Origin of the sequence: Symmachiella macrocystis (assembly GCF_007860075.1) — a bacterium.
GTDB classification, from domain to species: Bacteria; Planctomycetota; Planctomycetia; order Planctomycetales; family Planctomycetaceae; genus Symmachiella; species Symmachiella macrocystis.
The window spans coordinates 3446891-3504561 of record NZ_SJPP01000001.1 but is presented as its reverse complement, the minus strand read 5'-3'; the positions used below and the strand labels follow the sequence as shown (position 1 = coordinate 3504561).

Here is a 57671-nt window from a genome sequence, read left to right as displayed (position 1 = left end):
GCACATCTGTTCGGCATGAACGGCGAACGATTGAAGACGGCCAAAGACGACGTGATGATTTTAGCTCCCGGCCCCATCAACCGCGGTGTGGAAATCACACCGGACGTGGCAGACGGCGGCCATTCAGTCATCCTCGACCAAGTCACCAACGGCCTGTTGATTCGCATGGCTTGTTTGTATCTTCTCAATCCCAAAAACAGCCCGTAAACGCGGGTTGAGCGGCTTAATCGACAACCGTCCCACACCCCCGAAACCGCAGCGGGACGACCGGAGAAACGAGACCATGACCAGCACACGAATTCGCGGCGGACGCGTGATCGATCCCAGCCAGGGTATCGATACCGTTGCGGATCTAGTTCTTCAGGATGGGAAGGTGGTCAGCATCGGCACATCGTCCGCCGCTGCGGATATCGAGATCGATGCCACCGACATGATCGTCTGCCCCGGCCTGATCGACATGCATGTCAGCCTCCGCGAACCCGGTTTTGAAGAGGATGAAACGATCGCCACTGGAGCCGCGGCGGCGCTGGCCGGGGGGATCACTAGTGTGGCCTGCATGCCCGACACCCAACCGGTTGTCGACAATCGAGCTGCCGCCGAATTCATCATCCTCCAAGCCGGACGAGCGGGACTGGCCAATGTGTTTCCACTGGGAGCGGTGACCAAAGATTGCAACGGTGAAGAACTGGCCGAGATCGGCCAATTGGTCGAAGCGGGTGTCGTCGCCTTTTCGGATGCGACCCGGCCGTTGGCCAATGCTGAAATCATGCGCCGCGCACTGGAATATTGCGGCATGTTCAACCGCCCCATCTTCAACCACCCCGCCGTCCCTGAGTTGGTGCATGGTGGGGTGATGCATGAGGACTACGTCTCGACCGAGTTGGGGCTGCGGGGCATGCCGGCTGCCGCGGAAGATATTTCCGTTGGCCGCGATATCGCCCTGGCCAAAGTCACCGGCGGACGCGTGCACCTGCAAACGATTTCCAGCCTCGGCAGCATCGATCAAATTCGCCGCGCCAAAGCAGCCGGATTGCGCGTTACCGCTGAGATCTCGCCACACAACTTTACGCTGATGGATGAGCGGCTGCGGACGTTCAACTCCAACTACAAAGTCGATCCGCCACTAAGGACGGCTGACCACCTGGCTGCCTGTATCGAGGGTCTTCAGGACGGCACGATCGATGCGATCTGTTCGGATCACCAACCCTATGCGCCAGAAAAGAAAAGCCGGGAGTTGAACCTCGTTCCGTTTGGCGTCTCCGGTTTGGAAACGCTGCTGCCGATTTCCATCGCCAGTTTGATCGAACCGGGACACCTCGACTGGCCGCAATTGATTGGGAAATTGACCAACGGCCCGGCGAATATCCTGGGCATCCCCAAAGGGACCTTGGCGACCGGCGCTGAGGCTGACGTGACAATCATTGACCCGCAAGTCGAGTGGACCATCGACGCTACCCAATTTCGCTCGCGGGGCCACAACACACCATTCGACGGCTGGAAAGTCCGCGGCCGTGCCCGGACTGTGCTAGTGGCCGGTGTGGTTGTGTATGAGGTTTAGTTAGTGGGACCCTACCGAACTAGGGTTGGTTGCCGTAGGCACAAGTTGCAGAGCCATGTGAGTTCAAACTCTACTTCACGAGCGGGGTTATCGTAGGGCAGGTTCGAGTGTATTTGCCATTCGCCAAAATTTAGCCACGCATGGTGCGATCATCTCGTCGTCGTTTCCCTCGGTCCAAAACACACTCACGCCCAATAATTCCGGTCCAGCGTGCGATAGTTAATCGCTTCGCTCAAATGCAGTGCGGTGATTTTATCGCTGCGGTCCAGGTCGGCGATCGTGCGGCTAACGCGGAGGATTTTGTCGTGGGCGCGAGCCGAGAGGCCCATTTCTTCCATGGCCGTTTTCAGTAGCGTCTCCGCATCGGAATCGAGACGGCAGAATTTGCGGATTTGTCGCGGGGCCATCTTGCCGTTGGTCTTGATACGGTGCTCATGAAAACGGGCTCCTTGGATTTCTCGAGCCGCTTCGACCTGCTGTCGCATCTCGCCGGTGCCGGTGCCCGGCGCCATGTCCGAAAGTTCGCGAAACGGTACCGAAGGGACTTCGAGGTGAATGTCCACGCGATCTAACAGCGGGCCGCTGATCTTGCCCAAGTAGCGTTCGATTTGCAGGGGATTGCATTTGCATTGCCGCCGCGGGTCGCCGCGATATCCGCACGGACAGGGATTGAGCGCCGCCACCATCATCAAACTCGCCGGAAAGGTAATGCTGCCCATCGCACGTGAGATCGTGACGTTGCCGTCTTCCAGCGGTTGCCGTAGGACTTCCAAGGTCCGGCGATTGAACTCGGGCAGTTCGTCCAAAAACAAAATGCCGTTGTGTGCCAGCGAAATCTCGCCCGGAGACGGGGTACTGCCACCGCCAACCAAACCTGCTTCGCTAATCGTATGGTGCGGCGCGCGAAAGGGTCGCGTCATCATCAACGATTCCCCCGCATTCAAACGGCCGACCGCGCTATAAATTTGCGTGGTCTCCAAACTCTCTTCGGGGCTAAGTTGCGGCAAAATGGTAGGCAGACGGGAAGCCAATAACGTTTTTCCCGTCCCCGGTGAACCAAGCATTAGCAGATGATGGGAACCGGCCGCAGCAACGGTGACGGCGCGTTTGGCAAGCTCTTGGCCTTTGACATCCTGGTAGTCGATTTCATATTTGGCCAATTCGCTCAGCGCGCGTGCCCAGCTAAATTGTGTGGGCTGGACATCCAAGCGATCGGAATAGAATCCCACTGCCTCGGCCAACGAGCCGACGGGGATTGCTTCAATCTCGCCAACGACGGCCGCTTCTTGGGCGTTCTCCACGGGCACAAGCAAGCCCCGCTTGCCCTGCGCGCGAGCGGCGATGGCCATCGACAGCACCCCTTTGACCGGGCGAATCACCCCGTCGAGCGCTAACTCTCCGACTGCGGCATATTCTTCGAACCGCTCCGACTGCAACTGCCCGCTGGCGGTCAGCATGCCCAAGGCGATCGGCAAATCGAACGAGGCAGCGTCCTTGGGAAGATCGGCTGGCGAAAGGTTGATCACGATGCGATCGATCGGCCGGTTATAGCCACTATTGACCAGCGCACGTTCGATGCGATGCGTACTCTCCCGCACCGCTGCCTCGGCCAATCCAACAAGAATGGTCTTGGGCATCGCGCCGGGGGAGATATCAACCTCCACCTCAATCGGCTCGGCATTGATTCCCAACAGCGAGTAGGTAAAGAGTTTAGCGAGCATAGAGCGTGCTTGCGGGAACGGTCAGGGAAGTTGTCTGAGACGCAATGTCCCCATTGTGCCGAGAAACGACACGGACCGCAAGCCGAAATGAACAAATGTACACAAATCCGAAAACTGCAGTCAGGCTTGGGGCGGTTGGCGTTGCGTTGGTATCGCGACGATATGGTTTTGGCCACGAATCCGTATCCAACAGATGCCTTGAACAATCCATGTTCCGGCCGCAACCAAAAATGTATTACTGAAATACAAGCCGACGAACCAAAATAGACCCTGCGCGAGTTCAAGCGTCCCATTATGACCATTGCCAAACATGTCAAAGGCAAATGACAAACCAACTAGGGCGAAAGAGCAAACGACTAGAAATGGCGGTATTAAAAACAAGCATACAAACCTAGCCAAATTCACACCACGGGCAAAGCTGACTGTCGGTGGCTTTGCATTTGCCTGCGATGAGTGATTCGCGAACAGCATCGCCGTCATTTTGGCACAGACGCCTTCAAAGGACATGGCGATATACGTGCCGAGAAGGGCGCCTATGGCTCCGTCCATCATCATTGAGACCACAAGGCTGTCATTACCTATCCACGCGTTACACATCGCCCCAACCAGACCGCAAAAGAAACTCCCTCCCAGCAGTTTCTGAGACGCTTGCCAATAATCGACTTTTGAATTCGTTGCGTCGGCCATTCTCCTAACTCCTCGATAGCGTCAAGCGGGAGGGAAAGCTAACGGCGATTTCTACGGCAAATTAGATGGGGCGCCCGCTAAAAATCCAGCCGTGTCCAGAAGATCTGTTGCCGGTCGCCGCGGCGGCGGTAGTCTTCGAGCATCGTTTCTATATCCGGTTCGGGGAAGTCGTTAAATCGCATGCGGTTTTTCATATTCACGCGGAGGCGGCTGTCAAAATCGACGACATCGGGCGACAGCCACACGGTATTACGTTCCGCTCCGGATGAAATACTGATCGTGTTGCCGGGTGAAATGTGAACCTTCAGCGGCATGGCGCGCTTACCGCGGCGGCGGCGGTTCGACCAATCGGTCACGCCGATGGTATCGGGAAGGCCCTGTGCTTCGAACCAATAAAAGCGGCCGTCGGTTTCCCGCATCGTCTTCATTTCGTAATCCCGCAGCGTGCGCGGACGAGTTTGCAAGGCCATCCACGTGAACAGCTTGTGGATCTCCTCATAAAAACCTTCGCGACCACGTCCGATGTATTCGACGTAGATCAGGTCATAGCCTTGCATCATCATCCGCATGAGTACGCCGGAATTTTCTTTGGGGACTTCGCGGTCCAATTCGCCGCCGATGACGTACAACGGCAGATGCTCGGCGTTGCTCCAATAGAACTGACAGTTGTTGCGAATCACGCCGCAAATGGGAATCACCCCGGCAAACATGTCGGGATGAGACAATCCGATATCGAACGCGGCGTCTCCCCCCATGCCGTGGCCGGATAGAAAAACCCGGTCGGAGTCGACTTGAAACCGGCGGCAAGCATCGTAGATCGATTCGATCACGCCGTGATGACTGTCGGAGGAGTAGGTGTGGGCAAACGCGCCCGGCGCCGCATATTCGGGGGCGATGACGATGTACCCGTGACGCTGGGCCTGTCCCGCTCGTTCGTCTGTACCAGCCCACCACTCGGCTTCTTGTTGCGTGGTCTTTCCCTGTTCGTGGAGAGCGACAATCATGGGATAGTTTTGGCCGGCGTGGTATTCAGGCGGCAGTATCACGGTGTAGTTAACAGCCGGTTCCTCCTCTTCAGCGGGAAGGGCGACTTCAAACGGTGCTCCCACGACAGCCCCTGGAGTCTTCACGGCTGAGGGGAGCAACGGCAGGATCCGCGCAATACTGGCCGCATCGATCCCTTCCAGCTCATCCAACGCAACCACGATCTCCTGTCGCCGATAAGCCTCAGCGGGAAGTACGGCCAGGTACTCCCTGACCAACTCCCGTGCTTTCCACAATCGCAGCGCGCGGTCCAAGTCGGTATCGGCGTGACTGCTACCTACGACCATACCGGAGATCGCCAGCGCCAATTGTTCATCGGCGGGCAGGCCGCCATCTTTGGCGTACAGAAAAAAGGACTCCAACCGGTCCATCGTAGAAATATTGAAAGCGGCAATCAGCGGCTCGGCGAGTTCGTTCACAGCATCCGCGTGGTCTTTATTGCTCAAGGTAGCGGGAAGTTCGTGAAGCTTGGTAACAAACAGTTCGCGCTGCTGCTTTTTATTTTCATAGTCCGCCGTCATTTCGGTCACGTCGCGGAGGATCGAACGGCTCACATCCTCGGAGGGAAATTTGAGCGAGCTCTGGTAAACGAGTTGATGCTGCCCCGCGGCTCGTCGCAAGTTGAGTTCGTCGAGCAATTGCTTGGCTTGCATTTGCGTTAATTGCAAACGCACATCCTTCACGTCGTCGGCGAATTCGGGAAAATCCTTTTCAATTGCGACCAATTCCTGCTTGGCGTCGCGGTACATTTGGGCCTGCAAATAGAAACGCACGATGGCCATGCGGTGATCGGGGTCGTCCGGCTTGGTCGCTTTGTCGAGGAGGGCCGCCAACGTTTTTCGGGGCAGGGAACTCGTGGCCATCCCTGAATCCCATCGATGATTCATGCCTTCAAGTTTCAGGTAATCAGGGCTGATTTCGGTGATCGCCTGAATCACAACACGCTCTTTTCCGCCGGCGTTGATCGTGATCTGCCGCCGCCCCCATTCGTCGAAAGGGGTCACCTTGAGGAACCGTCCGATCTGTTGAATGGCGACTGCGCCGCTGCGGCCATGCTGCGGGAGTTTAAAGACTTGATTCTGTCCGCCCAATTGATCCGGCACCAAATGAGCGACTTGTGTCCGCGGGACAAAATAGCGAGCCAGACCGGTGTCGACCATCGTGACGTTATAGACCGTCGTTGGCCCCCGGTTTTTGCCTCCTCTGGGGCCCGTGCCGAGTCCGAATAGCGGCGTCGAGCGGCCTTCAAGTCGGGTTCCGTCTTTGAGCGTGACTTCATCGGCGGCCAACGGCGAGAGGCATGCGCCGCACAATCCGGCGAGCACAATCACTCGCAGCGGGGTTGCGAGCGCAGTGAAACACGTCATCGACACACCTCTTTATCGTATGAATGCAATCGAACGGGTTGAGCCACGAACCCGGGTAGCCAAGCCCCCGCAGGGACGACTTCAGCAATCGCCTACTCTTATTGTGACCCGATGCCCAGCGGCATCAAGTGTTTTTTCTGGGCCGGGAGACGAAATTATCTCAAATTCGCCGGCCACTTGCGTCGGACCGGGAGCCCGTATCATTTGATTTCGGCGGCCAATGCAACGAAGACGAAGCGGTTTCACCACAGCCGGAATTGCCGATGTAATCGGAACGCCCTAACACCTGTCCAAACGACTTTTTCAGCAGATCGGCCGAATCTCGTTTCGAATTGATGGAGACCGACTCCAGCTGCCTATATAAATAAATTGGGGAATGTTTCACGGAGGTAGGCTAATGCGTAGGGAAAGGCAATCCACAATGCGGCGATCACTGCAGCAATGATCGCCAAATACACAATCAACCCAGCTCCACCGAGCAAGGAATCGCGGAAGCGCCTGAGTCCCCGCCAACGACGGTACCAGCGTTCCTCTCGGTCAATACGATCATACAAATGGTTGAATTGTTCTTGTTTTTGCGCGGCTCGTTTTGTGATGAGTTTTTGCTCGACAATTTCCAAGAATTCCGGAAACGATGCTAAGGGAGCGTAGGCGGCGTCCGCTGAGGTTTTGCCTTTGGCGCGGGTGCTGATATTTCCCGCTTTGAGTTGTTGTTGCACCTGTGCTGTGCGGAGTTTGGAAACAATTTTTTTGCCTTGCGAATCGCGGTACTGCACGTACCACCATCCCCCCGATGTGGACTTTTGACTACCGGAAGTCACGGGACGCATGGACGACGAACTACTCGGTTTGACAGGGCGACGTCGTTCTCGCGGCGCCGGCTTACCCGCACTTGGTGGGGATGTCGAACCGGGCTGTGAGGACTGGGCCGACGATCGCCGCGCACGCGGGGTATGCCGTACGGACCGGGACGTGGAGGGCGAGACAACGGCCTCTTCGGCAAAGCTGAGAGTCTCCACATCCATTTGCAGGCTGTCGAGGTCGTTGATCAGATCGGAACAGGTTTGATAACGGTGACTAGGATCTTTGGCCAACGCCTTGTCGATGATCAAATCCAACCGCTCCGGAACAGCCGGATTCACCCGCCGCGCCGATTTGAAAATGCCGCGTTCTTTGGCTGTAATGATTTCCAGCGTCGAGTCGCCCTCGAAAGGATGCGCACCGGTGACACAATAATAAAGCATGCAACCGAGGGCATAGATGTCGCTACGGCCGTCGACATATTTGGCGTTGCGCGCCTGTTCGGGCGGCATGTAATAGGGGGTGCCCAACCCCGTGCCGCTTTGCGTCATCGACATATCATCGTCAAGCGCCTTGGCTAACCCCAGATCGGCCACTTTGACGATCCCCGATTTCGTGACCAGCACGTTGTCCGGTTTGATATCGCGGTGAATGATGTTCAGTTCGTGCGCGTGTTCCAATGCTTCGGCGCACCGGAGGGCGACGTGTACCGCATCGCCTACCTCGATGCGCGCGAATTTTTTCATCCAGTCATGCAGGCTCCGCCCATCGATAAATTCCATCGCGACATAATGAATGCCATCCGCCTCGCCAACAGCATAACCTCGCACAACGTGCGGGTGGTCCAACTTGGCCATGCTGCGAGCTTCTCTATAGAACCTTTCGATGAAAGATTTCTTGGAAGCCAATTGCTTAGAAAGTGTTTTGAAAGCAACTTTTCGGTCCAGGCTGACTTGGTGGGCTAAAAACACTTCGCCCATTCCACCTTTGCCCAACCGCTTCAGGAGCTTGAAGTCGCCGATTTGGGTGGACTTCTTTTTCTTGGGCGTAGGATTGTCCGCCATTGCTGGGGCCGGTTGCTTGGATTTAGGTTTGTTGATCTTACGCGGTGTTTTTGCTTTGTCTTGACCGTTTTTTGTATCGTCCAATGTGCGTTCAGCGGTCTGGTGAGCGGCGGCATCATGTGCCGCAGCATCCGCATCCGATCGCCCGGAGCCTGATGCGCGGTCTCCCGGTGCTCGGCGGAAACGATGAAAATTTCGCATGAGTCCCTCACTCGACGCCACTCATTGGACCGATCAAAAATGCGGCGCCTCCCCCGCGCTGGAAGGCGATTCGAAATTGATCGGCTCGGAAATGAACAAAGGTCAAGATGATATGTGCCGCGACGAGAAAACGCTGATCTAAGCTATTATCATGATTTCACCGGTACGTTGCAAACGAATTTGACGACGGATCACCATTTCGGAACCATGTTTTCAATTTGTTTACCAGTATCCCCTCAATTGACGCACCCCTTTTTGTCGCTTTTACGATACACTGCAACCGTTTTTCAGCTGCTGGAGAATCCTCCGCACATCATATTCTGTTATATTCGCAACTTCGAATTGTCCTGCGTCCACTAACGACAACGCCCACAACGGGAGAATGCACGCTATGCCGGCCATCAGCCCGCTCACTGACGAACAAAAACGCATCGTCACCTCCAGCCTGATGGTCCTGGCAGCGGTCGCCATTGCCGGTGTGTTGATTTTTACGCGGTCGGTGATGGTCCCCTTTGTGATTTCGATCTTTATCGTTTCGATCGTTTCGCCAGTTGTGGACTACCAAGTGATTCACCTCAAATTTCCACGCTCAATCGCCGTCACGGTCGCGCTGTTGCTCGTGCTGGCATTCGTGTCGATCTTTAGCTTGTTTGTCTTCGGTGCTGTCCAGCGTGTCGGCACCGCTGCCTCGAACTACAGCAGCACAGTCGAAGGTCTAGGCAAGGAATTTGGGAACAATATTGCCGAGATGTTTGGTATCGAAGAAAGGCGAGTGACGCAAATCATCAACGGGTTGGCCGCCGATGTGGCGAAAAGTATTCCGAACATGGCCCAACGCACTGCTGGAACCGCCGTCGACGTTCTGTCGTCAGGATTTTTTGTGTTGATCTTTGTGATCTTTCTCTTAGCGGGCCGCAATCCACACGTCATTCGTAAAGGCATTTATGCCGAAATTGACCAAAAGATCCGCGCGTACATTTCCACCAAGGTGGCCCTGTCGGCTGCGACCGGAATTGTGGTCTGGGGCATTCTCGAATACTACGAACTGAAATTCGCTGGCATCTTCGGTTTATTGGCCTTCATGCTGAATTTCATCCCCTCAATCGGCTCAGTGATCGCCACGCTGCTGCCGATACCGGTGGCCTTCGTTCAATTCCGGGCCACCGATGCCCCACACACACTAGAATGGGCGCCCCTGCTGGGCGTCATCATCTGGCCCGGTGTGGTGCAAATGCTGGTGGGCAACGTTATCGAACCCAAGTTGATGGGCCGGGGCTTGGAACTGCATCCGGTAACCGTCGTGCTCATGCTGGCCTTCTGGGGCCTGCTCTGGGGGGCGATTGGTGCGATCTTGGCGGTGCCGATGACCGCCGTGCTGCGGATCGTGCTCATGCGGTTCGATGCGGGCAAACCGATCGGCCGACTCTTGGCGGGCGAGTTACCCGGTTCGACGCTGAGCGAGAATGCCTAAAACGCTCTGACAATACCGCTCGCCGAATTAGCCGGTCAATTCGACCGCAGTCGTGGGTCGGTGGCGTGTTGCAAACCTTCGCCGATGAGGTTATAGGCCAACACGGCCAAGAAAATAGCCATACCGGGATAGAACGTCATCCACCACATATCGAGATTGTTCCGCCCGGTTTGCAACATCGTGCCCCAACTGGGATTGGGGGGCGGAGTGCCGAACCCTAAAAAGCTCAGCCCCGCTTCGATGAGAATCGCTGAGGCAATCCCGAACGAAATAGGTACCAGCACCGGCGCCATGGCATTGGGCAGAATGTGCCGGAAGACAATTCGTAGCGGCTTGTAACCCATGGCCCGCGCCGCGGAGACAAATTCGGTTTGTTTGAGTTTCAAAAACTCCGCACGCGTCAATCGCGCAATGCCCGTCCAACCGGTGCAGCCAATCACGGCCATGACATGCCAAATCGTCGGTCGATCAATGATGGCAATCAGCGCCAGAATCAACACCAGGGTTGGCACGCACATCACGACCTCAATGAGCCGACTGACGATCATGTCGGTCCAGCCTCCCAGATAGCCAGCCAACGCGCCGACAGTGATTCCAATGGTGGAAGCAATCCCCATCGAAACGAATCCCACCAACAGTGCGATCGTCGTGCCATGCACCATCTGAGCGAAAATATCCACTCCGCGGGTGTCGGTGCCGAAGATGTTGTATCGATTCGGCGTCCCTTCATCGCGCGACGGATTAGCCGGCTGCCCGGGCATTTCCCCTTCACGGATCCGACGAAACGGATCTTGATAGACCAACGGCCAAATGGCCCAACTGAGAGGATCTTTTTCTTTCAGGTTGACGGGATACCGTTTGCGAAAGCGATCCTTTTGAAAGACCGGGTTCTCCCAAGTATTTTTGAAGTACCCCATTGCTGGGAAATAAATGTGTCCCTTGTATTTGCAGACAATCGGTTTGGTCCCGGCGATTGCCGGGGCAAACAGTGCAACGAAGGCCATGAAGCAGACGAAAGAAAACGCCGCCATCGACGTTCCCCGGCGACGGAAACGGGACCAGGCCTCTCTCCAAAATCCAACCGATTTGGAAACCTTGATTTCGGGTGGCATTGACGTCGGTTCACTCATGGAAACGCAATTGTGCTCAAAAAAATGAAATTGAAGCCGTTTAGTTCAATCGAATTCGCGGATCGACAACCGCGTACAAGATGTCAGCCAATAATTGCCCCGCCAATGTGAGAATCGCGAACATCAAAGTCAATCCCATGATCAGGGGATAGTCCCGCGACGTCAGCGACAGGAAATACAACTGCCCCATGCCAGGCCATTGAAAAATTCGTTCGAGGATCACCGCTCCGCCCAGCAGTCCCGGCAATGTCATGCCAATCATCGTGACCAGCGGAATCAATGTGTTGCGAAAGGCATGATGCAAAACAATCGACGACGGGCCGACCCCTTTGGCTTTGGCGGTGCGGATGTAATCTTGTCGAATGACCTCTTGCATGTTGGCGTTGATAAATCGCGAATAATAGGCGAGCGAACCGTAGGTGTAACAAATGATTGGCATCGCCGCATGCATCATGATGTCTTTGACTTTGCCGAACGTGTCCAGCGTGTCATACGTCTCCGTGGTCGTCATGCCATACAGCGGTAGCCAGCCCAGTTTGACAGAGAGATAAATCTGCAAAAACAGGGCCGCCACAAATGCTGGAAACGAGTACAGCATATAGAGCGATATGCTCATCACCCGTTCGTCCATCTTGCCGATACGAACCGCTCCGACCAGCCCCATGGGGATGGACAACATATAGGCCAGCAGCAGCGAACTGATGGAGAGGATCAGCGTCGGCGCCACATGCTCCCCGATCACCGTCGTCACCGGTTTTTTCCACGACAGCGACCGCCCTAGATCTCCCTGCACCAAATTGCCCACCCATTGCACATAGGCTTGCGGCCAGGGTTTGTCGAGACCGTAGGACTTTTTCATCCGCTCATACTCGAGCGGGCTGATGACTTTGCTGGGATCGACCATGGACAGGTCCATCGTCAATGGATCGCCCGGCATGTTGCGGATCAACGCAAAAATAATGAACGTGATCAGCACCAACGTGAGGGCACCCAGCAGCAACCGTCGGATGATGTAGCTTACCATACAACTTTCAGGGGACGATAATCTTTGACCGAAGAGAAACAGGGATTCAAAGCGCAGCCGAGTTGCGTGGGCTCAATGCATGGCTGGTTTATAGATGCTGCTGAAACCCGGCCCGTAGTTATACGGGCCACGCGGGCTGAAACTATAGCCCCGCAATTTCTTGTTGAACCCGTAGAACGAATTGCGGTAGTACAACCAAGTGTAGGGCTGGTCCTCCCACAAGATCTTGTGGATCTTGGCGTAGATCGCCGCACGTTTTTCAGGGTCGAATTCCCGTTTGCCCTCTTCGAAAAGCTTGTCGATTTCCTTGTTGGCATAACTGCCGTAGTTCCGGCCGTTTTTGATGGCGTTTGTCGTCCAAATGTTGCTGCTCGTATCCGGATCGGCGCCGGTTCCCCAGCCGGCAAACGCAGCTTGGTAATCGTGCTTGAACATTTTTTCCATCAACACGGGAAACTCCAACGGCCGGACGTGGCAAATGATCCCCAACTGATCCAAGTTCTCCTTGAGCAGTGTGCACATATCGATCCGTTCTTGTGCAGTCGCACACAAGATCGTGAACTCAAACTTCTGCAGCTTGCCGCCAATCATCTTGTCGCGGATCCCATCACCATCGTTGTCGACCCAACCGGCCTCCTCCAACAAGTCTTCGGCCTTGTCGAAGTCTTGTTTGTACGGCGTAAGTTTTTCCTTGGGATACATCTTGGAATCGGGGTGAAACGGTCCCAGGCAGGGAGTATTCAAGCCATAGAGCAGCGTGTTGAGCAATTCTTCGTGGTCGAACGCATAAGACATCGCCTTCCGCACACGTTTATCGCTAAAGAAAGGCGTCTTCGTATTCCAGTTGAAGTGAAAGCTGACCCATTCCACGCCGGTGACTTTTGTATTGTGCTTATAAAAATCATCGCCGTCGGTTTGCGTCATCCACAACTCGGGCAGCAGTTCCATCTCTTCAATTTCGCCGTTTTTGAGCGCTAACAGTGCTGTGTTCGATTCCTCCAAAATCCGGAAACGAATTTCTTTGAAGTACGGCTTGGGGCGAACCTGCTTGCCTTTGTACATATAGTATTCTTCGCGGCGGGTCAGGACGATTTCCTGTTTCGGCTTCCGATCGGAAATCACGTACGGTCCACCGGTCACCGGTGCGTTTTCATATTTCACATGATGTTTGCTATCTTGCAGCGTGTAATCCTCATGCAACGACTTTTCATAGATATGCTTGGGGATCACGCTGAAGTTCAAATTCCATGTGTTGGTTGCCAACGGCTCTTTGTGAAAATAGACCAGCGTCTGATCGTCATATGCTTCGATCCAACGAATTTGATCCGTTCCCGACCGCTGAGCGGGGACGGGCACTTTGGGGTTCATGATGGTTTGGAACGAAAACACGACATCATGAGCGGTGATCGGCACGCCATCGGACCAAACGAGGTCGTCGCGCATCACGACTTTGTCGTACATTCCATCCTCGCTGGAATGCCACGACTTGACGGTGTCGGACGAGGCCAATGGATTGAAATCCCAATCGAAACCGAACAAGCCAAAGCTTGTGAGGCCGACGACGTTGAACTCAATCGTAGAACTGACCAGCAAGGGATTTGTTGTTTTGACGTCCCCGCTGGCGCGGCGATAAATAGACCCGTCCCAATCGACATCGGAGTCCGATTCCGGCAGACGTCCCAGGGCGCTCAAGATTTTGGCGTTGTCTTCTTTGGATTTGTTCTTCAACGCCAGTGCTTCTTCGGTCGTCGCCAAGACTTCTTCATTGGCCTGCCGCAGTCGCAATAACTCCAGCGTGTCCAGCACCGGGCGTTCGACCCATTTGACCTTGGCGTCGAGTTCTTCCAGCGGCGGGGCATCGAACGGATGAAGCAGGATTTCCGGTTCGGCTTCGGTCTCAGTTGCTGTCGTGTCACCGGTGGTCGAAGCGGAGTCCTCATCGCCACCCCAACAGCCGACTAAGCACATCGAGCAAATCGCAAACGCAAACAGCCACCCCTGGGAAAATCGTGAAAGCCTACTCATGCCTGCCAATCCTTTATCTACGCGGGATTCACCGCAACACGCGCCAATCGTGCGGGGTGCGGGTCGATCTCTCCATCCGGTCCTTTGTTTTGAGACCGGCAACCAGTCTGGATTCTGGCAGAGACGTGGGATTCGGGCAACCCTAGAATCTAGGGAACCTGTAACGGCCACCAGACGGCCACCGTCTGCATGATAAAAAGTGGATTCTCCACCGATTCATCAACCCATTCGCCCCCAATCGTGACAAGGAATCCGTATTGCCACTGCCCCACAAATTTGCCGCACATCGTTCCTGGAGTGCCGAAACCGCCCTCGACTTGAGCAAACACCCCCGACTGGATGCCGCCTGGAAAAATTCACAACGACTCCTGCAGCAGATCAGCGACCAACTGCAAGCGGCCGCACTGGATCCGCGGATTCTCACCGTGGCGGCCTCGGGGTCGTTAGGCCGCATGGAAGCAGTCGCCGGTTCCGACGCGGATTTGATTGTCGTTTTAAGCGACGAAATCACCACCGATTCGCCACAAGCGCAACAGGCCTGTGATTCTGTCTGGGAGGCATTGGGAGCATTGCAGCTCCCCCACTCGCGGCGCGGCGGAATTTTTTCCATTCCCACCACCCCCGCCGCTCTCTGCAACGTCGACGTCCGTGGGAAAATCGACGAGCACATCCCCACGTTCGGAAAACGGTTCCAATTGTTCTGCGACGCGCAACCAGTTTACGGCACGGTTGCCTATGAGCAATTACTGCCTGATGTGATCCGCTGGTATACGGCAGCCACCTCTGGTGATGCCACAACTGCCTGGTGGCGGTATTTGTTGAATGATCTCCTGCGGTATTACCGTTCGATGTGCGTCGCCGCTCAGTGGGATCAGTCGCACGGCGCTGGTTTTCAACGGATGCGAAGCTTCAAACACGCGCACAGCCGCACGGTGATGTATGCGGGGCTGCTGTGTCTGTTGGGAGAATGCAGCAGCGTGCCGCACGATCCGCTCCAACAATTTCAGGCAATGCTGCGTCTCACGCCACTGGAGCGATTGGCCTGGTCCTGCCCATCAGCCGAGAATGCCGACATGGCGGCGATCGCGACGATCTATGCCCGATATCTGGAAAAGTTAGACGATCCGACGTTTCGGCAAACGCTATTGGACGACGACCTCACCGAAGCCCATGCCGCTGACTGGACGATATCGGGTCACGATTTGCGCAACGCGTTGTCACGATTCCTCGATGAGCGACGGCAACAGTGGGCCCCAGATTTTGCCGCCGCACTGTGGTTATAGGTTCAATAGCGGTTAATAGATTCAAGAGCCTGAATGCATTTGCATCTTCAGGCCTCGGTTCGTTTGGCCACCATCGTAATGTGGCATGACTGTGCTGGGTCGGTTTCGGGATAATCGTGGCGAAAGTGGACGCCGCGACTTTCGGTGCGCTGCCGCGCGGCTGCGATCATCAATTTGGCGGCGAGCATCATGTTTTGTAGCTCCCAGCCCTCGGGAGAGGCGAATTCGCGGCTGGCGACGTAGCGATTCCAAAACTCGACGTTCTGGCCCGCTTCGTTCAAGTCGGTGTCATCGCGTTGGATACCCACCTTGCGCCACATTTCGCTGGTAAGCGAATTGCGGAGGTCTTTCAGATCGAGTTGATCTTTGTCGTCGATACTCACCGTCGGCCAATCGCTTTCGAGCGGCAGTGCGCGATATTGATCGGGAATCTCCGCTGCTGCGACCGCTGCTCCGTGTCCCGCCAACCGGCCGTAGACTACTCCTTCCAAGAGGCTGTTCGATGCCAAGCGATTCGCGCCGTGCAGTCCTGTGGACGTGACTTCCCCAGCGGCCCAGAGTCCCGGCAGTGTGGTGCGGGCATCCCGGTCCACGGTCACCCCCCCGACCATATAATGCGCGCCGGGGCGGACGGGTATCAGATCGTGAGCGATGTTCAATCCAAATTCCGCACAGACTTTGCCGATATGGGGAAAACGCTCTTTGATCATTTCCGGCGGCAAATGCGTGAGGTCGAGAAACACGTTGGGGTGGTTGGTCTTTTTCATCTGCAACGTAATCGCTTGACTGACGACATCTCGCGGCGCCAGTTCCAACCGATCATCATAGTCGGCCATAAAGCGATGCCCGGTCGCATCGCGCAGGTACGCACCTTCTCCGCGAACCGCCTCGGATATCAGATGCCGCGAGCTGCCGGCGATGTATAATACGGTGGGGTGGAATTGCATGAATTCCATATCCCGCATTTCGGCGCCGGCGCGGGCGGCAATCGCGTGTCCGTCGGCTGTGGCGATTTGGGGATTGGTGGTTTCTCGAAACAGACACCCCGCGCCACCGGTTGCTAGAATCGTCTGTTTGGCCCACACAAAAGTTTTGCCGTGATGCGGATTCCACACCAGTGCCCCGCGGCAAACTCCTTCGTAGGTCAGCAAATCAATCGTAAAGGTTTCGGGCCAACACTGAATCCGCTCCGACTGATTGACCTCTGCAATCATCGCCCGCATGATCTCTTTGCCGGTCGCGTCTCCCAAGGCATGGGCGATGCGGCGATGGCTGTGCCCGCCTTCGCGCGTCAGCGCCAGTTCGCCATCTTCGCGATCGAATTGAGTCCCCAGTCGGATCAACTGCTGAATCCGCTCCGGGGCTTCGCGGATGACCATTTCGACAACATCCGGATCGCACATCCCTTTGCCGGCGGTGATTGTGTCGGCAATGTGATTGGCGATTTCATCCAAGGGATCCAAGACGCCGGCGATTCCCCCCTGGGCATAGACGCTGTTGGATTGCACCAAAGCATCTTTGGTGATCACTGTAGCTTGCAGCGGCGCAGGGACTTCCAACGCAGCGCTTAGCCCGGCGATTCCTCCCCCGAGAATCAAGACATCGGTGAAAGCATGCGGAATCCGTTTGGGATGAAACCGCACCAAATAACGGTGCAATGGCGAGAAATTGATATCGGCCACGGGGATCGCGTTCTATCAAAACCGAGGGAACGGAAAAAAAGTGCAGCCGCACTATACCCAATTGCGGCGACATTCTCACCTTCTCCGGGCTGCCGCCTCAGATCGTCATTGCTGTAAACCCACCGTCGACAGCTATGTTGGTGCCGGTCAGAAAACTTCCGGCGACCGGTGAGGCCATCAACAACACGGCCCCGGCCAATTCTTCGGGCGACCCGAAACGATCCATCGGCGTGTGCCGCATGATGCTTTCTACGCGGTCGGGAGTGAGCACCTTGCGATTTTGTTCCGCCGGGAAAAACCCAGGCGCCAACGAATTCACGCGAAGCCCTTGCGGGGCCCATTCGCGTGCTAGGTTTTGCGTGAGGTTGATCACCGCAGCTTTAGTCGCGGAATAAGTGAAGACGCGCGACAAGGGGATCATGCCGCTTAGTGAGGAAATATTAATGATCGAACCGTTGACTTTGTTTTCCAACATGTGCGCGCCGAAGACCTGACAGGCGAGTCGCACACCGCGAAGATTGACGTTAAAGATGTTGTCCCATTCGTCGTCGCTGATCTCTAAAAACGGCGTAGCCGAATTGATCCCGGCACCGTTGACGAGCACATCCACTGTGCGATTTTGGCTGGTGACATGCGCAACGATGGCTTCGAGGTCTGCGCGGCTGGTGGAATCAGCCGCGACGAATTCCGTCGAGCCGCCCAGTTCTGTAATCCGTGCGACACAGGCAGCGCCCAATTCGGCATTCCGCCCCACGATCAATGTGTGGGCGCCGGCTTGTGCGAGTGCGGCGGCAATAGCTCCGCCCAGGACACCGGTGCCACCAATGACCACGGCTGTCCGATCTTCCAGACCGAAAACTTGTTGCAGGTAATCCCCAGGAGTGTGCGATGTCATTGCGTCAAACGAATCCCAAAAACGGGCCAGCGTAAATGAATCAACGCCGAGCCGAAGAAATAATCGTCGTTTCTCAGCCACGGCAAACAGATGGCGGCGCGACACCGCCAACTCATCCGATGAATTCCACGTCGACCGGCTTGGGAATCACGCCCGCTTCGTGCCCACGGTTGAGCAGCAATTGCACTGCTTCGCGGCCACGGGGACCAAAATCGAGCGTCCAGTCATTGACGTACATGCCGACAAACTTATCTGCCTTGCCGTGATCCAGATTGCGCCCGAACTGCAGGGCATAATCCAAGGCTTCCTGACGATGATCCAAACCGTACTCAATGCTCTGCTTGAGCAAAGCGGTCACTTCATGCATGGCCTGTTCGCCCAGATCCTTGCGGATGGCGTTGGCGCCCAGTGGCAACGGTAAGCCTGTCTCATCATGCCACCACACGCCTAAATCGACGATCAAGTGCAAACCTTGTTCGCCATAGGTCAATTGGCCTTCGTGAATAATCAACCCCGCGTCGACCTTGCCCGCCTCGACCAAGTTGAGGATTTCGTCGAAGGGGTGTATCTCGTATTCGAATGTGTCCCCCAGCAATAACTTCAGCGCCAAAAACGCCGTCGTCAGTTTGCCGGGAATGGCGATGGTTTTGCCTTTGAGGCTTTCGATACTTCCCGCTTCCCGGGCGACGACCATTGGTCCGTAATTGTCGCCGATGCTGGCGCCGCAGGCGCATATTGCGTAAGTATCGGTGAGATAGGCATATCCGTGCAGACTGACGGCCGTCAATTCCAGTTCGGCCTTGAGCGCGCGTTGGTTGAGCGTCTCGATATCCTGCAGGGTATGTGTAAAGGTATAATTGCCTGTTTCGATCTTGTCGTTCGCCAAAGCATGAAACATAAAGGCGTCGTCGGGATCGGGACTGTGTCCGACCTGAATCAAAGTCTTAACCTGAGACATGAATGCGTTCTGCCAATTTTTCGTGTCGAGTTGAGTAAAAACCTGCTATACCGTGAACTAACCGAGCCAACTCGCGATCCTTAACCGCAGGATGTCGAGATTGTCGAATGGATGCCGAATCGATACACTTCGGGCGCCCGCAGGCGCGTCGCCAAACTGAAGTGCAGCCTAACTTCCGCGCCGGACCGCCGCAAGGGTCACAGTCGCATTGCCGCCTCATCCTCCACCGGACCCAAGATTGGGCTAAGTTTCGAACAGATCGAAGACACGCTTTTTCATGTCCGTCGAGTTCAAAAAGATTGACGATGACCAACTGCAGCGGATGGCGGCCGAACCAATTCGCCCGCTATTTGCTGTCTTCGACCACGCACGGGCCATGGTCCCCTGGGTGGTGGTACTGGCCTGTTTACCGGCGCTGATCGCGGTGATGTATCGTCCGTTGACCGACTCGAATGCGGCATGGGGGCTCAAGGCGCTAAAACTCTCCTCCGCACCGACCGTCAGCGCGTTTGTCGCTCCCGGATCGAACGACGAATCGATTCCTTACCGTTGGCAACCGCCATTGATCAGTTGGTTGGCTGCGTGGGCGACCGATGTGTTCGGGACGTGGTCGCTTTCGGCCCTGATGCTGGCTCCCTTTGTGGCGAGCGCCTGTTTCTTAGGTGCGGTCTATGCGCTGGCATTTCGCATCGGCGATGCCAAACTCGGATTATTGACGGTCGGCTTGGCGGCATTTCACGTCAATATCCTCACCAACACTCAAACCGTGTCGCCAATTCCTGTGGGACTCTTTTTTGCCGTACTGACCATCTGGGCTTTCGTGGGACATATCCACAAATCAAAAACAACGCTCTCCGCCAATTTGTTGATCGGAGGAATTGCGTTGGGCTTTTGTTTGTTGTCCGGCGGCATGCTGGCCATTGTCGTCGTCATCACGTTAGCCTTGCATGCAATCGTATTAAAACGGCCTCTACGACGGGCTGCCGATTTGCCTCCTGTGCCTCGCAGCCAAATTGTCAACCGTGCTCCGACCTTGCGCTCCCTGAGCGTGATGTCACTCACGGCTTTTGCCGTGGGCGGCTGGTGGGAATTGATGATGGGATATTCGCAAGGTCAGCCGTTTTGGCGCGCCTGGATAACGGGCGACGCAGGGTATACGACTGCATTAAAACCGGTTGCCAAAAATTCAGCCTTCATTCTTCCGCGCGATGCCAGCGAACTCATGCTCGTTTTAGCGGGACCGATTTTGTACGGCTTATGGATGGCGGTCCGTGAAATCCAAATTGGGGAAAAGCCCAAACGATGTCGTGACCTGCAACTGCTGATTATCTGGACCATTGTCGCCGGAATCTGCTGGCAATTGGCCCGCACCAATCAATTCACCGCCGCCACCGGAGAATTGATGTGGAAGGGGTTCCTGCTTGTGCCGCTGTTAACGCTCGGCGCTGGGGGGATTCTGAGGATCCTGGAAGGACATGTCTCAACCTGGTCCGTGGCCGTCGTCGGTTTAATCACCGCAGCGAATCTTATTTGGCACGCGCCGGCGCATTTGGCGAAGACGGGATTGATCACGATGTTCATCATGATTGTGCTGATCGGCGTGTTAGCCTTGATCGCATCGTTTCGCACCGAATACCGAACCGTTTCTCCCTATGAACGTCGAGAATCGCGACTGCTGATATCAATCTTTGTCGTCATGCTCGTGATCGGGCATTGTCTTTCCGGATTCATGGCAGTTCCCCGCGCGGGTGTTCCGGACGAAGAATTGAAACGCATGTCTCATGCCCTGCTAAAACTTGAACAACCGGTCACGCAATTCACGATCGTTTCGGCCGACCCCAGCGACGCAGCGCCGATTCAACTCGAATATCTGGCGCGGGCCACATGGCCGACGGCGCAGGGAAATGTGTTCACCAATTGGAACGACGTACCCAATTGGACAGACGTCGGCGCGGTCAAGAAAGACATCCCCATCACCAAGCAAACACCGGCGCATGTCTATTTCTTATGGCAAACGCCGCTGATTCCATTTGCCGCCGCGGGAGCCCACAGTGACATCATGCGCTTTCAGGAATACTTCCAACAGCGGCAGATTTCTGTGTTGGTTCGCCCCACAACCGGCAATTGATTTTAGAGAATTCGCATCTTAAAAAGCTGTCCAGATGCCTAGATCGGTCAGCAAGTTGCCTCTCAAATCCCGCCTGCCACTTGCCTACAAGCGTTTTCTGCTTATCTCAATCGCGAACCTGACACGGCTTAAAAAAAATGATCGAGGACGCGAATTCCGTCACTATCCGGCTTGACGCGTTTTCGGGAAATCCATATTGTTCCGCCTCGTTTGGAGCGGAGCACAAGGATGTGCCCGATGAAAGCAGAAACGAAGACGTCAGCAAGGATGCGGGCGGTTTCTGTTTTCCTCCAGACGGGAAATCACTTCTCAGTTCATTCCTACAAACATCGCGGCTCACCTCAGTTTCAATTCCGATTCCAGTTGTCAAAACTCATCGACGACTGAACACGGCACTCCCAATCAAAGGCAGTTGAAACAGATTAGCGGACAATTGAATATCCGGAGCCAATCGCCCCGGAAGTGGCTGGAGTCTTTCGCCCCCCTGGGACCCGCTGCTTCCGGGCATTTTTTTGCCCCTGGTCTCTTTGGGTTTCAAGAATGCTCGGAACGCTGAGACGCAAGGAAATCTGCTTTCTAAATCGCCGCAGATCGTTCCTACTCAACCGCAGGATTAGTGGCCTTTTCTAAGGTGCCTATTTGACGGTCACTGAGCGAGAAAAGCTTTTGGCAACACCAGGTGCATTGACTGGCGGCTTGGGAAAAATCCCTGCGGCGATGCCGCCTCCCAATTCCTCGAGTCGCCATCGGTCTTCGGGATCCTCGGTGTCGCGGGCCACCGACGTAATAGCATTCATCAGTCCGAACTTTGATGGTATCCCTTCTGCGAAGACTCGTTCGAGAATCAAACGGACGATGTTTCCAGATGGACCGCCCGGGAACCTCGAAATCATTGGCAACAATGTGAGTGCGAGGTTGATTTCGTCATGGAGCGTCGAACGAATCTGCTTCACGGAATTTCTAAAAGACTTCTCTTGAGAACAAGCCGTAATGGCTTCGCTAATAATTGAACTTAAGTTCTCCGACGTTTCGTCGATGGATCGCTCAAGTCGATAACTGTACAACGAATGCGCCATGACGGCGCCGTTGCTGCAAACTTCGCGGAGGACGTAAGGAAACACGCAGATTTCATCCAGCGTCGCCTTTAAGGCCACACCGCCTTGCAAACGGTCCTGGGGCTGGACGTCCTCGAACCGCGGAAATACGGATCGTTGGAAAAGTCGCAATCCGTCGTCAAACGTATCGGTGATCCGTCCCGATTGTGACTCAATTTCTTCGACAAACAGATCGCTGATTTCCGACGTCGTGAGACAGGAGCTAGACATGATTGCGCGTCTCCAAATCGACAAGAGGGAGTAGAAGCTGGACGCATATCGATGGATCGCTACTGACTGAGTGCAGTCCACCGTCAGAACATCTACAGCATCCCGCGCTCTCAATAGGAATTCAAGATGGATATCCTTGTTTTGAGAGTCGTCCAACCCAGAGTATTCTCAGGTGACACTTTCGCGCTGACTGATCGACCGAAAGCAATTCGATCGCTCGAATCAATGACGCGATTTCACATCCATGCGGAATCTCAAGTGGTCGCGGCAGTGTATGAACTGGGCGTGATTCGGAGTTTTGAATTCAAACTCTAGCCTTGGTCCGATAGCCACCCAAACAATCGTTGCCGCTCCGCCTCGTCAAACGTCCCCGCGTATTCGCTGATCTCGTAAACTTCAGCAAATTCAATCGTGCGGCCGCGCTCCTCGCCATACGCGGCAAGCAACTCATTGCGATACCGGTCTGCCATCGGCCGTAGATGCTCGCGGTACCAATCGGACAGCCACTGCAATTTTTCGGCCGGGTCATCGCTCAACTGGTCGCTAATTCCCAAATTGTACGGCAGCCAGTCGAAGACCTGCGACTTATGGCAAGCCAGCATCGCCACGATTATTTCGACCTGTTCCCCGACATCAATCACAACATCGCCGACGAGCGGATTCGGTTTGGTGAACCGGTCGGGCATATAGGCCACAATCGGATCGTGTCGCAGCGCAGGCACCTCCGGCACAACATGCGGAACGGTGACCATATAAGACGCGTCCTGCACGGCTTGGCCCACGGCGCGGTGATCGGGATGATAATCATTCACGCGATGCGTGAGCACCAGATCGGGTGCAAATTGGCGAATCTCGGCAATGATCTTTCGCCGCACATCAAGCGTGGGTTGTAGCTCGCCGTCAGGAAATTCCCAGACGTCATACGTCGCCCCAATCACACATCCAGCGATAGCAGCTTCTTTCTTGCGTAAGGCGGCCAATTCATCGGGCGGAATGGCCTGATGCCCGGAACGGCCATCGGTCACCGACACAATTTTGACATCATGACCAGCAGCGCAATACCGCGCCACCAAACCTCCCGCATGCCATTCAGCGTCGTCAGGATGCGCGCCGAGAATCAACAATTTCAATGGTGCATTTTTCATAGTCGATGCATCATCGCGCAGCGCATTGCAAAAATCAATGCGGATACAATCAACGAATACCCCACAACAAAAGGGTGGCCGCGATAGCTCCGCTATCGCGGCGGGCGCAGCCCGCAAGAAGCCGCAATTTACGCTCTCTTTGACCAGGGTGGTCTCATTGACAGCGGCAGATAAAACAGCAGTGACTTATGCCTGCGACGCGCAACCGCCGTGCGGTCGGCCACCCCTGCGACTTGGTATCATTCACTTGCGTCATCATCAACGCTGAGCAAGATTTCAATTCCTACTAATCGTTTGTCACCATCGAAATCTAAGTAAACAAGCGGGCCTTGATAGTCATCAATAATTTCGTGAAGCCCGATCGTTTTAGAGACAGAGCCTGGCGTCTCCAAATTATCAGGTAACGTCACGTATGCACTACGGGCCTCATCCTGTCCGGAACTAAATTTAATCCGCTGATTCGACACACCCCATGACCTCTCAAAATAGCTATGGATGATATGCGTGTATTCGGCCCAGTCTGAATTGGCTGAGATACACAGCAATTCCCGGGTGCCGAGATGACTTTGATATCGGGACTGGCAAAACCCACGAAAAGCCGCCGCTTACAATCGCCTAAAAAGAGTAAGCCGACTTAGCAGAGGCCACTAAAACTGCTGCGCCTTGTGCCGTCGGCTATCATTGCCGCACAACGAACGATCGGCGGATCCCAACTTCAATTCCGTGGAGCGTGTTGCACGCTTACTCGATTAAGAATTCTTCTTCGCCGCCGCAGCCTTCTTAGCCCGTTTCTTTTTCAACCGTTCTTTAGCATCGGCGATAATCCCTTCGGGATCATCCAAAAATGCTTCGCGGCAACCGCTGCAGCACAGGTAATACGTCTTGCCTTTGTAGTCGATCGTGCTGGTTCCCTTGCCGCCGGTCACGATGCATTCCGGTGATCCGCCACCGACCTCGGCAAGTTTCGTCCCTTGCCGCGTGTAGCCCACCTCGGCGACGCGACCAAAGCGTTTCTGCTTCGCGCCTCGTTTTTGAAACAGCACCAATGTCCGTTTTTCATTCAGTCGCGTTACGGTGATTCGATACACAGTCCCATCGGCGTCGGCTGGGGACTGAAGCACTAGCTTGTCGTCTTCCACTTGCCCTACATAATTGCGTTTGGCCCCATCAGGCAGCACCGCTTCGAGAGTGTAACTCTTCGACTCGGGATCATACGTGAGCTTGGCTGTCTTGAGTTGGTTGCCTTTTTCGACAACGTACCGCAAAGCGGGTTGGTCCGATTTGAGTTGCCAGACCCATTCAGCCTGCTCCAGCCAGGCACCACGATTCGATCCCCGCCGGACTTGCCCCACACCGCGCCAGCCACCGATCAGCGAATTGAATTCCTCCAGCGCTGCACGAGCGGCGGCGCGATTTTCGGCCGACATTTTGGCGGGCTGTTGCTCATCCTCAGCCGCAACCATCCCGGCGAACAAGAGACTGGTTAGCAACAACACAGCAGAGACACGAATCCGCATAGCAGACAATCTCCTCAAGCACCGGGAGCACAAAGCAGGAAACGACGACAGCGGACCGGAGAAGTCCGCCTCTGCTCTATTGAACACCACCGACCAAGAAAAGTCCTGGTCAAAAGGTGGATTTTCCGGCTCTGCCGCGTAGAAACAGCGGGAATGAGCGAGTTTTTACGTTCGTTGCAGCAATTTCCGCAAATTCAATGGGCAGAACCCGGCGCGAATTCTGCTCGAGAATGCGTCTTTATGCCGGTTCGGTTTCGCGAAAGCGATAGCCCACGCCGCGGACGGTTTCCACCAGATCGGAATAGGTACCCAACTTTTGCCGCAGCGAACGGATGTGCACGTCGATGGTCCGCTCCAGCGACAAAGCATCTTCCCCACGACAGGCTTCCATCAGGTCGGCCCGTTTGAACGGTCGTCCCGGTTTGCGGACCAGCGTCCACAATAAATCGAATTCCGTGGGAGTCAGGTCCAAAACATCGCCACCGGCCAACGCGCGGTGATTTAGCCGATCAACTTCGATACCGTGCTTGGAGACGAGTTCTTTACTCGGCTCGCCGGACTTGGACCGCCGCAACAACGCTTTGATCCGTTGAATCAGTGGCTTGAGTTTGAAGGGTTTGGTGACGTAATCGTCCGCTCCCATACGGAAGCCGACGATTTCGTCCACCTCTTCGCTCTTGGCTGTGAGCATCAAGACCGGAATGTCGCTCGTGCGAGAATCACTCCGCAATTGCCGACAAACTTCTAGCCCTTCCATCACAGGCAACATGACATCCAGAATAATAATATCTGGATGATGCGCCCGCGCCTGATTCAAGCCGTCCATGCCGTCGGTCGCCGACAACACTTCAAAGCCTTCGTTTTCGAAGTTATACGTGAGGACGTCAACCAGTGACTTTTCATCCTCAATGATCAAAACTCGTTGGTCCGACATTGTGCTCTGACAACGTCCTCGTTCTGCGACTTGTGATAGTTGAGTTATTTTTCCACCACCCAAAAGTTGCGAAACCGCACCGGATCGCCGTGGTCTTGTAAAAACAGACTGCCGGGAAGTTTCTCGTCATTTTGACCACCGCCCGGAGTTGTGTGCGGCAGTTTCAATTTGTCGTGAATCACCACCCCGTTTTGTCGTACCGTGACAATGGCCGGGGTGACTTTCTTACCTTTTGAATCGAACTTGGCGGCTTGAAAATCGACGTCGTACGTCTGCCACGACAAGGGCGGCAAACACATATTTACCTTCGGCTCTTGGATCTGATAAAAGCCGCCGCACTCATTGTTCTTGCCTTCCAATCCGAACGAATCAAGAATCTGACATTCATATTGATCGTTCAAATACATCCCGCTATTCCCGCGACCTTGCCCCCGTGCTTCGGGCATGTACGGGGAACGGAATTCGAGGTGTAATGTGTAATTGTTAAATTTTTGTTTAGAACGGACGGGAACCCCCAATAATTTTCCGTCCTCAATTTTCCCTTCGGCCAATGCGTCAACATTTGTGCCGTCAAACAGCACAATCGCCCCCTCAGGCGGCTTCAGCCCCATGGTGGGGGAGCTGCGTTGGATTTTTCGCAGTTCAAATTTCACATCATCTTCGGCGATCCCCGCAAAAATGCCGTCCTTGATCGCGCCGTTGAAATTCAACCCCGTAAACTCGACGATATCGTCGTTGGTTTCCCCCTTGAGGTGAATCTTAGGCTGTCTGGGATCCCAACCGGAACCTGGCAAACCATTTCCAAACACCACCGCGTCGAATTTCCCATCGCCCCGCGCAATGACTTGCACGCCAACTTTGGTGTCCTTGCCGATTTTCCCTTCGTATTCCCCTTGAACCTGAAAATCCGGACCAGCTTTTTCGCCGTCAAGATAGGCCGGACCTTTATCCGCCGCTTCGGCTGCAGTCATGGAAATCGCCATCACAAAAAAGAGGGAAAGGATTGCGGTCAATCGAGGCATGATATTCTCCGGAGGAACAGTGGGGGGAATGAGTATCGGCAGTCGCGCTGTCAAACACAGCGGCGATGAAAGTCTATGCCTAATAGGGTAACCGTTCCCCGCCGGATGATCCACCGAACGAGAAAGGCAGATCGGGGCGGCTGTGCGGACCGAAACCAATGCCGTTGGTCCATGCTTAGGTCATGCGAGAAAGACCAACTCGTTCTAAAACACGCCTGTGCCATCTCCTTGATCGATGCGTTCCATCCCCTCTGGTGGCTGGTCCCAGATTCCCTGTCCAGGCAACCCAGGCCGATCATCCCATCCCCTGCCGTCCGTAAATTCCATGAGTGGCCGTTTGGCTATGAGATCCTGAATCGCTTTCAATACTGCATCTCGGCGGTTTTCGGGGACGAGTATCAAAAATGGCTCTCCGTTCTTCATACGCCATTCGATCGTTTCTGTTGGATCCGTAGATGCATGCGCCCGTGGGCGGCCGATCACGATTTCGGTCAAAGTTGGAATTTGTCCCAGCGAGCTAATCACTTCGGGGTCGGCATCGAACGCATCGATGCGGATCCGCTCTAACGACGTCGATGCCTGGAGCGCACACAAGTCGTCGTGGGAAATGCGCGTTCCTAGCAGGTCCAGTCGTCGCAGCCCTTTCATTTCTGCCAACTCACGCCCCCCACCTTTGCTCACCTCAATGTTCGAAGCGTAAAGGGTCTCCACCGTTGACATCTGCGCCAACTCGCGGAAAGAGCTTTCGTCGAGCTCGCAACGCGAAAGGTTCAGAAGCTCAGTGCTGATTCCGGACAAGGACCCGCTCGGCAGGTCAGTCAGGCTCGAATGGCTTAAGTTTAAATTGCGAAGTTGGCGAAATCCTCCTATGGCCGTCAGACCGTGGATGTTGATTTCACATCCGCTGACGTCAAGATTTTCCAATTGTTCATTGACGGCGAAAAGCCCTGCGCCTGAAATCTCGCGGCCAGATAGTTTCAGTGTTCGCATCCGTTCCTTGGAAGCCAAGTGCCTTAGGTCGTCATCCCGGATAGTCACAACGCCCACGTCCAAGAATTCAAGCTGCGTGAGCAAATCAATACACCGCCAGTCCTCATCGCTCAATTCGTCTTGCCAGATCGACAACCCGACGATCGGTTTTGACTTGTCCTCGAACAATTGAAAATCCCCGTCATGGCGTTTCACATAGAGAAGATTCCCTTGCTGATCCAAGTGGTCAATCGCGGCGCTCAACGCAACTGCATGATCTCTAGCAGGTTTCTGTTGCGCGTAAAAAAGTGCGCCAACACCCGCGAAGAAAAGTGCGCCGAGAATGAGATACCAAGCCTGATTGTTGCTCGCGGCCATGGCGATATCCTAAACGATGATAGAGCGACCATTCGGCAGGATAGCATGCATGCCATGCCGGTTATCGCAGACGCCCTAGCGCGGTTTACGCCAGTCAATACAGCTGATCGGCAAAGTACCCACCGGTCGGTAGCGCGATCACGCCCCAGGTGGTTCCTTCGGCGATGTTCAACTCTTCGGACTGTGGTTTTTCGCCGGGAACATTAATGGTCAGCACGGTAGGGTTCTCTACCATAGCATGAAATTATTACACCATGCAAAACTGAAGTACACGAGATTTTAACTTTGTTAAAGGACTTGCGTTCAATTGCTCACGTAAACGGCGAGAGACGCAAATCTAAAATCGTGAACACTTGGTAAATATACCCGGTTTGAAAACTTCATACTCTGAAAGCGAACGCTACGACTTAACATCCAACCGAAACACCGGTTCCGCAGTGCCGTCGGCATCGACGCGCCACGGGGTCCACAGCAACGCGACCTCGTCGACGTCGATATCACTTTTGCGGGGACGCATGCTCAGTTCTTCCAGCTCCAACGCATCGACCTGAAACGCCTCTTCGAGTTGGTCCGCGTCCTCCTCGAATTGACGTTGCAAATCCTCTACCTGTTCGTTGAGGTTTTCGACTTTTTCTTCGGCGCGAGCGACGTCGCTGCGTTGTTGTGCGGCTCGGCCGGCGCTGCGCATCGAGGTCGAGGCGCGGCCGACGTTTGTGCGGCTGGCGATTTTGCGGCCGAATAAGGCGCCTAGAATCGTTGATCCGATCGAAATCACTGAATCGGTTGTCGCTCGGGTCGCTTGGGATTTCTCGCGTGCGACGCGTTCCTCAGCGGTTTGGATTTTTCCCTGCAGTCGCTGCAATTTTGTGGTAAAGCGGTCACGTATTTTTTCGACTTGCAGGTCCCGGTGTTCCCGCGCCGTCTGTGCGAGGCGAATGCGAAAATCTCCTTCCGCTTCTCCGGCTGCGGAATACGTTTTTAGCGCCGCGCATTTCCAAACAGATAGTTCTTGGCTTTGGTACAGATGTTCTTTCAGCTTTTTCTGCCATGTCGGATAGCTTTTCGCCTGCAAGCAGTCCGCCGGCACTGTGGCAAAATCGGCATCGATTTCCGGTTCGCTTTCGGTCTCCATCTGCGCGGCATCGATGGCTGTTGCCGCTTCCCACACATCGGACGGCATTTCTTCTCCGAGCGTCGACAGCAACGTCAGGTCTTGCCATTGATCGACCTTGTAAGTCGACTTGACGAAATGCAGTCGGGCTTTGCAAAACAGCGCCGGACGATACGTCAGTCGACTGTCGCGCGGCACGGCATGCGTACGGACCAAAAAGAGTTCGTCGACCTTTGCCGGCAGATGCGGACGTTTCTCAGCGACGTCGGTGGTTGGCTGTGTGTTCGCCAATTCAGGAGACGCTGCGGCGTCCTCGGCTGCTAGTTGTTTCTTGTCCGCCATCAACGTTTCGATTTGTCCCCGCGTGAGCGGCCCACGGAGATACGACAATGCCCAGCGGGTTTGGAACACCACAGGTTCGTCGTCGTGCACGTTGTTCATCAAGAACACGCGACTTCCCAAACCCGCAAGCGTCGCCTCCATTTTTTGGCGATCAAACCCCGTGCCTGCTTGTGCGGACGCCCCTTCCAAACCTTCCAATACGCGTGCCTTGTCCCGCTCGGTCTGCAGCCGCCCCAAAAACCACGTGCCGGTGTTCGACAGGCCTTTATAGTCCAGATCAACCGGGTTTTGTGTCGCCAGCACGACTCCCAATCCGTAGGCCCGTGCCTGTTTCAAAAGAGTGAGCATGGGAGTTTTCGATGGCGGATTGGCCGTCGGCGGGAAATATCCAAAGACTTCATCCATGTAGAGCAGCGCCCGTAAACTCGACGTCCCGGGTTGCGTGCGGACCCAGGCGAGGACTTCGTTGAGCAAGATCGTCACGAAGAACATTCGTTCCGCATCGGAGAGATGCGCGATGGAAATAATCGACAGCCGCGGTTTTCCTTCGGCCGTGTACAACAGGTTGCGGATGTTGAGCGGTTCGCCTTCCATCCAACTTGCAAACGACGGCGACGCCAATAGGTTATTGAGGTTCATCGCCAATTCGTTGCGGCTTTTCGCGGGAAAGAACGTTTCCAGATCGACCACACCGACGGTTTTAAACGGTGGATTTTGCACGCCGCGAATCAGCGATGCGACATCCAAATTACGTCCGTCGCGCCACGCCTGTTCAAAAATGTTGGACAGCAGAATATGTTCGCGACTACGAATCGGATCGGCGTCGATGCCCAACAGCGCCAACAGACCGGAGGTCGCCGAACTGATCCGCTCGCGCAGCGCATCGCTATCGTCGATGAGTTGTTGCGGCGGCGCGTCAAACGATCGCAGGATCGTCAACGGTAAGCCGGCATTGCTACCCGGGGTATAAATCCCGATATCGACCGCTTGGCGAAACTTGGCAATCCGCTCTGGCGTTTGCCCCCACTGTGCCAAACCATTGCGCCATTGATCGGCGGTCTTGGCGGCATATTCATCCGGCGTGAGACCGGCGCGTGTCGCCGCGCTCTCTTCGATCCAGGGGCGAAAATCGTCGGGCGCCAAATCAGGAAAGGTGAGCAACAGATTGCCCAGGTCCCCTTTGGGATCAATGGCGATCGCGGGAATGCCATCGATGGCAGCTTCTTCCAACAGCGACAAACACAAGCCGGTTTTCCCGCTGCCGGTCATCCCCACACAAACCGCGTGTGTGGTCAGATCTTTGGAGTCGTAGAGCAACAACTCATCGCGCAGTGCCGCGCGAGTCATGTCGAAGAGTTTGCCGAGATAAAACGCTCCCAGTTTCTCGAAATTCTGCACGACGTATTGCTCCGTGTCGCTGCGACTATAAATTCACGTTTTCAATGGTCTTTTGCGTAGCCGTCCCAGACCAACCCCTGCGAAATTTTTTCCTCTTTGCCCGCCTCCAGAGTCTTGAGCACCTCTTGCACGGTGGTCAATTTGGGCAATTCGCGAATCATGGCTTTGACCACAGCTGTGTCAACGCTTTTACTTCCCGGACCGGGTGCCCCTTCGACGAACGCCCGTTTTTGGTCAAAGACTGCCCAATAAATCGTCCGCTGATGATTTTTCGCACCGTCCCGAATGACGTCCGCATGTTTCCCTTGCGCCCGATTTCCGTTGATACGAAAAAGATCGGGGCGCTCAAAGATGACTGCGATCACGTTCCAATCTTTTTTACTGAACAATCCCATACTACACTCCCGGCTCGACCGCGAAATCGGTACCCGCCCACCTTCTGCATCATCGTTTTATCAATTCCACCAGTTGTCAGCCAGGGAAACCTAGTAGCCCCAACGGCCCGCTTGTCATAAAATGCGAAACGAATAAGTAACGTTTCCCAAGAAAGCTGATCCCCGCGTCCCGATTGCGAGGCACAACAACATGAGCAATAAGCCGATCTATATGCTGAACGTCCTGTGGTTCCAACCCGATGGCGGTGCGGCGCGTTATCGTGAGTACCTGAAGGCCTCGTGGCCGGTCGCGAAGAAGTACGGCGGAGTCAAGCTGGAATCGTACATCCCCGAGGCGAACGTGATCGGCGAATTGGATGCCGACTTGATCTTTATGGTCCGCTGGCCCGATCAAAGCAGTTTTGACGGCTTCATCGCTGATCCGGAATTCCAGGCGATCCGGCCGCTTCGCGAGAGGGCGATCACGAATTCGCTATTGATCCGCTGCCGCCGTGACGATTAAACAAGGACTCAACTGAGGCAAGTTAGGTCTTGTAACGTGTGCGGAGGGTGTTAGCCTCGCGGATTTCCGCTAAAATATTGCGACATTCCGCACCCCGGCGGTAACGCTCCTCGTTCTCTTCGCTGAGCCGCAGGGCCAGTTTGGAGCAGATGGCTGAGTTTTGCGTTCTGGAGAGCTGCGATGTTACGGACGATTGGGTGGGGATTGGCTGATAATCGTAGCGGGAGATGAAATACCGCAGCACCTTGGCATGTAGTTTGCTCACCCAACCGGCATGCCGGGGATTGTTTTCCAATTCCTGTAGGTCTCGCAGCCGATAATGCCAATCTTCAAAAAATTGGGAAGTGCCGGACATGAAAACCTCCTAGGTCGAGAAACCAATGGCGAGCAAGAATGGGAGATGTGCAGCAAGCTGCCGGTAGTCACCGGGACAGGCAACCAAATATAGTATACACTTAGTTGGGTAAACCTTGCAAAACAATAGGCCGTTACCAGGATCGGATTTTCCGAATTGTGGCGGTCGCAACGGCCTAAATGCGGAGACCACGGCAACACGATGACTGGTTTTAAGGTCGAACCGTTTCAGCGCCCGGAATTCATGGTGCGACTGGGACTCAGGCCCCCCTATTCGCCGTCTGACATTAAACAGGCGTATCGCCAAAAGGCGAAGACTGCGCACCCCGATGCCGGGGGCAGCGCCGCTGAATATACGGCCCTGCACGATGCCTACGAGCAAGCGCTCGATTTTGCCAAATTCCACGCCGGACGCAGCCGATGGATCGGCGAGGAAATGGAACTCTATATCGCGCGACTGGCAATCGTCACCGCTGTCGAAAGCCGCAACGGATATGTCACCATGCAACGGATCGAAGGTCTCCGCCCCTGGGTCGGGGAAGATTTCGGGCAGATCAAAGACAAACTCATCGCAATTCAATGGCGCGGCAAAGACGTTGATGATGAATCGCTGGCGAGTTTGATAGAAAATCAACAAGTGCTCTCCGACCTGCAACACTTGGATTTGGCGCACAGTAACGTCACCAGCGATGGCTTATTGCAACTGCACGGAATGACTGGGCTGACCGCACTGGACTTGCATGACACGCCGATCGACAACCGGGGACTCGAAGTAATTAAACAATTCGACCGCTTGGAGTGGTTGCACATCGGTGGAACCAAGATCAATTGGCGAGGCCGGATGAAGCTCAAACTCGCCCGCCCGCAACTCCATGTCGCCACCGGAACATCGAAGCACAAGCATCGCCGCTAAGAACGATGATGCGTTTGTGTAGTGATGCTTAGGCGTCCATTGTGATTTCTTCGCTAGCTCAGCGGGCAAAATGCAGCGCCGTGTATACCTTGGGATCCACCAAGGTCGTTGCGGGCGAAAACGACGCCAACCAATCATCGATCGTCACTAGCGGAACCGTGTGGACGACAATGTCCTCTGACTCGTCGCCGCCACCTGCATCAACTTGGCGCACCGGACCTGCGCGGAAAAACGAAATCACTTCGTTTGTTAAACCGGCCGATGTCGGTCCGCGAAAGAGATATTCGAACTCCTCCGCGTCATAGCCGGTTTCCTCACGCAATTCGCGTTTTGCGGCCTGCTCCAACAATTCCAATTCTTCGCCGGCAATATCCCCTGCCAGTCCCGCCGGTAAATCGATCACGCGGCGCTCCACCGGGGGGCGGTATTGTTCCGTCAAAATCAACTGTCGGTCCAGGGTGACAGCGACGACCGCGACCACTCCGCGACAGTTTGTTCGTTCGGCGTATTCCCAGCCATCGACCGACACGAGTTGCAAATGATTTCCCGCCGCGAGTATTTTCCGCTTAGGCATAATGCGTTCCGCTTGCTCGAGCACCCCGTATTGCTTGCCATCACCCCGCAGTGCTGTCGGCTGCCGTGGCTGATTCCTGCCGGCGCAGATGTTGGACCCAAGCCGGGGGCGCGTTGACAAAAACCCAATCCCGCGCGATGCGGTGATTGCCTAAATGTGTGCCCAAAATTTTGTCCAGGTCGGTCAGACGTTGTTTTTCGTCTGGTTTTGAAACCAATCGCCGCACCGGTCGGACGTACATATATTCAAAATAGGAGAGCGTTCCGCCTGGAGCCAACAACCGCCAATAACTCTCGAAGATTTCCTCTACCAATGCCGCCGGGAAATTGTTGAGCGGCAGACCGGAAATGATAAAATCGAACGGCTCGGAGGCTTCGAATTCCTGCAGCGGGCAAAGATGCACTTCGGAAAACTCGGCGACGGCGCGGAAGATATCCTCTTCGCTGAACAACCGATTTAGCGAGTCGACAAAGTTGTCGTTGAGTTCTACGAGGTCGAAACGATCCCCCGGTTTGAGATGCTTGACGATTTGACGTGTCACCGCTCCGGTGCCCGGTCCGACCTCTAAGACCCGCACCGGGCCGTCGTGCTTCTTCAGCGGACCGCTCAGCGCCGCCGCCAGAAATCGACCGCTGGGCGTGACGGCTCCAGTGGTTTCGAAGCGACTGCGGAATTCGCGAAAGAAATCCCGGTACTCGTTGAACATACGTTTCATAATGTTGCCGACAATTTTATTTTTTTGGCTAGTACCAGTTTCAAAACCCGGTTGCGATTGTTCTCGAAACATTCAAGTCAGTGTCAGTGGGACGCGTCAGAGGGTTTTGAAACTACTTGTAGTGTGATTCGACTACGGATTGCTCAACAGCCTGGGCGGCAATATCCAGCCCGGCCATCAGATTCCATGTTTCCAAAATACGTTGATACACCGCGCCCGGCCGACCTTCGCCGATGGATTGGCCATCGATTTTCGTGACCGGTAACACACAATACCCGGTTGATGAGGTAAATACCTCCTTGGCGACCAGTGCCTCGGCCAGCGTGATATTCTGCTCTTCGTAACCGGCACCTAAAAATTGGGCGATATCCCGCACGACCATCCGGCTGATTCCCCCAAGTGTGACTTCAGACCGCGGTGTCAGAATAGTATTCTCACGCACGATGAAAACATTACCCACACTGGTTTCGGTCAGATGCCCTTGGAAATCCAACATCAACGCCGACGCATCGGCGTCGATTTCTTGAGCCTGTCGATCGGCGAGATACCAATGCAGTCGGTTGCGGGATTTGATTTTCGGGTTGAGACACTCCGCGGGAATTTGTCGCATTTGTGGAACCACCAAATGCTGACCCTTTTGGTATTTGGCCGCCCACCGCGAAAATCGCAGTGGAATTGTTCGCACGTAGATCGTTGGCCCACGGTGATCCGGCGCCGCATTCATCGAATTGAGTCCGGCTGTGATCACGTGGTTGACCATCAACTCACCGGTTTTGCCCACAAGCGCCGCGTGGTGGTTGACGACGGTCTCCGTGATTTTGTGCCAGTCGTCACGGAGTAAATCGACGGCAATTCCCAGTTGATCGGCCGAAGCATTCAAACGGTCTAAATGATCGTCCAAGCGAAAACAACGTTGGCCAAACGTCCGCGTCATTTCCGTCACCGCGACGCCGTGTAGGCCCCAGTCCGCCAGCGATACACTCGCCTGCGACGCAGGAAGGTACTCTCCGTTGAGGTAGACAATCGGCTCGGCGGACATGAATGGATTTCGTTTTTATCGGGAAATACAGCGGGCGCTTAGAATAATCCAAACCGTGACGCCGCACCAGTGGCCCGCTAGCAGATTGTTGATGCGGTCTGCCGGACGTACTGACGGTTCTTGAAGCCAATGCTTACCCACACGAGCTGCCAGATAGCCGCAGGCTCACGCGCATTGCGGAAAGCGGCCCGGACGCCGTTCATCAGCGGCGGAAAGTGACGTCGATCAGATCCTGGAAACGACTCTGTTCGGTTTGGAAGGCTTGTTGACGTGATTCCAATTCCGCCTTGAGTTTTTCCAACTCTGATTGCTGCATCGCAAACCGTCCCTGTTCTTCGGTGATGCGGACGAGTGCTTCTTTGAGGGCCGCTTCATTCTCCTGGAACGTCGTCGCGCGTTGTTCCAGCTCGGCTTGCGTTTGCTGCAGTTTCTTCCGCTCCGCTTCCAAGCGACTGTCGGTCTCGTCGGCGGCCTGCGCCAGTTTGTTGCGTAGTTGTTCGGCTTCCGCCTGTAGCCTTGCGTTGTCCTGGCGTAACGATTCTTCAGCCTCTGCCGACATGCCGACAGATCTCTCGCCTTGCGCCACATCGGCAATGCTTTGTTGCAGGTCTTGCAATTCCGATTTGAGAGTTGTTTGTTCCTCGTCGATTTCCTGCAACCCCCGTTGTACGGGCTGCAGTTGCTGCCACAACGCCGAGCCATCGATGTCGGCCGAGGTGAGGTGAGAGCGATGCTCCCTGAACTCTTGAAGTTTCAGTCTCAACCAGTTGCGATGCTTCTCAAGGCGGGCGCGCTCCTCGCGCGTCTCTTCACGCTGGGGCTCGAATTTCTCCCGCTCGCGCTGTAACCGCCGTTCCTCCTGTTGGAATTTGGCCCGATCAATCTCAAACTGTTCCAATTCCTCATTGAAGGCCGCTTGCTCGTCTTCCAGCACCTGACGTTCGGCATGAATCTGCCGGCGTTCTTTGGCCAATTGGCGAAGGTCGGTATCAATCCCCCCCTCACCTCGATTGCTGGAAGTTTTCTTCAAACGCGACTCAAACGATTCGCGTTCTGTTTGTAATTGAATGCGTTCTTCATCCAGCGCCGTCTTTGCGGCCAGCACGCGCTCCAATTCTTTTTGAAGCCGCTGCTGCAGTTGTGCAACCTCTTTATCATCCACCGCCCCAGCTGTGGCGGCTTTCGAGGATTGACGCGGTTGCGCCATCAGTCGTTTTTTGGCTGCAGCCTCGGGATCGTCCTCTTCGATTTCCATCCGCAGGGCGTCAATACGTTCCAGCGCTTGCATGGCGCGGTTCGGAGCCCCTGCCTTGGCCGCGTCTTGCTTTGTATTGGAAGCGGGAGACTTCGTCTGTTGGAGGCGTTGCTTCGGCGGGACCAGCGGGCCGAGAGGGCCGTCCTCCATGGGGTCGACGGTTTCTCCCCACTCAGGAAATTCGCCGAGTTCTAGTTCCGCCAAGGTCTCCAGATCGAACGCCAACGCCCGCGAAGCAGTTTCTTCATCCGCCATAGCGGCGATCATCGATTCGCCGGCAATCTCCACAGCCACCCAGACTTCTTTGTCCATGCCTTGCGAAGCTTTGACCGCAAAGCAGATATTGGCGGCCCCCACAGCAGCCAACGCAGCCTTGGCGGCGTGCACCGCCTCGGGTGAGGCGAATTCCGGATCTTGGGCAGCGGCGTAAGCTTCTTCGGCATCGCGCGTAGCAGTGGCTGCTTTTTTCGCATCGACCGAGCCGCCCATAGCGAACTCTTCGGCGACGCGAATTGCCGCATTGATGGAATTTGTGCTCGATTGTTTGGTGGGGTGCTCATTCTCCAAGATATAGTGAGGCTGAATCCTTCGCGCGCAGCGTGACGCAAATGCGACCAGCGCACGCAACGGCAATCGCCTCAGTTGCTCTCCGTTGGAAAAATCACCCATGACACCTGATTGTCCACAATCCGTCTAATGAGGGGAGTTAACGGCAAACTTCGTCCTCGGCAAACCCGCATGACAGGTCCTGTCAGCTCCCACAAACAGGAACAATTGAGGGCGTTTCCCGATAGATTCAATCCATTTGACTAGCCACAACTTTTCTACACGGGCGCCGCGACCCATTTCTCCAATTTGGCCCGAAGGTCGTCCGGAGTGAAGGGCTTCACCAAATAATCAGTCACGCCGGCTTGAATTGCCGTGACCACCCGCGCCCGTTCGGCTTCGGTGGTAATCATGATAAAGGGCACGTCCTTGTTGGTCTCGCGGACCTTTTGCAGGAACGTCAGACCGTCCATGTTCGGCATATTCCAATCGCTCAACACAACATCGAAATTCGCGGCTTCGAATTGTGACAGAGCCTGTTGTCCATCTTCAGCTTCTGTGATATCTGTTTCGGCCAAACCCAATTTTAGCAGGCACCGCTTTTGAATGGTCCGCATTGTTCCCGAGTCGTCGGCCAGTAGTAATTTCATCGTTCAGATCCCTTGCTCATTTCGCAGATCAGTAAAAAAAGTTTCAACGAACTGCCCGGCAACAAAGACAACACGACTAAAACGCTTCACTGTCGAATCTTTGGTAGCGATCTCCAAGTCGCATAACAGTCGTCTGTTATGGCAACCGTAAGATCGTTTCAATTGTCCAGGTCGGGAGCGCATCGTCTGACGAAATATAGCTCAAGAATTAAGCAGTGTTAGAGAATTACGTTTGCTCCATGCAGAACCTGACCGCTAATAACGATTAGGGCGACTATGACGATTCGCCCATTGGCACTTGCCCTTAGTGCGCGCAGGTCTTGCGGTTGTATCCCGTCCAGCGGGTACTCTGCATGCGGCTTCACAGCTAGTGAAGAGTTAAGAATGTGTTCACAGTTCCAACGGATAACCCGTCAAACGTTCCACTCCGGTTTCTGTGACCACGTAATTCTCTTCCAGGCGAATCCCCGCGCGCAGTTCCGGTCCGTACAGCCCGGGCTCCGCGGTAAAGACATCGCCGACGGCAAACGTGTCTTCCCAGTGCGGATTGAGATGCGGGCCTTCATGGGGAAACAAGCCGATGCCGTGCCCGAGATGATGAAAGAATGCCTCCGGGCGGTATTCGTCAAGCATCTCCTGTGCGCGATGGAACAACTTCTGCGCGCTCAAACCGGGACGGACCGTTTCTTCGACCATTTGCAGCACATCAACAATGGCTTGCCAGGCATGTTGCTGCGCGTCGTTAATCGTTGCACCGACGCGCATCGTACGGCAATTGTCGGCAAAGTACCCGCGGTATCCCGGTCCCAAGTCGAGCACGAATAACTCCCCCGCCTCGGCAGCGCGGTTGCGTGGTTGGCCGCCGGGGGAATTGCATTGAAAATCGTTCCCAAAACCGGTCAGCGGTTCCCCTGCCACTTCCACCGCAGCGGCATGCAGCTGGTTATAAACCTCGATTTCGGTCACGCCCGGTTCGATCACCTCACGAGCGCGGGCATACATGGCGTCGGTGCAAGCGACCGCACGTCGAATCATGGCCAATTCGTCCGGATCTTTTGCCCGCCGTAAGCCCCACAACTCCGGTTCGAGGTCGATAATGGCAATGTCCGCAAACAATGGATCTAAATGGTGGCCCGCATTGGAAAACTCCACACCAACGCGACTCACAACCGACCGCCCGCTCCAGGCGGTGCTGAGAATCGCTACAATCGCCTCACGCTGATCCTGTCGCAATGTGCAATGCCATTGTGCCTCGAACGTCACCACCTCATCGGCCGCCGCATGCTCCGGCACGCTGTTGGGAGCCGCCAACAGACAATGCCCGTCAGCGTCCAAACTCACGGCGGCATTCAGCAATCCACCCGGACGAAAACCAGTGAAATACTGCACATGTTCCGGCTGAAACAACACGGCCCGCTGGATATCGAGACGCTCCATCACCACCAACAAACGTTGTTGCCGCCGACGGCAATCGTCCAAATCGAGCGTTAAGGGTTCGTACAAATTGCTCATCCACAGTATCCCTTGCATGGTTTGTTGTTTTTGCCGCTTTGTTCACTCAAAGTCTACAAAAACAACGCTACAAATGGGATGCGGCCCCTCAGTTCTTTGCGAGGCGGCGCGGCACAATCACAGCTTCGTCACCTATGGAAAGAGTCGCAAACCGCTGAAAATCGGCCCATCGACCGGTAGGAATTCGTCGCCGTCCTTGCCAGCGCAGGTATGAACGAGCATGATGAGAGTCCATCACGCCATAATTTTTATAAGACTTCAATCACGCCGCGCCCCGGCCGACCTGATTCCAGCGAATCCTCAAGGAAGTTCACGATGAAGCAAATGTTTGGGCCCCTCTGGGTCGTACTGTTGGCGGCAACCGTCACTGCTGTCGCTCCCGCGATTACGAATGCCGCTGACGAAAAAATTGTTGATACGCCATTCTTGCAAGATTATCGCGGCCCGTTTATCAAAGCCGCCGTCGCCAAAGGTCAAGGCGTTCGAAAGTCAGGGAACAATGTCCGAGCAATTGCGGTCGATACCAACGATAAGATCTGGGCAGCCACCGCCGCTGGATTGATGCATGTCCAGGAGGATCAATTGGTCCCTCCAGACGGTGCGACCGTCGATGGCTCCACGTATGCGGTTTTGGCAAATCCCGACGGCTCGTTGTGGGTTGGCGCATGGAATGGATTGTTTCGGGTCGCTGACGGTCAGGTCACGCAGGATACGGGGATCGAAGGACCGGTGACATTGCTCAGGTGGACAGGCAAACGGCTCTTTGCTGCCACTCCCCGCGGGCTGTTTGAAAAAACCAGCGATGCCTGGAAGAAGGTGGAAGGGCCGTGGGCTACGAATATTTATGACGTCGTGGTGACTGGCGAAGATCTTTATATTGCTGCTTGGTCTGGGTTGTATCGCCAATCGGCCGGCAAGACCGACTGGCTGCAAGGTCAGGAACAGGCGCTGAGCCGCCGCGTCAATTCACTGGCAGCGGATCGCAACGGGCATGTCTGGATCGGTTCCGCTGCGGGGATCGACATCTATCGCGACGGTCGTCGAGTTTCCGCCATCACCCCCGAACAAGGACTCCCCTCGACGAGCATCCAGTGTCTGGACTTGGGGCATGACGGACGACTTTGGGTGGGCACGGCCATCGGTGCCGCTCGGTTTGATGGCAAGACTTGGTCCTTCCGGCACAGCCTGCGTTGGCTGCCCAACGACGATGTGCGCGACATTGAATTTTTGAAAGACGGCTCAGCAGTCATCGCCACTGCGGACGGAATCAGCATTATTCGCCAACGGGAGATGACACTCGAATCGAAAGCGGATTTTTTTGATAAGCTCGTCCGCGCGCGACACGTCCGTCCCCCCGGCCTGATGGAACGTTGCCGGCTGCCAGTTCCTGGTGATATCTCAACGTTCGAACCGATGGACACCGACAACGACGGCATGTACACCGGCCTGTATATGGCGGCCGAGTCCTATCGTTATGCTGTCACGAAAGCAGCCGATGCCAAGGCGAACGCCACCGAAGCGTTTCGCGCTATGGAGTTTCTACAAACTGTGACCGGCACATCTGGATTCGTAGCCCGCACGGTGATTCCTGTCGAATGGAATCGCATGGCGGACGGCAACCGGACTTATACCGACGAAGAAGCCGCCGACCACTTTGCACGAGAGGCCCGTTGGAAAAAAGTAGAGATTCGTTGGCGAAAAAGCGACGACGGAAAATGGCTGTGGAAAGGGGACACCAGTTCCGACGAAATCACCGGCCATTTCTTTAGCTATCCGATCTACTACGACCTCGTCGCCGACGATGCCGAGAAAAAACGTGTCGCCGCCTTGGTCGGACGGATTATGGATCACATCATCAAGGGCGGATACGTCCTCCGCGACATCGATGGAGAAGCGACGCGTTGGGGCGTCTGGGCGCCCGAAAAGCTAAACGACGATCCTAACTGGTGGTTGGAACGGGGAGTCAATTCGGTCGAGGCGCTGACCTATCTGACGATCGCAAAGCATGTCACAGGCAACGAAAAATATGATCGCGAAATTGATCGACTGCTTTACAAAGAGCACTACGCGGAAAACATCCTCAAGCCGCTTAGAACCGGCAACGACTATTTCACTTACATCGGATATCAGTTGTTGGCGTTTTGTTATCCGGCGCTGCTGACCTATGAACAAGACCCCGCACGTCGTGTGCTCTATCGCGAAAGCATGGAAGCTTGGTTCGCCCCGGTGCGGCAGGATGATAGTCCGTTGTTTGGTTTCGCGTATGCTGCCTTCTCCGGCAGGAACGCAAACCTCAGCGCCTGTGCTGAACTTCTGCGGGACGTGCCGTTGGATCAGATTCAATACACCATTCACAACTCGCAGCGAGAGGATGTGGAGGTCGTGGGAGTCCCCGTTGAGGGGCGACGGCAAACCCGTCGTCTGCTGCCTCCCAGCGAACGGGCTGTGTTTCGTTGGGATCGAAACGTCTATTTCGTTGACCATGGGGCAGGCGGGCATTGGGAGGGGAGCACCGCGTTTTGGTTAATGCCCTATTGGATGGGACGGTACTACGACCTCATCACCCCGCCGGAGAAATAATTTCCAATACGGCCATTGTCCATTTCCAACTTGAATCTCGCAGCCTTGAGGCTGACAATGGCGAACGGCGTTATTCGTACGACGATCCATCGTGTATTCCAGGCAAGGAACTTCGATCATGCTCCAAGTCAAACGGTTTTTCCAGACAGTGGTTTTCGCAGCAGTACTATTCACTGGAGTCGCGACGAATAATGCCGCTTCGGCGGCTGAGGGAAATTTCCCCGAATTCATTGCCGTGGAAAAGCAGCCCTTTGTCGCCGCGACCGACCGCTTGCTGGAGGGTCTCGAATACGTCGGCGTGCCGTTGAGCGACGCTGACTTGCAGGCCATCGAAGCGGCAAAAAAACTCCCCGATGATCGTGACTGTGTGGCGGCGATTCAAAAAGTCCTCGACAAACGCTCACTGGCAGCCGTGCGGATCAACGCCGAAAGCCGCGTCTCGGTGGGCGAAGGGCCGGCCCCCAAAGAATTGATCGAACAAGGTTGGCGGACGTTCCTCATCAAGGTGCACAACGAAGCAGGCATCACCGCTAAACTGGTCGCGGACAGCCCCAACGCCCAACCGGTCTATATGCGCGGCAAGGGGGCGCGTCAGCGACCACAAACCGAGCAGAAACTCGTTCCTGCCGGTGCGGGTGAGTCACGGTTCCTTGACATCAACATGTTCGACAAACAACCACTCAAACCAACCCTCTCAGGATTGGAAGCTGAGTATCGGATCATCCAGCTTTACAGCCGTGACGTGGGCAAACGAGAAGCCAAGTTGGCATTCAACGTAGGGCAGGGGACCCAGGACCTCGGATTTCGCAATGCCGTACCAATCTTGTTCGATAGCGTGCCGGCGGTCGAGGTGACGTTGGGTATCAAGGACTTCGATGGCGAACCGACCACAGCGTCGCTCATCATTCGCGACGAGAAAGGACGCGTCTATCCCAATCCCGCACGCCGCATGGCGCCGGACTTTTTCTTTCACGATCAAATCTATCGTGCAGACGGCGAGTCGGTCCACCTGCCACCGGGTGAGTATACAGTCGTCTTCAATCGCGGCCCGGAATATTATGTCGACACCTTCCCCTTGACCGTCAAATCAGACGTGAAGAGTCAACAGGCCGACTTCAAATTGCGACGTTGGACGCATCCGGCCAAACAACGCTGGTTCTCCGGCGACCATCACGTCCACGCCGCCGGTTGCGCGCATTACGACAGCCCAACCGAAGGGGTCACGCCGGCCGATATGATGCGACACATTCTCGGCGAAGACCTCAACGTCGGTTGCGTACTCAGTTGGGGGCCTTGCTGGTACACGCAAAAGCAATATTTCGAAGGCAAGACCTCTGCCTTGTCGCGGCCCAACTATTTAATGCGGTATGACGTCGAGGTCAGTGGATTCCCCTCGTCCCATGCCGGACATCTCTGCTTGTTGCGGCTCAACGAAGACGACTACGAAGGGACTGAACTCATCGAAGAATGGCCGAGTTGGACGTTGCCCGTTTTGGCCTGGGGGAAAAAACAAGGGGGCGTCGTCGGCTACAGCCACAGCGGTTGGGGCTTGGAGTTGCCCGACTACGACGATCGCGGTAACCGCGTGCCGAACAAAAAAGGCAAAGCGGCGGACAAGCTCCCCGACTATGCGATGCCTCCCTTTGACGGCATCGGCGCTAACGAATACATCGTGACCGTCACCCACGACGTCTGCGACTTCATCTCCGCCGTCGACACCCCATCGATTTGGGAATTGAACATCTGGTACCACACGCTCAACTGCGGGTACCGCGCTCGCATCAGCGGCGAAACCGATTTCCCCTGCATCTATGGTGACAAAGTCGGACTGGGTCGCATTTATGTCAAACTCCCCGAAGACCAGGAACTGAATTACGACAACTGGGTTGCCGGCCTGAAGGATGGCCGCAGTTACTGCGGCGACGGGTTGAGTCATATCGTTGATTTCAAAGTCAACAATGTCGGCGTCGGCGAAGCGGGCAGCGGCGGAGAAATCAGCCAGTTGGATATCCCCGAAGCAGGCACGGTTAAAGTTGAGTTTGACGTCTCCGCATTACTAGCTGAAGAACCAACGCCCGAAACCGAACGAATCCGCAATCGACGCCTCGACGAAAAACCGTATTGGCATCTCGAACGCGCACGAGTCGGCGAGACACGGACCGTGCCGGTAGAAGTCATCGTCAACGGCTATCCCGTTGCGACAAAACACATCGTGGCTGACGGCAAGACGCAGCATTTGAGTTTTGGTGTCAAGATCGACAAATCGAGTTGGATCGCTGTGCGAATTTTGCCCTCGGTGCACACCAACCCGGTGTTCGTGCAAGTCGGCGACAAACCGATTCGCGCCAGCCGCCGCAGCGCACAATGGTGCTTGGATGCGGTCGACGTTTGCTGGGATCGTAAAGAAGGCCGCATCGGTGTTCGCCGCCCGGAAGAAAAACAACAAGCTGCCGACGCCTACCAAAAAGCGAGAGAAAGTTACAAAAAAATCCTGGAAGAATCAGCCGCCGAGTGATCATGTGTCCATTGTGGGTGCGTAAGCGCGCATTCGTGTTTTATCCGCGTCCCATCTGTGGCTAAGAATTCGACCAACGGGAAGTCAACCGGGCCTTTGTATTTCGAGTACGAATTATGATCTGTATCCCCATTGCGCCGGAATCGCACACGTTGGCTCGGGCCGACTTGTACAATGCCGAGCCACAGTGCGACGTCGTTGAAATCCGGCTGGACTGCCTGCACAAGACACCCAATGTGGCCAAGCTAATCGAAGGCCGCCGCAAACCGGTGATGATTTCTTGCCGCCGTCAAGAGGATGGTGGTTCTTGGAACCGCGATGAGCAGGAACGCGTGACGGTTCTACGACAAGCGATTGCTGATGGACCGGAGTTCGTGGATATCGACGTCGACATCGCCGCCAAGATTCCCCGTTACGGACCGACGATGCGGATCGTCAGTTTTACGCATTCGCAAGGCTCGTTGCCCGACCTTAAGACAATCTACCAGCGGGCGTGTGATGCCGACGCCGACATGGTGAGATTCACCGCTCCCACGCCGACGCTCGAGGCCGCTTGGCCGTTGCTGTTGGCGCTGAACTTCCAAGGCAAGGCGCCGGTCATCGTTAGCGGAACAGGCGATGCCGGGCTGACGCTGGCACTGACGAGTTGCAAGTTGGGATCGCCGTTTATTTATGCCGCGCTCGAACGGGGTATGGAGGTCCAAGAGGGGCAAATCAGTGTCCGTGAACTGGAAGCGACGTATCGCTGGCGAGATATTTCGCAGCAAACCCACCTGGTGGCTGTGATGGGATTTGATGTGCCGCAAATAAAGACCGTACGCGCCCTCAACGCAGCCTTCGCCCACTCACATCTCAACATCCGCTGCTTACCGGTCGAAACACAATTGTTGGAACGGATGATGCAGATGCTGGAAAAACTGCATATCAAAGCAGCACTGCTCGACCCTAAGAATCGCGAAACCATGCTGCGTCTCGCCGACCACATTGAAAATTCGGCAGAGATCTCACAGCAAGCCGACATGCTGCTGAAGTCCGACAAAGGTTGGACAGCTTACAGCACGCTGTGGCGGTCCGCGCTCAAGGCCTTGGAAACGACACTCGGCCCCGCGCGCGGCGATCAAAAACCACTCGATCACCGCAACGTGTTGGTCGTCGGCGGCAATTCCACAGCCCGTGCTGCCATCTACGCCAGCAAACGCCGCGACACAATCCTCAGCATCACAGCCGGAGACGACAAACGCGCACAGTTATTATCGCAATTGTTCAACCTCCGCTACGTCCCCACAGCCAACCTGTTCTCCACGCTGTGCGATGTGATCATCTCCACCGAAAGCGAATTTGAACCAGGGCGAAAAACCAAATTGCCCGCTAGTTTTCTGCGAGATTCGATGGCCGTCATGGACCTCGACGGCATGCCTGAAGACACACCGTTTATCCAAGAAGCACGCTCACGGTACTGCAAAGTCGTCGAACCGGTCAAAATCTCTGTCGAACAACTCGCCTCACAATTCACCGCCATCTCCGGCCAACCCGCACCGCTGGAAGTCCTCGAAACGGCATTGAAGGCGGAGTGATTGACAGGAAAAAGTCTATCGCGTCCCCCTGTTAATTCTTAGTCTTGCGAACCTTCGCAGCGATGCGCGCCAACACCTGATGTGCCCGTCGCTCCCCATCGCTGACCGCGCTAGCGTGAGCCCCGTTCATGTTGACGAACAATGTCTGCACCATCTTGCGATAGCCTTCGAACTCGCGTTGGGCGTGCTGAATGCCGTCAAAGACTTGTTTGGGAACGATGTATTGCTCGTACGTCTGTTTCATCCAATCCCGTTTGGGCGCCGACGTCGTATCTCCCACGTCACAATCCTTCAGATATCGTGATACCCGCGAAGCAGTTTCGCGCAACCAACGCCGCGCGTCCATCCACGCCGCCTTGTCCGCCGTATCCGCGAACAGTTGCTCTTCATGGTTTAAGTCGCGATTCAGCGAGCCCAAACGGGACAGGGTATCGACCAATTTCTTGCGGCAGAGCGCCAAGTCCCGCTCGGCTTTGACTATCGCTTTCCAATCGGTGTCGATGTTTTCAAACAGATCGCCGATATCTGACGGCACTGTGCCACTGGGCATCGGTGCGAATGGCGGAGCTGAAGTGGATGCGGCGGGAGGTGCAACCGGCATGGTCGGAGCGAGTAATGAAATCGCTATTCCCGAATCCACTCCAGGGACCGGATCGGTCAACGGTTGATCAAAATACGCCGACGCCCCCTGTTGAGCGTCATAGGTAACCCCATATTGTGTCCATTGCCAAACGCACCCCGGCTCCAGTCCCAACCAACTCAGGACCGTTCGCAACGTCAACTGCTGGCGTTGCGGATAGCTGCGGAAGGTCTCGTCAGGGATATTCACCACGACACCGAATGGCAAATGGGACGGCTTGTACCAGGCCCAAAGAATCTGCTGCGACGAATCCCCGCAAGGAACCCGTTCCCAACTCTGTGATGCAGGCCGGGTCTTAAAATTCGCGATAACGGCTGAGAGACGAGCGCTTCCCTCGATATCAATTTGGCTCATCGGCTTGTTCGCCCTTACCCCTGGACCTCTGAATCTTGGTAGCCCCCAATGGGTGCTTTTTGTTTTTCAATGGATTGCTGGGAACAGCGTTCAGTCCGCCGCCCAAGTATTAGATCCACACTACGGCGAAATTTGCTTTAAAAAACCGGAGATTGCACGACCATATTCTGAAAATTCGGTGCGGTCGATATTGTTGTGCCCGATATCTGGAAGTTCCACGAATTGCTTAGGCACTCCGGTGTGTGAGGCTTGCGGCGCTCGCGCAAACAGCCGTTGTCCCAACACAAAGGGAACGACCTCATCGGCCGTCCCGTGCAAATGCAATAGGGGACAATTGACCTCGGGAACCACCGCCTGCGAATCGAAACGATCCAACAACAACCAGCGCACCGGCAACCAGGGATAGTGGTATCCAGCCGCATCCACCAATGAAGAAAACGTAGCTTGCAACACCAACGCCCGCGGTACCTCGCCGCTACGACATGCATGGGCGGCCAGTTGCGTCGCAACGCCCCCGCCCAACGATTCCCCGAATATGATCATCCGCTCCGGCGCAACTTGTTGCTCATCGGTCACATGCCGCCAAATGGCACGGGAATCGGCCAAGATCGCAGATTCACTCGGCGAACCATCGTTGTCGCCGTAACCACGATAATCGAAAATCAGCGTGTCAACACCCAGCGCTGAAAACAGCCGCAGCACATCGTCACGATTCCCGCGATGCCCTGCGTTTCCACAAAACACAATCACCACCGGCCGATCGCTTTGTAGCTGTTCGGAATATTCGGCGTGGCTAACACAGCTCTGAGCACCGGCGGGATGAAACCAGCCATGCAGTGCCGTTCCGTCATCGGCCGTGACGGTGACTTCATGCACTTGCGAGTCTGCAAACCCGCTGTCGACGGGAAGAATGTCGTCTACTTTTCGGGGATGGTAGATCAGCGATCTTTGAAAAACGGCTAACATGACAAGGAGCACCAGATAGATACGGACCGGCATCAGCCAGTGGGACCGCCACCAAGGTCGCCGACGCGGCGGCTTGACCGGCGTTGTGTCGTTGTTTGTCATCGCCTCTCCACGCGAGCATAGTTTCGTAGCGATTACTTGCAGTGCGGGTTGTTTCGCACTCTTGGCAGAATTCAGTATGCGGGAATCATAGCGAAAGTTATTGAGTCGAGGCTGCGTCATTTTCGCCCGGCCGATTTGGCACTCCGCCGCCATCGACTTCCAATTGGCGATCCCGCGCCCGTTGCACCAAGGGAGCCAGTTCTCGATTGTCTTGGTAGAGGGCAATGACCGATTTCCAGACCCCCTTAGCCTTGATGGTTTCGCCGTTGAGATAAAGGTTATCTGCCCGGTCTAAAGCGTCTCGAACCAACTCCACGCGGTTGTCGTTTGTGTCTCCACTTTCAATTTTCTTAATCTGCCGGTGCGATAAATTCACAAAGGGTCGTGCCGTTTCATCGTTCTCATCCAAAATTTTGACGATGCTTTGGTATCTCTCCAAGGCAGAGATACGGTCGCCGAATTGTTCGAATTCGTAGGCTCGCACATACAACCGTTCTGCTTCGCTCTTTGGTTCGGTGAGTCCAACTTTTGAACGCGTTAGAATACTTTCCTCAGCTTTGCGCATTTCGACTTCATCAATATACACGAGGACTTGGGGCGAGAATTCCTCATTAGGATACTCCTGGGCCAATGGTAGCAAGTAATCCTTGAGCGCTTTTCGTTGATCGACGCTCTCGCCGGTCTTCATCAACGCTTCGGCTTTGGCAAACATTTGCTTTGGGCTTTCAGGCCAAACCGCATACGTCACGACCAACAACAGCAGGGCCAATGCGCCGACTAGGAACCACGTTTTTTCAAAAATCGGTGTGTCCAACTGCGGCTTGCGTTTTTTCTTCTTTTTTCTCCGCAATAAATCCTTCGCCACCGCCGTATCGATATCGCCGCCGGCCACGGTCGCTTTTTCCGTCGCCTGATTTTCCAATATACTCGTCTGTTTAGCGACTTTTTCCCGGACCATTTCCAACTGTGTCGCCACGGCCAGTGCATCAAGCGGACGATTGTCGACCGGCTTGGCCAACAAGTCCTGCACGACAGATTCCAACCAGATCGGACAGTCCATGTTTTCCGCCCGCACCCGCGGGGGTTGTTCACTCAGATGCATGTGAAACAGCGTCGCCGGGTTGTCCGACATGAACGGCGGTTTGCCGGTCAGCATTTCAAACATCACGCAGCCCATCGCATACAAGTCGGTCTTGTGCGATATCGGTGGCTTGCCGCAAATCTGCTCAGGCGACATATAGGCGAATGTCCCCATCGTCTTGCCGGCGGCTGTCAGTTGGGTGGCATCGTTGGTTCGCGCCAAACCAAAATCGCCCAGCTTGAGCATTCCCTTTTTGGTGAGAAACAAATTCGCCGGTTTCAAATCGCGATGAACCACACCATGGTCGTGCGCGTGCTCCAAAGCGGCGCACAACTGCAGCGAATAATCGATCGTCTCTTCCCAGGTCAACCGGCCTTTTTTGCGGATCAAGTCCGCCATCGATCCGCCGTCGACGTATTCCATGGCATAGAATTTTTGCGCTCCTTTGCGACCGCCACCGAAACAGAGCACGATGTTTTTGTGCCGCATTTTCTGCAGCACCTTCAATTCCCGCTCGAACCGCTTCACCAACCGGATGTCTTCATTCAAATCGGCTGGCAAGAGTTTCAGCGCAACTTTCTTGCCGTTTTTGGTATAGATGGCGCTATACACAACGCCCATTCCGCCGGCGCCAATCTGTTTTTTCAGCTCAAACGGACCAAGCCGTGTCGGAACGCTTGCCATAGATATCTGTTTCCCTAAAACCCTCATCCACAGCGTGCCGACATGAAATGCCGCCGCTTGTGCTCAAATTCACACTAGAGCGGATTCGTGAAACGCCTCGGCAGTAACATCTTGTGCCAACAGCGTTTATGGATGTGCCGCCAGGAATGTTTCCTGCAAAAACACCCTGACGTTTTTTCACTAAACATTATGCTAACCGTGCAAACAAACTCTCGCTACTCCAATCAACAGAGATCGAACATTACCTCTCGCTTTTTTCTAGGGAAAAACACCAGCCGACAAGTCTGTGCGAACCTATTTGAAGCCGGAAATGTCCCCTAAACCACCAGACGGCTCGCGACCGCCATTTTCGATCCCCAGCAGCATTCTTGGCCGGAAACGGCCTAACAATCCGTTCTGCATCTCGCCATCGGTGACGGAACCGGTTAGAATGGGCATTGCTGATGATTGGAGGGGCGAAGCGCGTCGAACCACGATTTTTCCTATTCGGTCTCGACGTGCGCCGACTTTTCCGGCAACGGAGCAACACTGTTCCTGCTTGAAGAGGCGACGTAAATTCGTACTCCGGCGACCACGCCCAGCCAATTTTCTCCCATTTGTTGTTTTTGAATTACACACGCCTTTTTTAGTGAGTTGAGGAATTCCAGTGTCCCTCGCAGAAGAACGCCCCCAGACCCGCAGTACTCCCATCAATGGAGCGGACATTCTTGTCGACGCGTTGATTCGCCAGGGAGTAGAAGTGGTCTTCGCGTATCCCGGCGGGGCCAGCATGCCGATTCACCAAGCACTCACCACGCGGGCTGATGAGCTGCGGACAATTTTACCCCGACACGAACAAGGGGGAGCATTCGCAGCCGAAGGGTACGCCCGTAGCACCGGACAGGTGGGGGTTTGCGTCGCCACCAGCGGTCCCGGAGCCACGAATCTGGTCACCGGACTGGCCGATGCCAAGCTCGATAGCTGCCCGATCATCGCCATCACGGGACAGGTCCCCTGGTCGGTGATTGGTACCGATGCATTTCAGGAAACCCCCATCGTCGAAGTTTGCCGCGCGATTACCAAACACCACTACTTGGTGACCGATATCGCCGATCTGCCGCGGGTCGTCAAAGAGGCATTTCATGTCGCCACGACCGGTCGGCCGGGACCGGTGTTGATCGACATTCCTAAGAATGTCCAAAACACCACGCTGGACGAAGAGCCCGATTACGATCCGCCCATGCATCTGCCCGGCTATCGTCCGGAAATCCGCAATATCGCTCCGGAACAAATCAAGCAGGTTCTCGCCGCCATTCGTCGTTCCAAAAAACCGATTCTGTATGTCGGCGGCGGCACCATTCATTCGGGCGCTTCTGAACAACTCAAAGTCTTCGCCGAACGGACCGGCATTCCAGTCACGATGACGCTCATGGGGCTCAGCGCGTTTCCCGGCACGCACGAACAATCGATGCATATGCTGGGGATGCACGGTACCGAATACGCCAACTATGCCGTTGCCGATGCCGACCTGTTATTGGCATTCGGTGTTCGTTTCGACGACCGCGTGACGGGAAAACTGGAAGAGTTTGCCAAACACGGCAAAATCGTTCACGTCGAAATCGATCCGTCGGAAATTCACAAAAACAAAGAAGCGCATATCCCGATCAATGCGGACCTCAACGCCACGTTGATCGCCCTGAATGATGCGATGACCGACGACGACATTCCTGATATTTCCGTCTGGCAAAAGCAGTGTGCGGATTGGAAGAAAAACCATCCATTGCGTTATAAAGACGCCGGCGATTTCATCCTGCCACAATACGCCATCGAAGAACTGTGGCGGCAGACGCATGAAGATGATGCCTATATCGCGGTCGGAGTTGGACAGCACCAGATGTGGTCGGCACAATACTACAAGTTCGATCGCCCACGGCGCTGGTTGAGTAGCTCGGGACTGGGGTCGATGGGATTCGGATTGCCGGCGGCGATGGGCGTGCAAGCGGCACATCCCGGCAAGACTGTCGTCGACATCGATGGCGACGGCTCGTTCCAAATGAACATCCAGGAACTGGCGACGTTGCACTGCGAGAACCTGCCGGTGAAGATCTTGTTGCTCAACAATCAGCACCTGGGAATGGTGATGCAGTGGGAAGATCGGTTCCATTCCGGCAACCGCGCACATACATATCTCGGCCCGGTGCATCATCCCGAAGCGACCGGTAAGGGAGAAACCGAACGGGTCGACGACTCGTATCCCAACTTTGTCAAAATCGCCGAAGGTTACGGCGTCGCCAGCCGCCAAGTCCGCAGCAAAAAAGAATTCCCCGAAGCACTCGCCGAAATGCTAGCTGCTGAAGGCCCTTATTTGCTCGACGTGCTGTGTCCCTACCAGGAACATGTGCTGCCGATGATTCCCACAGGCCATTCTGTTGATGGCATGATCACCGAATGATCGTCGCGGGACAGCATGCTCGTCCCATTCACGCGGCAATCTGCCCGTCACAAGCCCCGGTTCCGCTGGGGTATTTTATTTGCCCATGCGCTGCTGTTTCCGCTGCACCGCATAATCTAGGTCCCCCGCTAGATGCCGGTTGTGATCCGCTAATCGTTTGCGGATCTGCTGTACGGTTTGCACCAGCGGCGCCGACAGCCGGTCGACGATTTCTTCGGGCCCGAATTTTTCGAGTTCTTTCAGTGACGATACGCCCAGAAACGTAAAGATCTGCCGGGCGTGGTAGTCCTCCTTGAAGACCTGATCCAGCGCCGCTTCGCCCGTAAATTTCGGCCGGCCGAGCGAGGCGGCGCGTTTGGCCTTTTTCTTAGCTGCTTTGCGTTTGCCAACCGGCTTTTTGGCAACCTTCTTTTTCTTGAACTTCCGAGCGGCCGCCTTTTTCTTCAACGGTTTCTTAGCGACGCTTTTACGTTTAGCCACCGGCTTCCGTGCGGCGGCCTTTTTCTTCGTCGCCTTACGTTTGGCCGCCTTTTTCCGCGTCTGCTTCTTTTTGGCCATGACAATCTCTCCGGAGAAGAATGCCCGACGCGCTCGGTGAAACTCTGCTCAACAACGGCGAGATTACTGAATCGATTCGATCATCTTGACGACCTCATCTTCGTTGTAATCCTCTTCGGGCATTTGCACGATAATTCTGACGCGGCCGCCATCAGCGGTATAAGTTCCTTCCACTTGCCGCATGTCCTGGTCTGACATTGATCCGTGGCCCTTCGTGAATTGAAATTCAACCGGCTCTCCCTGCACGGTCAACTCGCGCGATTCCGATTCCGAGCCTGTTAGCGGCTCAGGAAAATAATACTGGCCCATTGATTGCTGCTGATACATATCCTTGATTCCTGCGAATTGCTGGTCAAGTTGCATCTGCGCTTGTTCCTGTTCCAATTGCTGGTCCGGCATTTTCACCTGCATCAAAACCACACCGGCATTCTCGTCCCCATCGGCGAATACCGCCATCGCCATCGTGAGTCCCATCATCTCCACGTTCATGTTGATGGCTGCCTTCGGCTCATACTCTGCCGGGATATCGATCGTCGCGATCTGAGAAGCAACAGAACGGACCTCTTCGGGGGCCGCCTTGATCTCCGCTTTTTTGGCCATCGTATAGCCAAAGAACACGAATCCGCCGCAGCATAGAAGCGACAGCAAGCCACCACCAACCAAAACGCCGATCAATACCTTGACCCCGGTACTCATTCCCGGTTTCGCTGCGCGGCCGTCATCAATATCATCGTTGAAGCTGTCATTGGACATTGGTTATAACTCTCTGTACTAAAATTGGCGTTAGGTCAAATAAGCGGCTGTGCGGCCGGACGAGACGTATGAGTCTACAAAAAAATCCAGGCTGTGTATTCGCTAACAGAAAAAAATGGCGATTGGATCAAAAAAAATCTCGCCAGGCACTATTCGCTCAAACCTCGCAAATCTTGAATAACACGCACGTACAACGGCTCGTCATCAAAAAAAGCCACGAGTGAACGAGTCACTCGTGGCTTGATTGGTACTGACTAGCAAAGTGCGTCTTAGTACTCGCGACGGAGCAGTCCCGGCAACGGGATGGGGTATTTGCCGTTGCTGTCTGCCACCAACGGGGCTTCGCCTCCCAGAGCCAATTGATCGACAACCGGGGCGAATTCGTGATCGCCATTCAGGATTTGGTCGCGGGTAATAATTTTTCCGGTGTGCGCCGCCATCCGACCCATGGAGGTCACCAGCGATGCCTCGACACCCCGCTGCACTTCGTTGTAGGGCTTGTCGTTGCGAATCGCATCGATCAAATGGTCCCACTCCAGTTGATAGGGGCTTTTCTCCGGCTGCGGATAGGCCCAGACGAGGTTTTTCTCGTCCAGATTCCAACCCTTGTAGATGCGGCATTTCGCCGGCGAGTGTGAAGCTGTGGAAATCACCGCTGCCCCTTTGGTTCCGTGGGCATAGCTGGCGAATTCATGATGGCAACCGGGAATCGTCCGGCCGTTGAGCATCAACTTCGTTCCATCTTCGAAAGTATATTCCACCGAATAACTGTCGAAGTTTTGGTCGACATCATTGCCGCGATATTGCCGCCCCCCAGAAGCTTTGGCCTCGATGGGGAAGGCGTTCTTCATCCAGCAACATTCATCGATATTGTGAATCAAGAAGTCGCTAAAGGCGCCGCCACTGGCCCACAGAAACGCGTGGAAGTTGCGAATCTGGTATTCCAGTTCATTCGCGTCGGCCGGTTTGGGACCCACAGCAGCTGATCCGGTGGGGCCCGCCATGCGGTAGGCTCGCAACTCCAAGATCTCGCCGATTTCTCCCTGCTGGATTCGTTCGTGCAATTCAGCGCGTGCATCGCAGTGACGGCACATCAGACCAACACCAACTTTTAGATTGCGCTTTGCCGATTCTTCACCCAAGGCGAACATCTTCCGCGAAGTGGGGCCGTCGACCGTGACCGGCTTCTCCATGAAGACGTTCAGGCCTTTTTCGATGGCATAGGTGAATTGCACCCAACGAAATGCGGGAGGTGTAGCGAGGATCACGACGTCGCCCGGCTTCAAACAATCCATCGCCTGCTTGTACGCTTCAAAACCGATGAAACGACGTTCTTCCGGTACGTCGACTTTATTGGGTTGATCAGAAAATTTGGCTGCGAGGCCGTTGTAGCTATCTGACTGCCGATCCTCGAATACGTCGGCCATGGCGACCAACTTGATCGGTCCGTTTTTCACGGAAAGGGCATTGGCAGCCGCTCCCGTTCCCCGTCCGCCGCAACCCACTAACGCGACTTGAATCGTGTTGTCTTCCGAGGCGAATGCCCGTGGGGACATTCCGGCGACCAATGTCGACGCAGCTGCAACGCGGCCTGTGTTTTTCAAAAAGTTTCGCCGCGAAGTATCGGCGGTATTGGCATCGGTCATCGACAGGCCCTTTGCAAAAAGGAATTAGCGGTTACATCAACGAGTTCCGTTACGTTCAGCATACGCGGTTATTATGCGTTATTGCAAGAGTTGCGTTGGAAAATAGGCTGTAGTCAGTCGGCGATAAACCGCCTTAAAACCGGCAATATCGTTACGGTATTAACTAGAGAAGACGAGATTCCGCAAAGCAGTTTGAGAATCAACTCGCTTGAGGGGTGGCCACGATGGCGCAGACATCGGGTCGGGCGCAGCCCGCAAGAAGCCGCAATTACCGCGTCCAGAAATGAGCAGAGAACCGCTGGCGGGGACAGCTGAAACTGCTGCATCTTGTGCCGACGGCACACCGATTGCCGTTGGCAATCGCTGCCACCCGATGATTGTTTCCCTCCCTCACGCCTACTCAGCGTCGATACGGTAGAGCTGGCTGCGTGAACGGAGGAACAGGGAGTCGCCTGAAACCGCCGGAGAAGCCATAAAACCGTCCCCCAGTTTATTGACCGCCAATTGGCGATATTCGCGGGCCGCTTCGATGACTGTTGCTTTGCCGTCCTCATCGAAGAAATAAACTTTGCCGTCCGCATAAATCGGCGAAGCTGAGAAGTTCCCGCCCAGCCGTTTTCGCCAAATCCCCTCGCCCGTTTTCGCATCAATACAGGCGGCGATGCCCCCGTCGTCGACTACGAATAACAAATCACCCACCAACAACGGAGAGGCTCGTCGGGGGACCACTTGTTTGTATTCCCAGGCGATATGATCCTGCGGAAGTTCCCCGCTGCCGTTGGGATTGACGGCCCACAGTTTTCCGCCGGAGCCCATCGGCATATATACCAAACCGTGTCCTAGCGCCGGACGGCACGACCCCGAATGTACGCCGGGTGCATTCAGCCGCCAAAGCTCCTCTCCCGTTTCCGGATCATAGGCATACAGCGCTTTGGATCCCAAACTGATCAACATCGGCCGGCCATCGACGTCGGCGATCATCGGAGTCGAAAACGCTTTGCGGAAATCCCCGTCGCGTATCGGTTTGCCGGTCTTTTCTACGATGTCGTCGAAATCAACAGTGCGCTCGGTTTCCCAAACCGTATCGCCGGTCTGCTTGTCGAGCGCCACGACATATTGGCGGTCACTGCCATCAAAGTGCAAAATGAGCAGATTTTTATACAGAAACGGTGACGAGCCGGGACCGCGGAAATGATTGCAGACAAAATCATCCCGTTCCCAAATCACCTTACCCGTTTTCGTGTCGAGACACGCGTTGTAGGGCGAACCAAAACTGACGTAAACCCGTCCTTCTTCAATCACCGGCGAGGGAGATGCGTACGAATTAAAGGGATGGCAATACTGCGGTCCGGCGACAGCATACAGCATCTTATCGTGCACGATTTTTCCGGTTTTTTTATCGACACAAATTGCCCGCAGCCGGTTTCCCTCCAGCGGAGCAGAGGTCATCCAGATCTGGTCTCCCCAAATTACCGGTGTCGACCAAGCTTTGCCTTCGATCGGCGTTTGCCAAGTGATGTTTTTGTCTTCCCCCCAGGTCAACGGCAGGTTTTCGGCATCGGTCAAACCTTGTTCGGAGGGACCGCGATAATTGGGCCAATTTTCGCCGGCCCAACTCGTTACGCAGCACGCTGACGTCAGGCAGGCACACACAAGGACGTGTTTTACTGAAACCATATTCGGACTCCGCGGGTGGGGGATTCAGGAGAGGGCGCGTTGCGTCGGGTCAACATCACTGCATTCCATGTTGGCGACAGCGGGGGATTTTCGCAAGCGCGACGGACCGTTGATCGCCCGTATTATGGATCGCGAGTATTGCACGGCGGTCGTGGGAGTGTTACACAGTGACCGGGACGCCGGACACGATTCGGTACATTTTTTCACCTTGGAACGAACTTCACGAAGCCGCATGTCATTATTGAGCTTAAACCGCGTCTCCTTTGCCTTTGGCGGGCCGTTATTGCTGGACGAAGTCAACCTCGAGATCGAGCCGGGGGAGCGGATTGGTCTGTTGGGACGCAACGGCGCTGGCAAGTCCACGCTGATGAAACTACTGGCCGGTGAACTTGCCCCCGAAGATGGCGAACTGAACCGCGCCGGTGGGTTGAAGATCGCGCGGCTTATCCAAGAAGTCCCGCAAGGAGAGCAGGGG

General features: G+C 55.1%; 47 protein-coding genes (2 of these 47 running past the window's edge). 13 read left to right on the top strand and 34 right to left on the bottom strand.

Going from position 1 to position 57671, the window contains the following annotated elements:
- On the top strand, window positions 1–207 hold the end of the coding sequence (locus tag CA54_RS13585) for an aspartate carbamoyltransferase catalytic subunit (protein ID WP_146371277.1). It extends 756 nt beyond the left edge of the window; 207 of the gene's 963 nt are visible here — the last part of the coding sequence; its start codon lies beyond the left edge, outside the window; it ends in the stop codon at window positions 205–207.
- A gap of 76 nt (window positions 208–283) precedes the next feature.
- Window positions 284–1558, top strand: a complete 1275-nt coding sequence (locus CA54_RS13580; protein ID WP_146371276.1) for a dihydroorotase — start codon at window positions 284–286, stop codon at window positions 1556–1558.
- A gap of 185 nt (window positions 1559–1743) precedes the next feature.
- Here the strand turns inward: CA54_RS13580 and CA54_RS13575 are convergent, their stop codons facing one another.
- From CA54_RS13575 to CA54_RS13560, 4 genes are all read right to left on the bottom strand, one after another.
- Window positions 1744–3279: a YifB family Mg chelatase-like AAA ATPase gene (locus tag CA54_RS13575; protein WP_146371275.1), complete on the bottom strand. Its 1536-nt coding sequence runs from the start codon at window positions 3277–3279 to the stop codon at window positions 1744–1746.
- A gap of 120 nt (window positions 3280–3399) precedes the next feature.
- Window positions 3400–3966, bottom strand: coding sequence for a hypothetical protein (locus CA54_RS13570; RefSeq protein WP_146371274.1), 567 nt, complete (start codon window positions 3964–3966; stop codon window positions 3400–3402).
- 77 nt (window positions 3967–4043) lie between these two features.
- The gene (locus CA54_RS13565; protein WP_146371273.1) at window positions 4044–6377 is read right to left on the bottom strand and encodes a carboxylesterase family protein; all 2334 of its coding nucleotides are present in this window, start codon (window positions 6375–6377) and stop codon (window positions 4044–4046) included.
- A gap of 356 nt (window positions 6378–6733) precedes the next feature.
- Complete coding sequence (locus CA54_RS13560) at window positions 6734–8443, bottom strand: serine/threonine protein kinase (protein ID WP_146371272.1); 1710 nt, start codon at window positions 8441–8443, stop codon at window positions 6734–6736.
- On the opposite strand from CA54_RS13560, the gene CA54_RS29360 reads away from it, so the two are divergent.
- On the top strand, window positions 8442–8585 hold the full coding sequence (locus tag CA54_RS29360; RefSeq protein ID WP_197532446.1) for a hypothetical protein: 144 nt from the start codon (window positions 8442–8444) through the stop codon (window positions 8583–8585). The genes CA54_RS13560 and CA54_RS29360 overlap by 2 nt on opposite strands.
- 249 nt (window positions 8586–8834) lie before the next feature.
- On the top strand, window positions 8835–9914 hold the full coding sequence (locus CA54_RS13555) for an AI-2E family transporter (protein WP_197532445.1): 1080 nt from the start codon (window positions 8835–8837) through the stop codon (window positions 9912–9914).
- Window positions 9915–9949: 35 nt separating this feature from the next.
- On the opposite strand, the gene CA54_RS13550 is transcribed toward CA54_RS13555, so the two are convergent.
- The 3 genes from CA54_RS13550 to CA54_RS13540 all read right to left on the bottom strand — a co-directional run bounded on the left by CA54_RS13550 (window position 9950) and on the right by CA54_RS13540 (window position 14093).
- A complete protein-coding gene (locus tag CA54_RS13550) occupies window positions 9950–11026 on the bottom strand; it encodes an ABC transporter permease (protein ID WP_261343725.1) in 1077 nt (358 codons plus the stop codon).
- A 58-nt stretch (window positions 11027–11084) separates the two neighbouring features.
- Window positions 11085–12068, bottom strand: a complete 984-nt coding sequence (locus tag CA54_RS13545) for an ABC transporter permease (RefSeq protein ID WP_146371269.1) — start codon at window positions 12066–12068, stop codon at window positions 11085–11087.
- 72 nt (window positions 12069–12140) lie between these two features.
- Entirely contained in the window at window positions 12141–14093 is a 1953-nt protein-coding gene (locus CA54_RS13540) for a peptide-binding protein (RefSeq protein WP_146371268.1), read from the bottom strand.
- A gap of 257 nt (window positions 14094–14350) precedes the next feature.
- On the opposite strand from CA54_RS13540, the gene CA54_RS13535 reads away from it, so the two are divergent.
- Complete coding sequence (locus CA54_RS13535) at window positions 14351–15376, top strand: DUF294 nucleotidyltransferase-like domain-containing protein (RefSeq protein ID WP_197532444.1); 1026 nt, start codon at window positions 14351–14353, stop codon at window positions 15374–15376.
- A 47-nt stretch (window positions 15377–15423) separates the two neighbouring features.
- On the opposite strand, the gene nadB is transcribed toward CA54_RS13535, so the two are convergent.
- The 3 genes from nadB to CA54_RS13520 all read right to left on the bottom strand — a co-directional run bounded on the left by nadB (window position 15424) and on the right by CA54_RS13520 (window position 18911).
- A complete protein-coding gene (nadB, locus tag CA54_RS13530) occupies window positions 15424–17058 on the bottom strand; it encodes an L-aspartate oxidase (protein WP_197532443.1) in 1635 nt (544 codons plus the stop codon).
- A 97-nt stretch (window positions 17059–17155) separates the two neighbouring features.
- The gene (locus tag CA54_RS13525) at window positions 17156–17953 is read right to left on the bottom strand and encodes an SDR family oxidoreductase (protein ID WP_146372383.1); all 798 of its coding nucleotides are present in this window, start codon (window positions 17951–17953) and stop codon (window positions 17156–17158) included.
- 112 nt (window positions 17954–18065) lie between these two features.
- On the bottom strand, window positions 18066–18911 hold the full coding sequence (locus CA54_RS13520) for a menaquinone biosynthesis family protein (RefSeq protein WP_146371266.1): 846 nt from the start codon (window positions 18909–18911) through the stop codon (window positions 18066–18068).
- Window positions 18912–19188: 277 nt separating this feature from the next.
- Between CA54_RS13520 and CA54_RS13515 the strand changes: the two genes are divergently transcribed.
- Window positions 19189–21039 carry an ArnT family glycosyltransferase gene (locus tag CA54_RS13515; RefSeq protein ID WP_146371265.1) on the top strand — a complete coding sequence of 617 codons (1851 nt, stop codon included), beginning with the start codon at window positions 19189–19191 and terminating at the stop codon, window positions 21037–21039.
- Between the two features lie 635 nt (window positions 21040–21674).
- On the opposite strand, the gene CA54_RS13510 is transcribed toward CA54_RS13515, so the two are convergent.
- The 10 genes from CA54_RS13510 to CA54_RS13475 all read right to left on the bottom strand — a co-directional run bounded on the left by CA54_RS13510 (window position 21675) and on the right by CA54_RS13475 (window position 31575).
- Window positions 21675–22364 (bottom strand): hypothetical protein, encoded by a 690-nt coding sequence (locus CA54_RS13510; RefSeq protein WP_146371264.1) that lies wholly within the window; start codon window positions 22362–22364, stop codon window positions 21675–21677.
- Between the two features lie 311 nt (window positions 22365–22675).
- Entirely contained in the window at window positions 22676–23509 is an 834-nt protein-coding gene (locus tag CA54_RS13505) for a PIG-L deacetylase family protein (protein ID WP_146371263.1), read from the bottom strand.
- Between the two features lie 239 nt (window positions 23510–23748).
- Window positions 23749–23919, bottom strand: coding sequence for a hypothetical protein (locus CA54_RS29355; protein ID WP_197532442.1), 171 nt, complete (start codon window positions 23917–23919; stop codon window positions 23749–23751).
- Between the two features lie 339 nt (window positions 23920–24258).
- Window positions 24259–25026 carry a YHS domain-containing protein gene (locus tag CA54_RS13500; protein WP_146371262.1) on the bottom strand — a complete coding sequence of 256 codons (768 nt, stop codon included), beginning with the start codon at window positions 25024–25026 and terminating at the stop codon, window positions 24259–24261.
- Window positions 25027–25264: 238 nt separating this feature from the next.
- A complete protein-coding gene (locus tag CA54_RS13495) occupies window positions 25265–25960 on the bottom strand; it encodes a response regulator (RefSeq protein ID WP_146371261.1) in 696 nt (231 codons plus the stop codon).
- 44 nt (window positions 25961–26004) lie between these two features.
- Complete coding sequence (locus tag CA54_RS13490) at window positions 26005–26982, bottom strand: 3-keto-disaccharide hydrolase (protein WP_146371260.1); 978 nt, start codon at window positions 26980–26982, stop codon at window positions 26005–26007.
- A gap of 204 nt (window positions 26983–27186) precedes the next feature.
- On the bottom strand, window positions 27187–28329 hold the full coding sequence (locus CA54_RS13485; protein WP_146371259.1) for a hypothetical protein: 1143 nt from the start codon (window positions 28327–28329) through the stop codon (window positions 27187–27189).
- A gap of 94 nt (window positions 28330–28423) precedes the next feature.
- Complete coding sequence (locus tag CA54_RS29350) at window positions 28424–28564, bottom strand: hypothetical protein (protein WP_197532441.1); 141 nt, start codon at window positions 28562–28564, stop codon at window positions 28424–28426.
- Window positions 28565–28729: 165 nt separating this feature from the next.
- Window positions 28730–31180 (bottom strand): ATP-binding protein, encoded by a 2451-nt coding sequence (locus tag CA54_RS13480; protein WP_231963053.1) that lies wholly within the window; start codon window positions 31178–31180, stop codon window positions 28730–28732.
- 41 nt (window positions 31181–31221) lie between these two features.
- Window positions 31222–31575 (bottom strand): hypothetical protein, encoded by a 354-nt coding sequence (locus CA54_RS13475; protein ID WP_145379212.1) that lies wholly within the window; start codon window positions 31573–31575, stop codon window positions 31222–31224.
- A gap of 190 nt (window positions 31576–31765) precedes the next feature.
- On the opposite strand from CA54_RS13475, the gene CA54_RS13470 reads away from it, so the two are divergent.
- Window positions 31766–32077, top strand: a complete 312-nt coding sequence (locus CA54_RS13470) for a DUF1330 domain-containing protein (RefSeq protein ID WP_146371257.1) — start codon at window positions 31766–31768, stop codon at window positions 32075–32077.
- A 22-nt stretch (window positions 32078–32099) separates the two neighbouring features.
- Here CA54_RS13470 and CA54_RS13465 read toward each other — a convergent pair whose 3' ends face one another.
- A complete protein-coding gene (locus tag CA54_RS13465; protein WP_146371256.1) occupies window positions 32100–32432 on the bottom strand; it encodes a hypothetical protein in 333 nt (110 codons plus the stop codon).
- Between the two features lie 201 nt (window positions 32433–32633).
- Here CA54_RS13465 and CA54_RS13460 point away from each other — a divergent pair, with 201 nt between their 5' ends.
- The gene (locus CA54_RS13460; protein WP_146371255.1) at window positions 32634–33344 is read left to right on the top strand and encodes a hypothetical protein; all 711 of its coding nucleotides are present in this window, start codon (window positions 32634–32636) and stop codon (window positions 33342–33344) included.
- A 58-nt stretch (window positions 33345–33402) separates the two neighbouring features.
- On the opposite strand, the gene CA54_RS13455 is transcribed toward CA54_RS13460, so the two are convergent.
- From CA54_RS13455 to CA54_RS13430, 6 genes are all read right to left on the bottom strand, one after another.
- On the bottom strand, window positions 33403–33918 hold the full coding sequence (locus CA54_RS13455) for an NUDIX hydrolase (RefSeq protein WP_146371254.1): 516 nt from the start codon (window positions 33916–33918) through the stop codon (window positions 33403–33405).
- A 40-nt stretch (window positions 33919–33958) separates the two neighbouring features.
- The gene (locus CA54_RS13450) at window positions 33959–34633 is read right to left on the bottom strand and encodes a class I SAM-dependent methyltransferase (protein ID WP_197532440.1); all 675 of its coding nucleotides are present in this window, start codon (window positions 34631–34633) and stop codon (window positions 33959–33961) included.
- Between the two features lie 112 nt (window positions 34634–34745).
- Window positions 34746–35672 carry an aminotransferase class IV gene (locus CA54_RS13445; RefSeq protein ID WP_146371252.1) on the bottom strand — a complete coding sequence of 309 codons (927 nt, stop codon included), beginning with the start codon at window positions 35670–35672 and terminating at the stop codon, window positions 34746–34748.
- Window positions 35673–35874: 202 nt separating this feature from the next.
- Window positions 35875–37596: a hypothetical protein gene (locus tag CA54_RS13440; protein ID WP_146371251.1), complete on the bottom strand. Its 1722-nt coding sequence runs from the start codon at window positions 37594–37596 to the stop codon at window positions 35875–35877.
- A 155-nt stretch (window positions 37597–37751) separates the two neighbouring features.
- A complete protein-coding gene (locus CA54_RS13435) occupies window positions 37752–38123 on the bottom strand; it encodes a response regulator (RefSeq protein ID WP_146371250.1) in 372 nt (123 codons plus the stop codon).
- 390 nt (window positions 38124–38513) lie between these two features.
- Complete coding sequence (locus CA54_RS13430) at window positions 38514–39635, bottom strand: M24 family metallopeptidase (protein ID WP_146371249.1); 1122 nt, start codon at window positions 39633–39635, stop codon at window positions 38514–38516.
- 315 nt (window positions 39636–39950) lie between these two features.
- On the opposite strand from CA54_RS13430, the gene CA54_RS13425 reads away from it, so the two are divergent.
- The 3 genes from CA54_RS13425 to CA54_RS13415 all read left to right on the top strand — a co-directional run bounded on the left by CA54_RS13425 (window position 39951) and on the right by CA54_RS13415 (window position 46304).
- Window positions 39951–42215: a two-component regulator propeller domain-containing protein gene (locus CA54_RS13425; protein ID WP_146371248.1), complete on the top strand. Its 2265-nt coding sequence runs from the start codon at window positions 39951–39953 to the stop codon at window positions 42213–42215.
- Window positions 42216–42333: 118 nt separating this feature from the next.
- On the top strand, window positions 42334–44730 hold the full coding sequence (locus tag CA54_RS13420; RefSeq protein WP_197532439.1) for a CehA/McbA family metallohydrolase: 2397 nt from the start codon (window positions 42334–42336) through the stop codon (window positions 44728–44730).
- A 116-nt stretch (window positions 44731–44846) separates the two neighbouring features.
- Entirely contained in the window at window positions 44847–46304 is a 1458-nt protein-coding gene (locus CA54_RS13415; protein WP_146371247.1) for a type I 3-dehydroquinate dehydratase, read from the top strand.
- A 31-nt stretch (window positions 46305–46335) separates the two neighbouring features.
- Here the strand turns inward: CA54_RS13415 and CA54_RS13410 are convergent, their stop codons facing one another.
- From CA54_RS13410 to CA54_RS13400, 3 genes are all read right to left on the bottom strand, one after another.
- Complete coding sequence (locus CA54_RS13410) at window positions 46336–47298, bottom strand: hypothetical protein (protein ID WP_146371246.1); 963 nt, start codon at window positions 47296–47298, stop codon at window positions 46336–46338.
- A 120-nt stretch (window positions 47299–47418) separates the two neighbouring features.
- Window positions 47419–48366, bottom strand: coding sequence for an alpha/beta hydrolase (locus CA54_RS13405; RefSeq protein WP_197532438.1), 948 nt, complete (start codon window positions 48364–48366; stop codon window positions 47419–47421).
- A gap of 97 nt (window positions 48367–48463) precedes the next feature.
- On the bottom strand, window positions 48464–50131 hold the full coding sequence (locus tag CA54_RS13400; RefSeq protein WP_197532437.1) for a serine/threonine protein kinase: 1668 nt from the start codon (window positions 50129–50131) through the stop codon (window positions 48464–48466).
- Between the two features lie 646 nt (window positions 50132–50777).
- On the opposite strand from CA54_RS13400, the gene ilvB reads away from it, so the two are divergent.
- Window positions 50778–52562, top strand: a complete 1785-nt coding sequence (ilvB, locus tag CA54_RS13395) for a biosynthetic-type acetolactate synthase large subunit (RefSeq protein ID WP_146371243.1) — start codon at window positions 50778–50780, stop codon at window positions 52560–52562.
- 75 nt (window positions 52563–52637) lie between these two features.
- Here ilvB and CA54_RS13390 read toward each other — a convergent pair whose 3' ends face one another.
- The 4 genes from CA54_RS13390 to CA54_RS13375 all read right to left on the bottom strand — a co-directional run bounded on the left by CA54_RS13390 (window position 52638) and on the right by CA54_RS13375 (window position 57196).
- Window positions 52638–53120: a hypothetical protein gene (locus tag CA54_RS13390; RefSeq protein WP_146371242.1), complete on the bottom strand. Its 483-nt coding sequence runs from the start codon at window positions 53118–53120 to the stop codon at window positions 52638–52640.
- 63 nt (window positions 53121–53183) lie between these two features.
- Window positions 53184–53873: a hypothetical protein gene (locus tag CA54_RS13385; protein ID WP_146371241.1), complete on the bottom strand. Its 690-nt coding sequence runs from the start codon at window positions 53871–53873 to the stop codon at window positions 53184–53186.
- Between the two features lie 269 nt (window positions 53874–54142).
- Window positions 54143–55519 carry a Gfo/Idh/MocA family protein gene (locus tag CA54_RS13380; RefSeq protein WP_146371240.1) on the bottom strand — a complete coding sequence of 459 codons (1377 nt, stop codon included), beginning with the start codon at window positions 55517–55519 and terminating at the stop codon, window positions 54143–54145.
- A gap of 396 nt (window positions 55520–55915) precedes the next feature.
- Window positions 55916–57196, bottom strand: coding sequence for a PQQ-binding-like beta-propeller repeat protein (locus CA54_RS13375; RefSeq protein WP_146371239.1), 1281 nt, complete (start codon window positions 57194–57196; stop codon window positions 55916–55918).
- A gap of 232 nt (window positions 57197–57428) precedes the next feature.
- On the opposite strand from CA54_RS13375, the gene CA54_RS13370 reads away from it, so the two are divergent.
- A protein-coding gene (locus CA54_RS13370) for an ATP-binding cassette domain-containing protein (protein WP_146372381.1) crosses the window boundary here: on the top strand, window positions 57429–57671 show its 5' portion. 1572 nt of this gene lie beyond the right edge of the window; 243 of the gene's 1815 nt are visible here — the first part of the coding sequence; the start codon lies at window positions 57429–57431; its stop codon lies beyond the right edge, outside the window.

Excerpts from the sequence above, each read along its gene's own strand:
- CA54_RS13460 (WP_146371255.1), top strand. The coding sequence starts at position 32,634 with ATGACTGGTTTTAAGGTCGAACCGTTTCAGCGCCCGGAATTCATGGTG.
- CA54_RS13580 (WP_146371276.1), top strand. The coding sequence starts at position 284 with ATGACCAGCACACGAATTCGCGGCGGACGCGTGATCGATCCCAGCCAG.
- CA54_RS13425 (WP_146371248.1), top strand. The coding sequence starts at position 39,951 with ATGAAGCAAATGTTTGGGCCCCTCTGGGTCGTACTGTTGGCGGCAACC.
- CA54_RS13520 (WP_146371266.1), bottom strand. The coding sequence starts at position 18,911 with ATGTCTCAGGTTAAGACTTTGATTCAGGTCGGACACAGTCCCGATCCC.
- CA54_RS13490 (WP_146371260.1), bottom strand. The coding sequence starts at position 26,982 with ATGCCTCGATTGACCGCAATCCTTTCCCTCTTTTTTGTGATGGCGATT.
- CA54_RS13570 (WP_146371274.1), bottom strand. The coding sequence starts at position 3,966 with ATGGCCGACGCAACGAATTCAAAAGTCGATTATTGGCAAGCGTCTCAG.
- CA54_RS13435 (WP_146371250.1), bottom strand. The coding sequence starts at position 38,123 with ATGAAATTACTACTGGCCGACGACTCGGGAACAATGCGGACCATTCAA.
- CA54_RS13405 (WP_197532438.1), bottom strand. The coding sequence starts at position 48,366 with ATGACAAACAACGACACAACGCCGGTCAAGCCGCCGCGTCGGCGACCT.
- CA54_RS13515 (WP_146371265.1), top strand. The coding sequence starts at position 19,189 with ATGTCCGTCGAGTTCAAAAAGATTGACGATGACCAACTGCAGCGGATG.
- CA54_RS13555 (WP_197532445.1), top strand. The coding sequence starts at position 8,835 with ATGCCGGCCATCAGCCCGCTCACTGACGAACAAAAACGCATCGTCACC.
- CA54_RS13390 (WP_146371242.1), bottom strand. The coding sequence starts at position 53,120 with ATGGCCAAAAAGAAGCAGACGCGGAAAAAGGCGGCCAAACGTAAGGCG.
- CA54_RS13545 (WP_146371269.1), bottom strand. The coding sequence starts at position 12,068 with ATGGTAAGCTACATCATCCGACGGTTGCTGCTGGGTGCCCTCACGTTG.
- CA54_RS13510 (WP_146371264.1), bottom strand. The coding sequence starts at position 22,364 with ATGTCTAGCTCCTGTCTCACGACGTCGGAAATCAGCGATCTGTTTGTC.
- CA54_RS13505 (WP_146371263.1), bottom strand. The coding sequence starts at position 23,509 with ATGAAAAATGCACCATTGAAATTGTTGATTCTCGGCGCGCATCCTGAC.
- CA54_RS29350 (WP_197532441.1), bottom strand. The coding sequence starts at position 28,564 with ATGGTAGAGAACCCTACCGTGCTGACCATTAATGTTCCCGGCGAAAAA.
- CA54_RS13385 (WP_146371241.1), bottom strand. The coding sequence starts at position 53,873 with ATGTCCAATGACAGCTTCAACGATGATATTGATGACGGCCGCGCAGCG.
- CA54_RS13445 (WP_146371252.1), bottom strand. The coding sequence starts at position 35,672 with ATGTCCGCCGAGCCGATTGTCTACCTCAACGGAGAGTACCTTCCTGCG.
- CA54_RS13525 (WP_146372383.1), bottom strand. The coding sequence starts at position 17,953 with ATGACATCGCACACTCCTGGGGATTACCTGCAACAAGTTTTCGGTCTG.
- CA54_RS13565 (WP_146371273.1), bottom strand. The coding sequence starts at position 6,377 with ATGACGTGTTTCACTGCGCTCGCAACCCCGCTGCGAGTGATTGTGCTC.
- CA54_RS13430 (WP_146371249.1), bottom strand. The coding sequence starts at position 39,635 with ATGAGCAATTTGTACGAACCCTTAACGCTCGATTTGGACGATTGCCGT.
- CA54_RS13450 (WP_197532440.1), bottom strand. The coding sequence starts at position 34,633 with ATGAAACGTATGTTCAACGAGTACCGGGATTTCTTTCGCGAATTCCGC.
- CA54_RS13485 (WP_146371259.1), bottom strand. The coding sequence starts at position 28,329 with ATGGCCGCGAGCAACAATCAGGCTTGGTATCTCATTCTCGGCGCACTT.
- CA54_RS13475 (WP_145379212.1), bottom strand. The coding sequence starts at position 31,575 with ATGGGATTGTTCAGTAAAAAAGATTGGAACGTGATCGCAGTCATCTTT.
- CA54_RS13455 (WP_146371254.1), bottom strand. The coding sequence starts at position 33,918 with ATGCCTAAGCGGAAAATACTCGCGGCGGGAAATCATTTGCAACTCGTG.
- CA54_RS13495 (WP_146371261.1), bottom strand. The coding sequence starts at position 25,960 with ATGTCGGACCAACGAGTTTTGATCATTGAGGATGAAAAGTCACTGGTT.
- CA54_RS13575 (WP_146371275.1), bottom strand. The coding sequence starts at position 3,279 with ATGCTCGCTAAACTCTTTACCTACTCGCTGTTGGGAATCAATGCCGAG.
- CA54_RS13440 (WP_146371251.1), bottom strand. The coding sequence starts at position 37,596 with ATGGGTGATTTTTCCAACGGAGAGCAACTGAGGCGATTGCCGTTGCGT.
- CA54_RS13400 (WP_197532437.1), bottom strand. The coding sequence starts at position 50,131 with ATGGCAAGCGTTCCGACACGGCTTGGTCCGTTTGAGCTGAAAAAACAG.
- CA54_RS13470 (WP_146371257.1), top strand. The coding sequence starts at position 31,766 with ATGAGCAATAAGCCGATCTATATGCTGAACGTCCTGTGGTTCCAACCC.
- CA54_RS13410 (WP_146371246.1), bottom strand. The coding sequence starts at position 47,298 with ATGAGCCAAATTGATATCGAGGGAAGCGCTCGTCTCTCAGCCGTTATC.
- CA54_RS13500 (WP_146371262.1), bottom strand. The coding sequence starts at position 25,026 with ATGCGGATTCGTGTCTCTGCTGTGTTGTTGCTAACCAGTCTCTTGTTC.
- CA54_RS13465 (WP_146371256.1), bottom strand. The coding sequence starts at position 32,432 with ATGTCCGGCACTTCCCAATTTTTTGAAGATTGGCATTATCGGCTGCGA.
- CA54_RS13550 (WP_261343725.1), bottom strand. The coding sequence starts at position 11,026 with ATGCCACCCGAAATCAAGGTTTCCAAATCGGTTGGATTTTGGAGAGAG.
- CA54_RS13375 (WP_146371239.1), bottom strand. The coding sequence starts at position 57,196 with ATGGTTTCAGTAAAACACGTCCTTGTGTGTGCCTGCCTGACGTCAGCG.
- CA54_RS13415 (WP_146371247.1), top strand. The coding sequence starts at position 44,847 with ATGATCTGTATCCCCATTGCGCCGGAATCGCACACGTTGGCTCGGGCC.
- CA54_RS13560 (WP_146371272.1), bottom strand. The coding sequence starts at position 8,443 with ATGCGAAATTTTCATCGTTTCCGCCGAGCACCGGGAGACCGCGCATCA.
- CA54_RS13420 (WP_197532439.1), top strand. The coding sequence starts at position 42,334 with ATGCTCCAAGTCAAACGGTTTTTCCAGACAGTGGTTTTCGCAGCAGTA.
- CA54_RS13540 (WP_146371268.1), bottom strand. The coding sequence starts at position 14,093 with ATGAGTAGGCTTTCACGATTTTCCCAGGGGTGGCTGTTTGCGTTTGCG.
- CA54_RS13380 (WP_146371240.1), bottom strand. The coding sequence starts at position 55,519 with ATGACCGATGCCAATACCGCCGATACTTCGCGGCGAAACTTTTTGAAA.
- CA54_RS29360 (WP_197532446.1), top strand. The coding sequence starts at position 8,442 with ATGAGTCCCTCACTCGACGCCACTCATTGGACCGATCAAAAATGCGGC.